The following is a 45,763-nucleotide window of genomic DNA, read 5'->3' as shown; positions in this document are numbered from 1 at the left end:
ATTGAGGTATTCGGTGACATGCCCGAGGGCGTCTACTTCGGCGATGAGGTTGCCCATGTCGTCGTAGCGGGCTTGCCAGGTGCTGCCGTCGGGGTAGTCCACCTGCGTGACCAGCGGGGTCAGGTGGTGATAGCGGTATTTGATCGAGCGCCCGAGCGGGTCGGTCTCTTCGAGCAGGCGCGAGTATTCGTCGTACTTGAGGGTGATCCTGTTGCCGTCAGGTAACGTCAGGCCGGTCATGTTGCCCTTGTCATCGATGTCGATGACGTAGTGCTCGCCACCGAAGTCGCGACTGGCGATCACGCGGTGATCGGTGTTGTAGTGAATCTCGGCTTCGCGCCCGAGCACGTCGGTGACTCGTGTGGTGCGCGCCTTGATGTCGTAGCGGAAGTGGAAACGTTCGCCATCGCTGGTCCAGTGCTCCACTACCCGGTGCTGGCCGTCGATGGATTCCCAGCGGTAGTTGCAGGTCAGGCCCAGGGCGTTGCTGTGGCTGGCCATTACCCCGTCGATGTAGCTGAAGCGGCGCACGGAATCGCCGTTGCGGTTGATCACCTCGGCGAGTTGGCCATTGTCGTCATAGCGATACTGCACCAGGGTTTCAACGGCTTCGTTGTCGACCACGCGCCTGACGTCGGTCAGGCGGCCCAGCGGGTTGTCGTAATGCAGGTGCACGCGCACGCCACCGGTGGCGCTGATGTCGGTGAGCGAACCTTGGGCGGTGCGGGTGAAATGCAGGAAGTGGCCCAGGGCGTTTTCGATGCGTTGCAGCGGCACCGGGTTGTTGTCGTCCGCGACTTCGCCGAAGTAGAAAAAGGTGTTGTCGAGGGTTTGCAGCAGGTAGTGGCCGCCTTCGGTGCAGACCAGATAGACCTGTTCATGGGGGTTGTAGATGCGCTCCCCCGGTTGCACGTCCACGAATGGAACGCTGCGCCCCTGATTGTCGGTGAGATAAACGAAGGCGCCACTGCGACGCAGGCTTTGCTCCCAGGGCAGGACCCAGCCCTTGCCGAGCACGCTGTCGACGCTCAGGTCGCTGGCATAAAACCGCGACCATTGGATCGGCATCAGGCCCGGCAAACTGAAGTCGGTTTCGTCGGTTATGACCTTGCGGCCGGTGGTGGCGTCGACGGGGTTGCCGATCAGGCCACCCACCGCTCGCTCGATGGCCGGCCCCACGACATAACGTGAGGCCACCTCACCGGCGACAAACCCGGCGGTGAATTTCAGTGCGCAAGGCATGATGGCTTTCATGCCGGCCTGGGTCCCGGCCTTGATCAATTGGGCGATACCACCCGCTGCGCCGGCGACCGCCATGAGGATGTCGACCGTGGTCCGCAACCAACCCGGGATCTCGTCGTCCACCGGCAGGTAGCGATGGGTACCGCCACCGATGAAGACATTGTCCGAGCCGCTGGAGAGTGTCGCGCCGCAAGTCATCTTGTCGCCCTTGCGGGCGGCCGCCGTGCCGTTGATGAAGACGTTGGTCGAGCCTTCGGCGACCTTCACCGGGCCGGGATGCTTGTCGCAGGCTCCCGTGCTTTTTTCGACATGGGCGGCCTTGCGGCTATTGATGAACACGTTGGGCGACGCGGTGACGATGGTCCCCGCGGGTGAAGAAAACATACTGCCGATTTTCTCCCCGGCCGCGGTGAGCAGGCTACCTCCGACGCCTGCGACCAAACCCGCCAACAAAGCCACGCCAAACCCACAGGTGAACGTCGCGATCGCCACCGTGGCGACCAGCGCAATGCCGAGCGCTGCGCCGATGAGAAACCCACCCAGGGCGCTGGTGTGCGACAGTTCATCGCCAAACCTTGCGGCTTCAAACATGACCGTTACTCCTGTGTGCTGGAGTCGGTCTTGGTGCCGCCGGGCTGGCGAGGCTGAAAGCTGGCCAGCAGGTCATTCCAGTTCTGATTCTGCTCGCTGCTGAAATCAGCCTGGGCTGTGGTGGAAAAAATCAGCGCGCGTCCAGGCTCGATCAGGAACGCCGCCTGGCGCTGGTAGAAAGGTCGGCCATCGGTCATGTAATACGCATCGATCTGCACGCCGTCGATCGGTGCCGACGTCGACAGCGCAACGGCCTTCTTGCCCAACAGCGTATAGCCACGCAGCTTGGACGCGAGCATCTTGACCTGACGCTCGACGTAGGCCTTGAGCGCCTCACCGGGCAGCAATGTGTCTCGGGAAACGGTGATGCTCAACGGTGCCGGAATGCTTGCCCCCAGCACGAACATGTTCACCGTGCGGTCCTGGAACCCTTGCGGCAGCGCGATGCTGCCTTCCTGCAACTCATAATCCATTCTGGGTAACTTCCTTGAATCAAAAAAATGTGGCGTTCAGCGCACGGCAAGGCCGTCGAGCATGCCGTCAAAATCAACCAGCCAGAGACTGAGAGCGGGCCGGGCCGGATCGATCTCGCAAGCGATACTCAGCCACTGGCCATCGTCACGCCCGGCGACGGGCACCAGGGCACCCACCAGGCGCGCGTGACGATCGGCATGACCGCACTTGAAATGCAGATCCACCGACTTCGCCGCACTGCCGGCCAAGCTGACATCGCGCTGGCGGATGATGCGCACGTCCGGGTGCTCCCGGCGAAACGCCTGCACCGAGGCTTCGAATAACTGATCCAGCGTCTGTCCCTGTTGCACGTCACGACGCTTGATCGTCAGGCTGATCGGCTCGCCCTGGTGCTCGAGGGTGGTCTGGACCTCACGGAAATTGAAGCCCGCCGGAAAAGCCAGGTTGAAACCCCCGAAGGAGAAACTGCTGGGCGTGTCTTGCAGCGCCAACACAGGCTCGGGCTCGAGTTCCGGCTCGGGCTCAGGCTGCACGAGGAGCGCGTTCTGTTGAGCCAGGCGTTCGGCTTCCTCCCGCGCAATACGCTTTTCGGAAATGCGATCGTAGAGACTGACCCTGGTCATGACACCGTTACCTCAGTCATTGACCCTGACCTCGGAACCGGTGATCTGGGTCGTGCCGGTGCTGGTGGTGGTGATCGCCTTGCCTTTGATCTCGATGCCGTCCGGCGTGAGGGTGATGCTGCTGTCCCCCACCTGGAGAATGATGTGCTGGTTGGCGCTGACCTGAATGAACTGGTTGTCGACCTGAATCGTCAGCGAGCCTTCCTGGATATTCATCACCGTGTCTTTCTTGATGGTTTCGGTGTGCGTGCCACCGACCGTGATCGTGCGGTTGCTGCCGACACTGTGGGTCTCGTCGACCTCGATCTCGGTGTCCATGTTGCGCTCGGCATGCATGATGATCTGCTCGGCGCCGGACTTGTCTTCGAAGCGGAAGAAGTTCGCCGTACCGCCGTCGCCCTTCATCGACCGCGTCAGGAACCCGCTCTGGGTCTTGTTTGCCGGCAACGACCACGGCGGGGTGTTCTGGCTGTTGTAGAGGCTGCCCATGACCAATGGGCGGTCGGGGTTGCCATCGAGGAACACCACCACGACTTCATCGCCCACACGGGGAATCTGGATGCTGCCGAAACCGCCGCTGGCGCCGGCCTGGGCAACGCGGACCCAGCAGGAGCTCTTGTCGTTGTGCTCGCCCTTGCGGTCCCAGTGGAACTGCACCTTCACGCGGCCGAGTTCGTCGGTGAATATTTCCTCCCCCGGCGGGCCGACGATGATCGCGGTTTGCGGGCCGGAGATGGTCGGTCGCGGGGTGGTGAGTTGAGGGCGGAAGACGATCTTTTTGCGCACGCAGGAGAAGGTGTTGTAGTAGCTCGCCTGCTGCCCGCTAAGGTAGTTGTTGTGGCCTTCGCTCTCGACGCTCATCAGCAGGAACTGACGATCATCGGCGGGGCCTTGATCGTGATCGTAATGCTGCAGCAGTTCGAAGGTGTAGCCGGGTTTCATCGCGCGGCAGTTGCTGGCGCCATGAAAACTCTTGCCCTTGAGTTCAAGCGCTTCGACCCGCAACCGCAGCAGCGCTTCACCTTCGTCGTAGGTGCCGTGGGTGTATTGGCCGGGGAAGTCGTAGATTTCAAACTCGTCGACATCGCCCTGCTTGTTCAGGCTCTTCATGGCGACCGGCAAGCGATTGGACGGCTGTCGATAATCGAAGGTCTGGACCGCGATTTTCCCCGATTGCAACTGGCGGTTGCCGCTCCATTGGGTAATGGAGTCGGCGGTCTCGGTGACCGATGCCGTGTGGAAGCGGATCTGCGGTTGTTTAGGCAACGGCACCAGCGTGCTGGAGTCGTCGCAGATGATCATGGTGTGGCCTTCGGCGGTGTGCTCGAAGTAGTAGAACATCCCCTCTTCTTCCAGCAGGCGCTGGACAAAATTGAAGTCCGATTCACGGTACTGGGTGATGTAGGTGTAATGCTTGAGCGGCTTGCTCAGGCGGAATTCGTGCCGGGAAAACGCGGTGCACAGGGCAAACACCTGGGTGACGACATCCTCGACTGTGCAACCCTGGAAAATGCGCGTGTCGAAGCGGTTCTTCAGCATGGAGAACCAGGGGTTCAGCGTCGCCGTATAGCGGGCCATGCCGCCGTCGCTGCCGATGCTGGCAAACCGCGTCAGGTAGCCTGCCAGGTAGCGAGGCGTGGCGTCTGCCAGTTCGATTTCCAGGACCACGTGCTGGCCCATCATCGACTTCAACTCGACGCCGGAGTCCTGGCACACCAGCAGCAATTCAAAGTTGTACGCGCGGGACAGACCTTCGGTCCCCTTGAAGGACTCAAGCAACAATTGCTGTTCGGGGTTGGCGAAGTTCTTGAACTTGAACAGGCGCCGATTCTGCGGGGAAAGCATTGCGGCAAGGTCCATCAACATGTGTATCTCCTTGAAAACAGTGGAAAGCTACCGCCCTCTCTCAACCACTGCGCACGAATCAGATAAAAGGGTCAAAACCCTGTTTGCCGCAACTATGAATTCTTGATTTTCATCGATTTTTTTAAACACCGAATGAAATCCCTTACACACCATTGTGCGTCAGGAACTGCGACCGCAAGGCAGTATGAAAGTGCCATTACCCGGCGAAATAATTGAGAAATTTGTCACACTTTTACGAATATCACAGGTACTCGAACGCGGGAAGGAGACACGCATGTCATGCGCCCTGTCAAGTCGCAGGCAGTGCATGCGGGCGCTTCCACGCGCTTCGAACTCAGCTCCGGATAATCCTGAAAAATAATTATCGCCACGCTGGCCAACCAGAAACGCCGATATATCAAGGACAAACGGGAAGTTAAGCGCTGTCAATTAGCGGCTAATGCCTTATTGCCATCATTGCCGAATGTAACGCGAATAACAAAAAATGGGATCCATGTTGAAACTTTCAACTCGCCCCGCAGCCGGAAGTGCGGCCCATTGCCATCACTCAGGCAATGCTGTGAAGTCGGATAATCGACAGTTTCACTGCAGCAACAAGGAAGCGCCTTTCCCCCAAGGACAGTGATGAGTAAATGGATCTTTTAGCCAACGTGCCCAGCTGGGCCGATGTCGAACGCAACCTCGACCAGAAATTCAGCGAGCTGAACCAGGGCGTCAACGACGGCCTGCAGAGCGTTCACGACAACTGGAACGGCTTCACCCGGCGTGTCAGCAATGGCGCGAGCCAGGCCTATGGCTACATGGGCGGTCATCGCATCGATGCTGTGCATCAGGCGATGACCCTCTCCTACCCGATCATCCAGATGGACCTCAAGCGCAAGTGGGCCTCGATTGAAATCGAGCAGATCCTGCCGGTGCTGCTGCAACTGGTCAAAGAAGTCTCGATGATTCTCGGCGGCAGCGTGGCGATCGGCACCGTGGCCGGCGGCGCAGCGGGGGCCTTCGCATTTGGCGTCGGCGCTGGCCCTGGAGCAATGGTGGGTGGCGGAATCGGGTTACAAGTCGGCAACCTGATTCTCATGGCCCTGGGCCTGTCCGCCATCGCCGAATATTTTTACCAGGGCCTGCCCGCCTGCCTCTCGACCTTGCAGGAAGGCATCGCCACGGCCTGGCACGCCGAAGAAGGCCTCAAGCCGTCCGGCCTCGACCCCAGCGGCGGCTCCGCTGCACTGGTACAGGAGCGCGTCGAACGCGCGGCACGACAACTGGCTCGCGGGCAGGAGCAGCTTGTACTCCTGCTGCTCACCGCCATCGTCACCTACCTGACCCGGGGCCAGATGAAAGCCGGTGTGATGAACAGCATGGAAAGCATCGCGACCCGTAGCGCGAAGCTACAGGCGGAGATATCGAACAAGCAGTTGGCGGGTTGGCTGGCAAGGAATGAGCAGAAGTTGCTGGCTCGGGATGAGTTGCGGGTGAGGGAGCCGGCGCCTTTGGTCAAGGCTGAGCCAATAATGGATACTCCTTTTACCACTGCTCCAAAAACCAGCCAGATCCCTGAAAAAAAAGTCGATACATACCTCGGACAACTACGAAAATACTGGTCCAAGCCTCCCGTTGACTTTGAAGGCAACAAAGTGTTTCAGAGAGATGATCTGTTTGACCCAGATTTGATGACCACCTGGAGAGAGCGCGGAAAACTTGTGTCCGGTACCAATCTTGAGCGCATGGCAAGCGGACGAGCACCTATAGGCATCGATGGGAAATCAATCAACCTTCATCACATGATACAGACTCAAAACGGGGCAATAGCTGAGCTCACTCAAACATTCCATCAAAAATTTAGTTCTGTTATACATATAAACCCGAATACAATACCCTCTGGGATCGACAGATCTCTGTTTGATCGATGGAAAAGCGACTACTGGAACAATCGAGCACTAACCTACGCGAAAGGCAATTGAAAAACATGACACTCTCTCAGCTGGAAGACCTGATTAAAAAACATCCGGATATTGCTGCATTTGGATCCCCCGCTGACGCAGTGACTGATGATTGGTTAGTAAAGGCCGAGCAAAGAATCTGCCATAAACTACCTACGTCCTACAAATGGTTCCTTCAGAACTATGCAGGGGGAGAAGTCGGATCGGAGGAAATATATAGCATCTATGGAATGGACTTCGACGACATCAATGGTGGCGATATAGTTTTTCAGCACATTAATGGCCTCAAACATAAATCAACAACCGCAAAAAAAGTAGTTATCAGCGAAACCGACTTTGGCGAGGTTTTTTTCTTCGATTACGACACATATAACGGCGAGGAATGTCAGATCTTCGTTAGAATCCCTTCAGGGGAAAATTTATTGTACGCGAACAATTTTTACGAGTATCTCGCCAAGAGAATTAAAGCGCACTTGCCATAAGAGCACCTTTCTTCGGAGCGCTCCGCCAAGTGAAAAATTATCGAACTCAGTCAACACAAGCACAGCATGGAGCTAACAACGCCACTTGAGCATGTCGAAAAAACGATCATGCTCACAACTGATAGGCGTTAGATGCCCACAGCTCTCGGTCTATACAACATTACTCACCTGAGTGAGTTGAGTGTACAAAAGCGCATGACAAACTCAAACCTGACAGAACTGCTGATTACGTTCAAAGAAATCTTTCACAGTGAGAGCTGCTAGAACTTTGATTCAGGAATAAACACGATAATCCGCCTACTGTCCGTTGACCCTTTACCGGACAGTAATGAATGGGCACAAGCGACTTCAATGTATAGAACAATGGCAGGCAGTAAATCAGGTTTCTCCGACGTCTACATTGATCGAGGTACCGCGGAGCAGCGAATCGCAGCTAACGCAAGACTAGATACAATTCGACAGATGTTGTGGGACGCATTTGAACGAGTCTGAACTCAGATACATCGTGACAGATCATTGCCTGGTGCCAAGATGTTAAAAAACCTTATTGATCTCAGAAGCTCAAACGAAGCGCTCACCCAATACACCGAGCGTTACGACCACCTGCTCCCGCCGCCCTCTCCTCAACTACGTCAGCGCATGGATCCTATATTGCAGCCGGACGCACCCAGATTTCCGGTCAGGAAGCCAGAGTGGCTGACCTCAAGGCCTTGCACCGTCACTCAGGAGCAGGCGCTGGACCGCGCAAAGGGCAGCCTGCTGGGGCTCGCGATTGGCGACGCCGTGGGTACAACGCTCGAGTTTCTGCCCCGTGATCGTGAACATGTCAGTGACATGGTTGGCGGTGGCCCTTTCAAGCTGAAACCGGGAGAGTGGACTGACGATACGAGCATGGCACTGGCTCTCGCAGACACCTACGTGGCAAACAAGGAATTCGATTTCCGCGACTACACGCAGAGGCTTTGTCGCTGGTATAAAAATGGCGAAAACAGCCATAACGGAAAGTGCTTTGACATTGGCAACGCCACTCGTACCGCGCTTGAAGGTCGATTGGCGCAGGGCGTCGACTGGTACGGCAACGATCATCCATCCACAGCCGGCAACGGGTCGATCATCAGGCTGGCACCGACCGCCATTTACCGTCGCCACTCCTTGTCCGGTACCTGGCGGGAAAGCGCGGCACAAAGTCGTTGCACTCACAGGGCAGCAGAAGCCGTAAATTGCTGCGAACTGCTCGGCGCTCAACTGCACCTGGCCCTCAATGGCGCGGACAAGGAGGAAGCCTTGTCGTCAATGGTTCGCGCGTTATATCCCCGCCCCTTGATCATCAACGCTGGCGAATACAAACAAAAAACCCGCGATCAGATCCGCTCCTCCGGCTATGTTATCGATACGCTGGAAGCCGCTCTGTGGGCGGTCTGGAACACCGACAACTTCAAGGATGCAATCCTGTTGGCGGCCAATCTGGCGGACGACGCCGACAGCGTGGCAGCTACCGCCGGCCAGATAGCCGGGGCACTGTACGGGGTGACGGGCATGCCTGAAGAATGGGTCAAAACGGTCGCCTGGTCAGAACACATTCAAGACCTGGCGCAAAAGCTATTCGAAAGCGCCCCACTCCATGACGAGATGGACGTAGTGATTTATGGGAATCGTTGAAACGACACGGATAAATACCCCAGCCACCAGATCAAGGACACGATGAAATTCAGTGACGTATTCACGTGCCGTGAACACATGTTTGCCTTAGGCGTCGAGGAGACTACAGGTCGCCTTTACCTGTCGATTCCGGTCAGCAACGGCATGGTCGACTACGAGGAGTATTACCAAATTGACCGGGCACGCTTCGATCTTTTCCAAACGGATCTTGATACAGCCCTGGCGTTTGCCATGAGATGTCGCCGCAGAGAGCTGGATGATCTGCTGATTGTGCAACCGGGGGCCAATAGAGGAACGGCTATCTAAGGCAAGCTCGTCACTTCGTCCCCGTGGACCGCTGCCCTCAAAATCAAAACCCTTGAACGGCTACCCCCATGTCAAAACTACTGCATCGTTTGAAAACCCTTTTCGGACAAAAGACCGCTCCTCCACCCGCCTCCACCGAGCAGGTTGTCGATGCAGCCCCCCAGACCGAAGTGGACAAGCCACTTTCCCGAGTGGAAAGGAACCTGTCCTGGCTACCGATCAATCGTGAGCCAGAAGTGTTTGTCCCGCTGATGCCCCCGGCCTGCCCGGACCTGACGCTTGTGGATGCCCTCCTGTTGCAGCGTTATCGGGTTTTCGTCATAGCGAATGACCCGGCCGACCGGACATCAGAGACTACGATAAACCGCGATTACGCCAGCCAACTGGCGAGTGACTTGTACGGCAAAGCGACAGATCTTGGTTATTGTCGAGGCACTGAGTCCTCGTTCGAGATCTATTGGCTCACGCAATGTGCGGCGATTGTTTCGCTGCTGTCCCATGGACCAGAATCAGAACAATTCCTGACCTATAGAAAACGCGTTGGTTATGATCGAGACTCTGCCCAGACCGGTGAGCAGGTTCGAATGTTTGATGAGTACGTAGCGTCGCGCAGCTATCAAACCGCTGGAGCCGGGAAGGACCGTCTTCTGAAAACGCCGACAACTGCCCTCGACTACATTGACAATGCGATAACCATCACCGCCCTGAGGTACAACGGCTGTCCAGAGTTCCAGATTTACTCAAGCTCGCTGATCCAATTGCAATTCATCAAAAACGTGTTGCTGGGCGTTGAAAAAGATAAAGCCCGGTTGCACCAATTGACCATCGGCGTTTGGGCCAGCAAAGAGTTTGAAGCCGACGATCCTGAACTTGCTGGCGTACTGGGGGATGCCTTCTACATAGGCATTCAGATCGCACGCGGCCTGAAGATTCAGCTGCCTAACGGGTTGCCACCGGAAAGTCTTCCTCGCACATGAAATTGCTGCGACTTCAGGGATAATGCTAGAGATAACGTCATGACCGAAACCTGGTACCACGTTGACAACGGCACCCTTTGGATAGCAGATCAATCCATTCACCTGCCTCACCCGGTCAAAGTCGCCTTGCAGCATGACGACAGGCTCGCGGTCCTGATCGAGTCCCCTTCAAATGTCATTTTCAACAAAAACATCCTTGCACTATCGAGGCATGGAAAGGTGGTTTGGTTCATCCAGGAAAGTCCCCACGGCACGCAAGCAGACAAGCCCTACATGAGTCTTCAGTGCGACAAAAACGGGGCGTTGATCGTTGGTAACTGGAATGGCCTCAGTTACTCGGTCGATTGGCACAATGGTTCCGTCAGCGTTGTGAACTTTGAGAAGTGATAAACCGAAAGCACGAAGGCTCAGGACTGTAGCCATGAAAGACCTCCACAATATCTCCTCGAACATCGCCCGAACGGCAGAACTGCTGAGGACATTCGGCCACCCGCAATGGGCGGACAGACTCGAGGAGTGCAGCCCTGCGCTGCCCCGGGATACGACGTACGCATTGTCTCGATTGATGTCGCTGTACGGCGGCATGGGCTCGATCAACGACGTTGTTCTGTATGAGAACGCAAAGCCCTTGCTGGACGAAAACAACGAACTGCAAAGGCTGCTATCAGACCTTCATCAGCTTTGCGCAGGGCGCCATTGAATCCGGCGCCCCACGCTTGCCAATGCTGAAAGCCTTCAGGCCTGCTCGAATCGCTGCTGCAGCAAGTGCCGCGCAGTGCCTGCATTCAGGTAGGTGCCAATCAGGTCCGCCAACTCCTGGTCCTTGAGTTTTTTGTCGTCGCGGCAGATTTGCAGCAAGTGCAGCTGGACCCAGCGCTTTTTCCTGTTGAGTTTCGCATCCGGCGAAAAGAACGAACGCGAGGCCAACTCAGGCATCGGGGCGTCGTCTTCCAGCAATAGATTCAAGTGCACCCCTTGGCCCACTTGCAGACCAAAATCGGCGACGTGCCGGATCGGCAATGGCGCCTTGAAGTTGGCGAATACGAAGTGCTCGGGCGTCAGCAACAACGCGGTCTTGTTCGCCCGCGTGAGCATGCGCAAGGAGAGCGGCAGCAGGAACGCCATGCAGATCAAGAGCAGAATGCCAACCAACTTCATTGTGGCATTCGCATCCACGAAAACCTGCGGCAGCAGGTACGGCAGGATCAGCAGGCCCAGACCCAACAGCATGAAGAACGAGAAGCAACCCAGGGTAATCCACCCGCGCAATCGTGCGCCTTCATGCAGTCGGACTTCCTCCGTGGCATTGCCGGCATGGCTACGCAACTCCTGCACAACCGCCGCATCCTGCTCCACGTAATGGCCGAGAAAGTCCTCGGTAATGCGCGCACGCAATGCCTGGGGGTCGGCGAAATAGTGATCCATCGCGGCGCAGGCTTGTGCCGCGTTGATCGGGCGGGTGCCGCGGCTGACGGCCTCTTCGACCGTGACTTGCAGGGACGCCAGCCGCTCAAGATTGGAGGGATGGGTGTCCGATGGATGCGGCAGGCTGGCTGCCATTTCCTCCTCGGGCAGGGTCAGCGGCTGCGCGGCCAATTCCTGCACGACGCTGATTGGCAAGTCGTGGGGCGGGACGTACCCGGCACCCGGGTTGGTCGCTTGCGACACACGGGTAAATACACACTGTTGCAACAACGGGTCGATGGCCGAAATACGCACCAGCGCCGACGCGATGGCAATGTTCCCCGCCAACTGCGCGCCCGCCGCGTCCGCCGCCAGTTCCCGCACGCGGCTCCAATGGTTCACCGCGTGATCGAAACGCTCCATGAAATACTCACCGAGCATGAACGCCGGCCACAGCGTCGTGCGTTGCAGCACATCGCTTTGCAGCATGGTTTCGGCAATCACGCCGAGACTGCGGCCGATACCCTCGTAGATCGGTACGAAACGCAGGCTGTACTCGGTATCGGCACCGGCGAAGTGGGCCAGTTCGTGACCGATGACCGCGCCGGTTTCCGCCGAATCGAGCAGGCCCAGGTACAGCATCGGCACGTGCAGGGTGCGGCCCTTGAGCGCGGTGCCTGACGGCAGCAGGTTGACGTCGCTGGAGGTGACGTAAAAGCCTTCGGTCATGCCCAACACGATGTGCTCGGGTGCCAGCGCACCGAGTTGATCCGCCAGCTCGCGAACACGGGCCCACAGCGCAGGCGCCTGCTCCGGTGTGACAACTTGGCCGAGAACGCTCATCGGCGTGGACTGGAACATGTGCAGCATGACCGGCAGCTGTTTGCCCATCTGCCAGATCGAATACAGGAAACCGAGCATCAGCATCAGCACGACGAGCATCAGCTTGAATTCACCGGTGCTCATGTTCCCCATGTGCCACAGCCCCAGGCCTTCGAAACCGAGGATGGCCGCCACCGCTGCGCCCATGGCGACGATGTGCCCCACCAGCAGGTACGGCAACAGACGGCTCACCCGGCTGAAGGTGTGCAGCAATCGTTCACGGGAATGACTCGCGCGGGCGCCGGCCCAACGCAAACCCAGCAGCCCCAGCACGCCGACCAGCGAGGCCAGCAGGCCGAGGGCGATGGCGCCCTTGGCCAGGTTGTTCATCACGCCAGCCACCGGTTGCACGATGGTCAGTTCGTGTTCGGCCTGGGTAACCCGCGATAACGCCTCGTGGACACCCATGCGTTCGCCGTTGATATCGACCTTGGCCGAGCGTGAGAACGGCTTGGCAACCATCGCTTCGATTTCGACATGCATCTCGCTCAGTTCGGCCTTGATATCAGCGAACTCCTTGATGCTCTCGGTGCTGCGGTGTAACTCCCAGACACCAAACAAGCCAAGGAAAAGCGGCAGGAGAATCAGCACGGCAATGAGTTTCAACGTTCTCATGAGACAGGGCCTCAATAGTCGCGTCGCCTTGTATCCGTGGCGAGCATAAATTCCATTTAACGAAGGCCCGAAAGCCCTCACGCTAATGCACGGCCGACACATGAAAGTTGTGAGACGCAGTCGTACCTGGCGCGTTATACAGAAATAACGGCGATATGTAACTCCGTATTGCCCGAACACTCGTTCAACAGCGCAAGGTCGCCTTGTATATCCACGGATATCTCGGGGTGCCATCACTTCGTGCCAGTAATATGACACTTATCCTCCAATTTTTTCCTTACCGGATAATCAAGCGGGCATTAGGTGAACCGGTTCACCTTTTTTCAATTTTTTTTAGTTAAAAATTGGATCCATTTTCTTACGGAAACCATTGAATCCATTGGGTTTCAGGCACTTGAGCCATGGACATCCGGCAAATAGTGGCAAGCAGACATCATTGCGGCAGGTCACAAAAAAAAGAAAAAATCCGCGCCTCGTAGGAACTTTCCTACACATCCCGTTGCCATACACGACGTTACTGGCAACTCGATATCCATATGCCAGCATCGCACTCCCAATGATTCCTGGCAGTGTGATTTCTTGATGTCAAACATCAGCGATCACAACTGTGAACTGGTCGAGAAATTAGTCACTGCGCCCGTACTCCCCTGTATATCCGGGTAGTCGTCGCGAAGTGTTCAAGGACGAAGTTACCGATGACTCAGACGTTTTTTGATGTTGAAGCATTGATCAAGCTGCGAAGCCAGACCCGGGCCATTTCTGACGCGCTCAAGGCGCAGGCTTCGGACTACCTGGCGACCCTGGCTTTGCTGATCCGTCCGCAGACGTTTTTCGGTGAATACCTGCAAGGTGCGCAGCGCAGCAGCGGTCGTGAGACCCAGCACCATTTCAAGGAACTCAAGGCGCTCTACGACCGCATCGGCTCGGCCGCTCCGTTCCAGCTGGTCAACGAACTCGAAGTGCCCCTCAACCTGCTCAGTACCACCCCGCAACTGTTTGCGCTGGAGTACGACAAGGTGCTGTCCCAAAGCGGCCAGTCCATTCGCATCACCAGCCCCGTGCGCTGGGTGGTCGGGTTCAGTTCGTTCGACCTGGCCCGTTTTCGCACCGTCATCAACGACCCCAATCGCAGCAGCGCCGAGCTGTACCGCTTCGTGGTGCATTACCTGGTGCTGTTCTACTGCCTGAGCAAGTCCCCCGGCATCAGCCGCTTGCTTGAAGGCCTGCGTTTTCCCGTCACCTTCGAACGCTTGAAAGACTTCGGCGACCTGCCCTTCTGCGTCATCAGCTCGCCGGTGCGCTCGCAGTTGCCCGACGAGGCGGTGATCCGCAGCAGCACCCAGATCGCCGGCAACACCAGCTTCGAAGAATTGGTGGGACACGAAAACATCATGGAAATGAACGATGAAATTCGTCAGCGCCTGCTGCTGACGATCGAAGGAATGTAACGCGCTCGGCCACCCATTGAACCGACACGCAAACGACTTGCAGCGAATTGTTCGCACAGGAGATCACGATGGCGAAGAAGGAAAGTACCCAGCACAAACTCGACCGCGTTCGCGCGCCTCGGGTCCATATCACCTACGACGTGGATATCGGTGACGCTCAGGAAAAGAAAGAGCTGCCCTTTGTCGTCGGTGTGCTGGGCGATTTCTCCGGTAACCCGCTGGAGCCGCTGCCGAAGCTCAAGGACCGCAAGTTCATTTTCATCGACCGCGACAACTTCAACGGCGTGCTCAAGGGCATCAAGCCGCGCCTGACCTACCGCGTCGACAACACCCTGGCCAAGAACGGCACGCAACTGGGGGTCGAGCTCAACTTCAACGCCCTCGAAGACTTCGAACCGCAGAACGTGGTCAAGCAGGTCGAGCCGCTGCGCAAGCTGCTGGAAGTGCGCAACAAGCTGGCGGACCTGCGCAACAAGATGGGCGGCAACGACAAGCTCGAAGAACTGCTGATGGACGTGCTGCAGAACACCGAGAAGTTGAAAACCCTGGGCAAGGAATTCGGCCGTGAAGCCGCCGTGCCAGCCACCGACGACAAAGCGTAGGAGCCTGACGATGAACGACAAGCAAACCGTGACTCAACAGGACAGCTCGCTGGTTGAAGTGGAAAGCTTCACCGCGCAATCCTCGTTGCTCGACAGCATCATTTCGCAAAGCCGCGTGGCCCGTTCCGAGACCGAACGGACCCGCACCCGCGACCTGATCGGTGAATTGGTCAACCAGATCCTGGAAGGCGAAATGACGCCGAGCAAGGATCTGATCGCCGTGCTCGATGCGCGCATCGCCGAGATCGACGCGATGCTCTCCGAGCAGATGAACGAGATCATGCACGCCAGTGAATTCCAGCAGCTGGAAGCATCCTGGCGCGGCCTGAAGTATCAGGTCGACCAGACCGAAACCAGCACCACGCTGAAGATCCACCTGCTCAATGCGTCGAAGAAAGACCTGGTGCGCGACCTCAAGGCCGCTTCCGAATTCGACCAGAGCGCGCTGTTCAAGAAGATCTACGAAGAAGAGTACGGCACCTTCGGTGGTGCACCGTTCGGCATGCTGCTGGGTGACTACGAGTTCAACCGCAGCCCGGAAGACATGTACCTGCTCGAAGAGATTTCCCACGTCGCTGCGGCTGCCCATGCGCCGTTCATTTCGGCGGCCTCGCCTGAGCTGTTCGGCTGGGATTCGTTTACCGACATGTCCGGCCCACGGGACCTGGCGAAGATTTTCGACACCGTCGAATACGCCAAGTGGAAGTCGTTCCGCGCCAGCGAAGACTCGCGTTACGTCGGCCTGACCCTGCCCCACGTGCTCGGTCGCCTGCCTTACGGCCCGGATACCACGCCGGTCGAGGAATTCAACTTCGTCGAAAGCGTCGATGGCCGCGACCACAACAAGTACCTGTGGATGAACGCCGCCTACGCGCTGGGCACCCGGGTCACCGATGCGTTTTCCCGCTACGGCTGGTGCGTGGCGATCCGTGGTGTCGAGGGTGGCGGTCTGGTGGAAGGCCTGCCAACGCATACGTTCAAGACCGATGACGGTGAAATCGCCCTCAAGTGCCCGACCGAAATCGCCATCACCGATCGCCGCGAGAAGGAGCTGTCGGACCTGGGCTTCATTCCGCTGGTGCACTGCAAAGGCACCGACTACGCGGCGTTCTTCGGCACTCAGTCGACGCAGAAGCAGAAGCAGTACAACACCGACATTGCCAACGCCAACGCCCGGCTTTCCGCGCAGTTGCAGTACATCTTCGCCACCTCGCGCATCGCCCACTACATGAAGGCGATCATGCGCGACAAGATCGGCAGCTTCGCTTCGCGCAAGGACGTCGAGCTGTTCCTCAACAAGTGGCTGTCGAGCTACGTGTTGCTGGACGATACCGCCAGCCAGGAAGCCAAGGCCAAGTTCCCGTTGCGCGAAGCCCGCGCCGAAGTGTTCGAAGTGCCGGGCAAGCCGGGGGTGTACAAGGCCGTGACCTACCTGCGCCCGCACTACCAACTGGACGAACTGACCGCTTCGTTGCGCCTGGTTGCCGAACTGCCGCAATCGACTCGCGCCTGATCGCCAACTTTGCCAGGGAGGCAACATGACCAGTCAACACAAGCTGTTGCCATCGCTGCTGGACCGATTGCTGGACGATCGTCCGCATCAGTCCATCGAAGCGTCATCGCAGCGCTTGTGTTCGCTGGCCGATTACAAGGCCAGCATCGTTCGCGACCTGGAAGTGCTGGTAAACACCCGCCAGTCCCTGATCGCCAACGAGCTGGAGGGTTTCGCCAACCTGAACGGCAGCATCCTCGACTATGGCATGCCGGACTTCACCAGTCGCAGCGTGCTTGATCCCAAGGATCGCCTGCTGATCCAGCGGCAATTGGAGAAGGCCATCACGGTCGGCGACCGGCGCTTTCGCAGCGTCAAGGTGCAACTGCTCGCCCAACAGACCGGCCAACGCATGCTGACCTTTCGCGTGGACGCGGTCCTGCGCCTGCAAGACGTCACCCGCCAGGTGTCCTTCGACGCGGTGCTGCAGGTCAACACCCAGGAATACAAAGTGCAGAACCTCAACTGATGCTCGACGATCTGCTGCCCTATTACGAAAAGGAACTGTCGCACCTGCGCTTTTTGGGCCAGGAATTCGCCAGCCAGTATCCGAAAATCGCTTCGCGGTTGCTCATCGAGGGCGATAACTGCGAAGACCCGCATACCGAGCGCCTGATCGAAGCGTTCTCGTTCCTCTCTGCACGCGTACACAAAAAACTCGACGACGAGCTGCCGGAAATCGTCGAGTCGTTTCTCGAGGTGCTGTACCCGCATTACCTGCGCCCTACCCCGTCGATGTCGATCGTCGAGTTCAACCTGGGCAAGCAGGAAAAAGTCACCGAAGCGTTCCGTGTGCCCCGGCATACCGAACTCAGTGCCAACCCGATCGATGGCGTGGTGTGTAAATTCCGCACCTGCTACCCGGTCGAGCTGTGGCCGGTGGCGGTGCAACAGGCCTCGTTCATCGAGATGGAACGCTCGGCATTCAACGGCCACAGCGCCGACCTGGTCGCACGCTTGCGCATCGGCCTGGTGGCGACCTCCGACGTGAAGTTCGGCAAGCTGGAACTGGACAGCCTGCGGTTCTTCCTCGACGGCGAAAGCACGTTGATGCTGCAACTGTACGAGCTGCTGTTCAACAACCTGGCCAAGGCCACGCTGACCTTCGACGATCAGGGGCGCAGCCGTGAGGTCGTGTTGCCGGCCAACGCGTTGAAAGCCGTCGGCTACAGCCTGGACGAAGGCCTGGTGGACTACTCCGAGCGTTCGTTCCTCGGCTATCGCCTGCTGCACGAATACTTCACCTTCCCCGACAAGTTCATGTTCTTCGACCTGTCGGGCTTTGCACGGATTCTGGCGGGCAAGGAGATCGAGAAAGTCGAGGTCAACTTCTACTTTTCCGACTACGACCTGAGCGACCGCCTCGCGCGCCTGACGCAGAACATCGGGCGCAATAACTTCAAGCTCAACTGCACGCCGATCATCAACCTGTTCCGCCAGCAGGCCGAGCCGATCAAGTTGACCCACGCCCAGCACGAGTACGCGGTGACGCCGGATGTGCGCCTGCAAGGCTCGGCCGAGGTGGTGTCCATCGACCGCGTACGACGGGTTCGCAAGGTCGGCGGTATCGATCAGGTCGGCACCTGTCATCCGTTTTTCGAACCCCGTGGCGATCAGGGCCCGGGGCAAAGTTTCTGGATGGCCCGGCGCCGTGCGGTACAGGGCGGCCAGCGCGATGGCTCGAACGTGTTTATCCGAATCGTGGATCGCGAGCTGGGCCTGATGGAGGCCAACAACGACGCGTTGAGCATCCGCCTGACCTGCAGCAACCGTGACCTGCCCCTGCTGTTGCCGTTCGGGGGTGAGCGTGGCGATTTCAATATCCCGGGCAACTCGGTGATCAAGGACATCCGCTGCCTGCGCAAGCCCACCGCCACCGCGCGCGTACCCTTGGGCAACGGCGTGATCTGGCGGCTGATTTCGCACCTGTCGCTCAACCACATGTCGCTGGTGTCCCGTGGGCGCGAGGTGCTGCTGGAGCTGTTGTCGCTCTACAACTACCGCAACGTGTCGGCGATCCGCAAACAGATCAACGGTATCGTCTCGGTGAGCAGTGAACCTGTGGTCGCACGCATTGGCCACCCACGGCCGAACTTCGTGCGCGGCGTCGGCATCACCCTCAATTTCGATGAAAGCCAATACACCGGCAGCGGTGTGTTCCTGTTCGGCATGGTGCTCGATCACTTCTTTGGTCAGTACTGCTCCATGAACAGCTTTACCCAATTAACCCTTCGCACCTTGCAGCGCGAAAAGAGAGTCGTCCAATGGCCACCGCGAACCGGCGATCAACCCCTGGTCTGATCGACCAGGCACGGGCTGAGCCGCACCGATTCGAGTTTTTCCAGTTGGTGCGCTTGCTTCGCCTGCATTACAGCAGGACCGGGCGCATGGACCTGCAGACCCGACCGCACGAAGACCCTTTGCGTTTTCGCTCGCAGCTGTCGCTCAACTTCCCGGCCAGTGAAGTCAGCGATCTGCAGTTCGAGCGTGAAGGCAAGGTGTCCGTGGCCGGCCTGCCGCTGTCCGAGATGCAAGTGACCTTCATGGGGCTGGTCGGGCCGTCGGGCGTATTGCCGCGCCCGTACACCGAGCTGTTGATCGAGCGGCACATCCAGTACCGGGATGACGCGGCCCACGCGTTCCTTGACATCTTTTCGCACCGCATGACCACGCTGTTCTACGAGGCCTGGCAAAAGTACAAGTTCTACATCGAGTACGAACGCAACGGCACCTCGGACTTCGATCGCTACCTGCTCAACCTGGTGGGTTTCGGCCCCGAGGCGCAGAAGCAGAAATTCGACAGACAAGGCTCGCCCCTGCGCCGGGAATTGTTCAGCTATTTCTCCGGACTGTTCGCGCAGAAACCGCGCAATGCGCTGAACCTGGAAGCGATGCTGTCTTTCTATTTTTCGCTGCCGTTCAAGGTCAAGCCGTTTGCCGGTCGCTGGCTGAAACTCGACGCCAGCCAGTGCACGCAGCTGGGGCGCAAGAACGCCGTGCTCGGGCAAAGCGCCGTCGCCGGTAACCGGGTCTGGGACTACCAGTCGTGCGTGCGCATCGAGTTGGGTCCACTGGAGCTGGCCGACTATCAACGTTTCCAGCCAGGCACCGAGGATTACCAAAAACTGGTGGAACTGGTGCGTTTCTACGTCGGTGCGGAACTCGACTTCCAGTTCGCACCCAAGCTCAAACCCAAGGCCGTACCGCTCGCCCGCCTGGGCACCGTTTCCCTGGGCCGGCTCGGCTGGCTCAAGCGACCGGGCGTCGATGTTGAACCTTCCCGCTGCGCCCTCTTCCACATTCCTTTTGATGGGGTCTCCCTGTGAACCTGAAGTCCCTGTTTGCCAAGCTCAACGACACCAGCCGTGCCGCCACCGAAAGCGCTGCGGCCCTGTGCCTGTCGGAACACCACTACGATGTCGAGATCGAGCACCTGTTGTTGCAGTTGCTCGACAGCCACGACAACGACCTGCCGGCCATCCTGCGTCATTACGACGTGGTGCCTGAGCGCTTGCAGGCGCAATTGGTGACGGCACTGGGGACGTTCAAGAAAGGCAATACGCGCACCCCGGCGCTGTCGCCGCACCTGACCCGCCTGATCGAACAGGCGTGGGTCCTGGCCTCCATCGAGTTCGGCCAGGCGCAGATCCGCACCGGCCATCTGTTGCAGGCCTTGCTCGATGACGACGAACTGCGCCGGGTGGTGATCGCGGGTGCGGCTGAGCTTGAGAAAATCAACGCCGACGATCTGCGCGTGAACCTCAACGCGTTGGTGGAAGGCAGCGCCGAATCGGCCCTGGCCAAACCGCCGAGTGATGTCGCCAGCACGGTCAAGGGCAATGGCAAGACACCGGGCCTGGACCAATACACCATCAACCTCACGCAAAGCGCTCGCGAAGGCCGGATCGACCCGGTGCTCGGTCGCGAGTTCGAAGTGCGGCAGATGGTCGACATCCTCACCCGCCGCCGCCAGAACAACCCGATCCTCACCGGTGAAGCCGGCGTCGGCAAGACCGCCGTGGTCGAAGGCCTGGCCCTGCGCATCATCCAGGGTGACGTGCCGTCGGTGCTCAAGGGCGTCGCCATCCACACCCTCGACCTGGGCTTGTTGCAGGCCGGTGCCGGGGTGAAGGGCGAGTTCGAAAACCGCCTCAAGTCGGTGATCGAAGAAACCAAGCGCAGCCTGCACCCGATCATCCTGTTCATCGACGAAGCGCACACCCTGATCGGTTCGGGCGGCCAGGCCGGGCAGAACGATGCCGCCAACCTGCTCAAGCCAGCCTTGGCCCGGGGCGAGCTGCGCACCATCGCGGCAACCACCTGGGCCGAGTACAAGAAATACTTCGAGAAGGATGCCGCCCTGGCCCGCCGCTTCCAGGTCGTGAAGGTCGAAGAGCCAGACGAAGACAAGGCGATCCACATGCTGCGCGGCTTGCTGGCCAAGATGCAGGAGCACCACAAGGTCACGGTGATGGACGAAGCGCTGGTGCAGGCCGTGCGCCTGTCCAATCGTTACATCACCGGGCGCCAACTGCCGGACAAGGCCGTCAGCGTGCTGGACACCGCCTGCGCCCGGGTCGCCCTGGGGCAATCGGCGCAGCCGGGGCCGCTGGAAGACTGCAAGCGCCAGATCGACAACCTGCAGGCGGAAATCTCGGTACTGCAGCAGGAAGCCGCCAAAGGCAGCGACCATGCCCGTCGCCTGGCCACCCTGAACGCCGAGTTGCTGACCGAACAGCAGACCCGCGATGCCCTCGAGCAACAGTGGCAACGCGAGCTGCAACTGGTGGAACAGCTCGGCGCCCTCAGCCACCCGGACAATCAGGCACCGGATGCACAAGAAATTGCCGCGGTGCGCGCCGAACTGGCCAGCGTCCAGGGTGAGCAACCCCTGGTGCATGCCCTGGTGGATGGCGGCACCATCGGCGAAGTGATTTCCGGCTGGACCGGCATCCCCCTGGGCAAGATGCTGCGCGACGAAATCGACACCGTGCAGCGCCTGCCTGCGCTGCTGGGCGAGCGGGTGCTCGGCCAGGACCACGCGCTGCAGGAAATCGGCAAGCGCATCAAGATTTCCCGCGCCCGCATGGAAGACCCGAACAAGCCCATCGGCGTGTTCCTGTTGCTCGGCCCGAGCGGCGTCGGCAAGACCGAAACCGCATTGGCCCTGGCCGACACCCTGTACGGCGGCGAGCGTAACCTGATCACCATCAACATGTCCGAGTACCAGGAAGCCCATACCGTCTCCAGCCTCAAGGGTTCGCCACCAGGTTACGTCGGTTATGGCGAGGGCGGCGTGCTGACCGAAGCCGTGCGACGCAAGCCCTACAGCGTGGTGCTGCTCGATGAAGCGGAAAAGGCCCACCCGGACGTGCTCGAACTGTTTTTCCAGGTATTCGACAAAGGCGTGCTGGACGACGGTGAAGGTCGCGAGATCAACTTCCGCAACACCGTGATCATCCTCACGTCCAACACCGGAACCGAGCGCATCATGCAGTGGTGCCTGAACGCCCAGCCGCAACCGCAGCCCGAAGAAATCGTTGAAGGCTTGCGTGACGAGCTGAACCAGGTGTTCAAGCCGGCCTTCCTCGGCCGCCTGACCATCGTCCCCTACTACCCGGTCCAGGACGCGATCCTGGAGCGCATCGTTTCGCTCAAGCTTGCGCGCATTCGCCAGCGTTTCGAGCGCAATCATCAGGCCGTCCTCGGTTATGACGAGGCGCTGGTAAAAGCCATTGCCTCGCGCTGCACCGAGGTCGACAGCGGCGCTCGCAACATCGACAACATTTTGTCCAAGACCCTGATGCCGGAACTGGCGCAGCGGGTCCTTGAGCGCATGGCGCAGGACAAACCGATCCAGAGTCTGAACATCGAGTTGGGCAGCGACGGCGATTTCGCCTATCGCCTGTGCTGACCGGGCATCTACAGGTAGTGGTCATGGACAAGAAAAATTCAGGGAAGCGTCTCGAAAAGACGGCGTTGGCCAAATGCCTGACGGCGGTGGCGATGATGGCGGTACTGAGCGCCTGCGGCGTCACCGACCGGGTCGGCAAACGTGTCGACGACACCTGGGCGGGCGACATGCTGTTCGACGACCAGGAGAAGGTCATCCTCACCTCCGACGGCGGCAACCAGCTCAATCCCGACGCGTCCGGCCAACCGCTTTCGGTGGTGCTGCGCGTGTACCAGCTGACCTCACTGGAGCGCTTTGCGTCGGTCGACGCCGACACACTGTGGGACGACCCGCAAAAAGCCCTCGGCAATACCCTGATCGAGAACCGCGAAATCACCCTGCTGCCGGGCATGGGCCAGGTCGACAAGTGGCCGCTGAACAAGGCCACCGGCTATGTCGGCGTCGCCGCGTTTTTCCGCACCGACGAGAACAGCCGCTGGAAGGTCGCGTTTGACGCCAACTCCCTGCGCAAGGACGGCATCTGGTTCTCCTCCGACGGCCTGCGGGTGCTGGTGGACAACAACAAGGTGTCCGCCGTCAGTGGTGTCGACGTCCTGGACAAACCCAAGACCCAGGAGCAACTGGCCAAAGCCGCCGCCCTGCCCGACCAGCCGGCCGAGCCGACGCTGACCGAACGTGTGCAGGACGTCGTGGTGCAGAAGGCCCAGGACCAGGCCAGTGCCTCTGCGCAAAAAGCCGTGGACTCGAAATTGAATTCATTTTTGGAAGGCGCTCAATGAGTAAGCAAAGCCGGGTGATGTGGTCCGAAGGCATGTTCCTTTTGCCCCAGCATTTCCAGTATCAGGATGAGTTCCACCAGCATCAGCTGGCGCAGGCGACCCTGCGCAACACACCCTTTCACTGGGGCGTGCAGTTGCTGGAAGTGGACGAGGAAGCCCTCGCCACCGGCTCCCTGCAGCTCAAGCGGTTGAAACTGGTGTTTCCCGACGGCAGCCTGTTCGACGCGCCGCAGCACGATCCGCTGCCGGCCGCCCGCGACCTGAAGGACCTGCTCAAGGGTAACGACCTGAAGGTCTACGCCGCGCTGAAACTGCCGGAGCCCTTCGGCCTGAACTACGTCGAAGACGGCCAGGAGCAGAAGACCGGGCGGCGCTACCGCAAGCAGTTCGACACCTTGCCGGACCTCAACGAAGGCGACCTGGAAAACGAAATCACCAGCCTGCGCCTGAACGTGGTGATGCTGATCGACGGCGACAACCTCGATGGCTACACCTGGTGCCCGATCGCCCGGTTGTCACGCAACAACATCGGCGGCTTCAACCTCGACGGGCATTTCGTGCACCCGACGTTGCACCTGGGCACCCATGACACCCTGATCGGCCTGGGCAAGCGTTTGCTCGGCGCCCTGCAATCCAAGAGCAAGGCGCTGTCGGGTCGGCGTCGCGAGCGCGCGGACCAGATCGCTGAGTTTGGCTCGAGCGACGTGACCCTGTTCTGGCTGTTGAACACGGTGAACCGTGCCCACCCGGCCCTGGCGCACCTGCTCGCGCACCCGCGCCTGCACCCCGAGCGCCTGTATCTGTTTTTGGCTGAACTCGCCGGCGGCTTGCTGACGTTCTCGCTGGACACCCAGCTCAACGACATTCCCGAGTACGACCACCACGACCCGGCGGCCTCGCTGGTCAGGCTCGACGAGATGATTCGCGTGCTGCTCGACAACGTGGTGCCGAACCAGTGTGTGGTGATCAACCTGACCCAGACCAAACCCTCCTACTGGCAAGGGCAGCTGCACGATCCACGGCTGGCGGAGGCGGATTTCTACATTTCCGTGCACGCCGACATGCCGGGCGCGAGCCTGCTGGAACTGGTGCCACGGGCGTTCAAGGTCGGCTCGCCGGAAGACATCGAAGTGGTGGTCAACAGCGCCATGCCGGGCGTCACCCTCAACCATTCGACCCGCCTGCCCAATGCGATTCCGGTGCGACTGGACAATCACTACTTTTCCATCGAGCCCCATGGCCGGGTGTATGAGCGAATGATGAGTGCCCAGGCCATCTCTTTCTATGCGCCCAGCGCGTTCACCAACCTCAAGCTTGAACTGATGGCGGTACTCAAATGACCGAAGCCGTAATGCAAGGCGCCGTTGCGGCCGCCCGTGAAAAACCGACGCTCAAGGACCTGGTGCAGGACTTCATCAGCATGGCGCTGATCGTGCGCAAGGGTCGCCAGGTGACGTCGGTCAGCGCCTTCGAGGCGAGCGTCGACAGCTTCTTCAAGGCGCTGGAGCTCGATGCCCGTGGCGCCAACTACAGCGTGGAACAGGTCAAGGACACCCAGTACGCCCTGTGTGCGTTCCTCGATGAAAGCGTGTTGCGCTCCGGGGACAACGAACTGCGGCGGCACTTTGAACTGCAACCCTTGCAGTTCCGCTATTTCGGCGTGCACCTGGCCGGTGAAGGCTTCTTCGAAAAGATCGATGCGCTGCGTGGTGACGTGAAACAGAACCTCGATGTGCTCGAGGTCTACCACCTGTGCCTGGCCCTGGGTTTCGAAGGCAAGTTCAGCCTCGGGCAAAAGGACCAGCTGCGCTACCTGGCCAATACCCTGGGCCAGGACATCGCCCGTTTTCGCAAGACCCCCAAGGCCCTCTCGCCTGACTGGGCGTTGCCCGACCAGGTTTCGCAGATGCTGCGCCATGAAGTTCCCCTGTGGCTCTACCTGGCGCTGATTGCGCTGGTCTGCGCGGGTGTCTACCTGACGCTGGACTGGCTGCTGGGCAAAGACGTAGCCGCGTTGTCCGAACAAATCAGCCAGCTGTTCAGTGCCTGAGCACAGGTCAGGTAACCGAGTCAGGAAGACATGAAGACATTATTGCGTTCGTTGAAAAGTTTTTGGTTCCTCGTCCCCGTCCTGTGGCTGGCGAGCCTGGCGGTTTGCTGGTTCGTGGCCCCGCACGTGAGTTGGCTGCGCGGTTATGCGCTGGAGGCGATGGCACTGATCAGCGCCTTCTACCTGCTGATCATTGTGCTGCGTCAGTACAAGCGCATCCGCGCCGAGCACAACCTTGAGAACCTGGTGCAGATCGAAGTCGATCGTTCGCTCAAATCCTCGGGTGAGTTCCGCGACCAGCACGTGCTGCGCGAACGCCTCAAGCACGCCATCGCGATGTTGCGCACCGATCGCTCGGCCGGTGGCGGCGGCTCGTCGGCGCTTTACGATCTGCCGTGGTACCTGGTCATCGGCATGTCCGCGGCCGGCAAGACTTCGTTGCTGACCCGCTCGGGCCTGTCCGCGAGCATTGCCAGCAGCGCCAACGACACCGAAAGCGGCACCCAGCATTGCGATTGGTATTTCAGCCCCGAAGCCGTGATGATCGACACGGCTGGCCGTTACCTGCGCGACGACCCGTCGGCCAGTGAGTTCGCCGCCTTCCTGCGGCTGCTGAAAAAGCAGCGCAGCAAGGCCGCGGTCAACGGCCTGGTGCTGGTGGTGAGCCTGCCTGAACTGCTGGCGTGCACCACGGCCGAGCGCAACGAACTCGCCGCACAACTGGTGTCGCGCATCGAGGAATACAACGATTGCCTGGACGCCAATCCACCGATCTACCTGATGCTGAGCAAGACCGATCAACTGCCCGGCTTCAGCCAGGCCTTTGAAGGCCTGGATTTGAACGAACGGCAGCAACCGCTGGGCATGACCTTCGGTTTGTCCGAGATCCGCAACCAGGGCCTGCGCCCGGTGCTGGATGCGAAGCTGGCCAACCTCCACGGTCATATACGTCGCCACGTCGACGCCCAGATGATTGCCCTGGGTGCCGATGCCGACAGCGCACTGCTGAACTTCCCGAACTATTTCGCCGAGCTGTCGGGGGTGCTGGAGCAGTTCCTCCAGCACTTCGCTGAAACCCGTCGCAGCGGTGCGCCACTGTTGCTGCGCGGGCTGTATTTCACCAGCGCCCTGCAGACCGACCAGCAGCTGAGCCAGGTGTATGAAGACGACCTGGCCGAGTCGTTCGCCTTGCAGCCAGCCCCCGAGCAACAGCAGCACAGCAGCGGCAAGACCCTCAGCGACCGCAGCTACTTCATCACTGACACGTTCCGTCGGGTAATCTTCCCCGATCGCGACCTGACCCTCTATCAGTCGCGCCTGGGCAAGAACAACTCCGCCAGCCCTGCCCTGCTGGGCCTGGCGGTATTGGCCGGGGTTGCGTTCATTGGCTGGCAAGCCCTGTCGTACCAGAACAACCGTCAGTGGCTGGCTGCATTGCGCGAGCAACTGACCGAACTGCAACAGTCCCCTGACCGCGCCGGGTTGCTCGCCTCGGGCCAGGGCCTGGAGCTGCTGCGCGAGCAACTCACAGCCATCGAAAAGCACCGTGCCAACGGCGTGCCGCTGCAGTTGAGCGCCGGTCTCTATCGTGGTGACGACATCTACCTCGTTGCGCAGACCGCTTACTTGCAGCAACTGCGCACCCAGGCGCTGGAACCCGTCACCTTACAACTGCAATTGCAGATGCGTGCCTTCAATGAGTTCGCCCGGACCATGGATGCGCAAAACAGCTTTGCGCCCGCGCCAAACAAGGCCGACTCAACCAAAGCCCGCGCGGGCCAGAAACTGCCGACCCGCTTGAACAACCTGCCGCGCAGTAGCGCTGATGTCGCCAGTCGCCTGACCGGTGCCGCCAAAGGTGCCGCGAACAAGGCACGGGGCGAAGCGCTGACGGCACTGCGCAACCCTGCCACCGCGAGCGATGCCGCGGATCTGTCGGCTACCACCGGCGGGCTGTCGTTGTCCGAAGAAATGCTCGGCCGTCTGGATGAGCGCCAAGTCGCCTCCATCATCGAGTCCTATAACGCGCTGAAGCTCTACCTGATGCTCACGCAACCGGGCACCCACCCGGACCCGGAATTCGTCGGCGCTGCATTGCCGGTGGCCTGGGCCAATACCGCCAGTGCCGACCATCCTGTCAGCATTGAGGTGATTGAGGACAACTCGCCGGTCTACGTGCAGTTGCTCAAGAATGGCCAGGCACCCGCCTTGTCGCGTAACGAGCAGCTCATCAGCGAAACCCGCAACAGCCTGAAGTCCTTCATGATTTCCAGCTCGCTGGTGGACCGCGAATACCTGCGCCTGCAACTGGAATCCAGCCGCCAGTTCCCGGCCATCGGCCTGAGCGACCTGGTGCCGCTGCCTGGCCGTCAGTTGCTGTATGGCAGCGAAGCGGTCCCGGCGATCTTCACCCGCCAGGGCTGGGAACAGTTCGTCAAGCCTGAGCTGATCAAGCTGGTGTCGGGCAACCTGCAAAACGAAACGGACTGGGTGCTCGATGGCGAAGGCGGCGACAGCATCGTGCAGAAAGCCAACTTCATCCGCGAGTTCATGACGCGCTACAAGCGCGACTACACCCAGGCCTGGTACGGCTTTGTCGACAGCGTTGGCGTGCGTCACTTCACCGACATGGCCAATGCCACCCAGCAACTGTCGCTGCTCAGCGACGTGCAGAACTCGCCGGTGAAAACCCTCCTGGTGGCGGTCAACGACAACACCCAATGGGACGTCCCTGCCCCCCGCGAAACCCTGCCAGCAGGCAGCAAGCCCGATGACGGGTTCTGGAGCAGCGTCAGCGGGATCTTCGATGGCAAGAACACGGCACCAGGTGCGCTGGTATCGCCTCTGCCGGCGGTCGACGACGGCAGCCTGGCAAAGCGCTTCGAACCGGTATCGCGGGTGTTCGCCGTGCAAAACGCCGAGGGCGCCGACAGCACGATCATGGACCGCTACCTCGCGGCCCTGCGCAAACTCAAGGTGCGGATGAACAACATCCAGCGCTCCCAGGACGTTGGCAAGAGCAGCAAGCAGCTGATCAGTGAAACCCTCGAAGGCCAGCCGAGCGAAGTGACCAGCGTGCGCAACTACGTCGAGACCACCGTCGACACCAGCCAGGGCAGCCTGTCCGATTCGCTGCAGGGCCTGTTCAGCCTGCCGATCCAGTTTGCCTGGGAAACCCTGCGCGACCCGGCCGGCCAACAGATTGCCAAAGCCTGGGCGCAGCAGATCGCCAAGCCCTGGGAGCAGGTCATGGCGCACCGTTATCCGATCGCGCCAGGTAGCCGCAATGAAGCCTCGGTCAAGGATCTGCAGCGTTTCGTCGACCCGGAATCCGGGCTGCTGCCGAACTTCAAGCGCAACGAGATCGGCAATCTGTCCGGTGGCGAAGGCCTGGGGATGAGCAGCAACAGCAAGGCAGCGCCGTTGGTCAACCCGAACATGGTCAACAGCATCGACAAGGCCAGTTCGTTGGGCCAGGTGATCGCCAGCCTGTCGGACCGCGAGAACGGCTTCGAGATCATGCTCGAACCTTCCGCCAACCTGACCGACATCATCTTCACCCTCGACGGCCAGGAGCAGCACTACCGAAACGGCAGGACCAGTTGGAGCCGTTTCTCGTGGCCGGGCACCACTAACACGCCGGGCGCACGCCTGGATGTGGTGACCCTGAGCGGCGAGCGCATCACGGTGTTCGACTACCCGGGCCGTTGGGGCCTGCTGCGCATGAACGACAGCGCCCGGGTCAGCGACCTGGACGGTATCCAGCAACGCTTCAGCTGGAACACCGGCAGTGGCCCGGTCAGCCTCGCCGTGCGCAACTACGGCGGCGTCAAGCTGACCGACCTGGCCAACGTCAAGGCGCTGAGCGCGCTCAATGGCGCAGAGGCTCGCCCGCTGTGAGCCGCCAGAACCTGAACCCGGGAAGCGGCCAATGATCGGCTGCTTCGGCAAGGTCCCCGCGAGCCCGGACTTCGTCAGCCTGCAAGGTGCGGGCGACGACGTCTGCGAGTTCGACGGCTGGCTGCAAGGCGCACTGGCCGCCCTGCAGCATCGCGAAGACTGGCGCGAGCTGTTCGACGCCTTGCCGCTGTGCTTTTTCAGCTACCGCGCACGCAGCGGCAACTGGTTGCTGGGCGGACTGATCAGCTCCCGGGATTCGAGTGGGCGACGCTATCCGTTTTTCATTTTCCAGACCCTCAAGGCCAGCGAAGCCGAGCCGCTGGTCAATCCGTTCACCCTGGGCGAATTGTTCAGCGGGCAGATCAGGCCGCTGCTGCACATGGCCGTCCAGGGCGAAAGCACTTCGGCGCTGTTCGAGCGCATCAAGGCCCTGCGCCCGCTGCAAGGCCAGGACTTCGAGTTGTTCCGGCGCGTGCATGACAAGTTCCTGGTGAACTTCAACCTGCGCGATATCAGTACCGCGCTGGAAGGCGCCTACCCGGAGTTCGTCACCAACGCCGTGCTGACCCGGCTGCTGGCCCTGAAAAAGCACCTCGACCAGGCAACGCCGATCGGCATCGCACTGCCCTTGCCGGCGGAAAGGGGCTTGAAAAACCCCACCGCCGATCTGTGGGTCACCTGGCTGACGCACATGACCCCGGAGCGCGCCGTGCCGCAAATCAGCCTCTTGGCGGACGATTTCATGCGCCCCCGACTGATCTGTTTTGCCTCACGCAGTACCTGCGATGCCTATCGCCTGCTGACCGGTATCGGTGAGCGCTCGCAGAGCTATGACGTGCTGGCGTCTTTCGATGCCTTTGACGAGCACCACCGCCAACACACATTTGCCGAAATCGACCGCCCGTTGGGTGACGTTATCGACCGTTTTGTCGATGCCCTGGATTCGAAGCCCGTATGAACAAGATCAAGTATTACTTCTTGCGCTATCAACCCTACTTCCTGGGGGTGTGCTTTTTCCTCACGATCTTCGTGGTGTGGGGCATCGGGCGTGCGTTCGACTTCAGTTCACTCAACAGCCTGCTGACCGGCATCGGCGTGTTCCTGCTGCTGTCCGCCGGTTATGTGCTGCTGCTCTATCGGGGCGTGTCCCGACATCACAACCTCGAAGGGCTGCTGCGCGAGGATGCCGACCAGGCCGTGTTGAACGCGAGCCCGGCGGATCGTGAGGAAGTCAGCCTGTTGCGCGAGCGGTTGTTGCAGAGCATCGAGCGCTTGCACAGCAACAAGCCACGGGGCAGCAACCCCAAGGATGCGCTGTATGCCCTGCCCTGGTACCTGGTGGTCGGCCAGCCGGCGGCAGGCAAGAGCACCATGCTTTACCAGTCGGGCCTCAATTTCCCTTACGCCGAGCGCGAAGGTGTGCGAGTCGCAGGCCTGGGTGGCACGCGCAATTGCGACTGGTTCTTCAGCTCCGAGGCCGTCCTGCTGGACACCGCCGGGCGCTACATGAACAACCAGGAAGAGGCCGGCAAATGGCGCGCGTTCCTGCAGCTGCTGCGCCAGCACCGTCAGCGCCGGCCACTCAACGGCCTGATCGTCACCGTCAGCATCCACGACATCCTGCAGACCTCGCTGGAAGATCAGGAACGCATCGCCAAGCGCCTGCGCGAACGCATCCAGGAAACCCATGCCCTGCTGGAAGTGCGCCTGCCGGTCTACCTGGTGTTCACCAAGTGCGATCTGGTGCCGGGTTTCACCCCCTTCTATCGCCAACTGGACGAAACCGCCCGCGGCGAAGTGATGGGCAAGACCTTCTCCCACAAAGGTTACGAGCAAGCCGACTGGGGCCAGCGCTTCGGCGCGGCGATGGATGAACTGGTCAGCTATTGGCAACAGGTGGCGAGCCAGCAGCTGGTCACGCAGGATATCCAGATCACCCGGCAGGATTCGGCGGTGTATCGCTTCCCGCTGGAACTGGCGGCCCTCAAACCAAGGCTTCAATTGTTCGTCGACGCCCTGTTGCGCGCCAACCCTTATCAGAATGCGGAACTGCTGCGCGGTTTCTATTTCACCAGTGCCCTCGATGCCGACCAGCCGGAATCGGGCCGGCACGCGCGGCAGGTGACCGAACGCTTCTCGCTGGAAGGTGAGCGGGAGGCCGCCAACGGCAACGCGCAACCGCGCCCGCTGTTCATCAACAGCCTGTTCCGCAAAGTCATCATTCCAGACCAGCACCTGGTGGCGCTGTACACCACCAACCACCGCGAACGTCGGCGCAAAGCGACCTGGATCGGCGCTGCCGCACTGGTCGCGGTGCTGCTGTGCAGCCTGTTGGGCTGGTCGTATGTGAACAACCGGAACACCTTGCACAGCCTCTCGGCAGAACTGACCCGGGCGACCGCCGATGACCGCTCCGCCACCGGGCAATACACCGCCTGGCAAACCCTCGATCGCCTGCGTTTCTGGACCGCGCATTACTACGCCCAGCACCACGACGAAGGTGTGCCACTGCGCATGCGCCTGGGGCTTTATCAAGGCCACAAGGTAGAACCACTGGTGCGCAGCCGCTACTTCGACCGGCTGGAAAGCGTAATGCTCAAGCCCACGGCCGACAACCTGACCCGCTCGTTGTACTTGCTGACCACCCTCAAGGTCTATCAGCGCAATGCCAAGGAATTGATGCCGGTGACCGGCGTGGACAGCGTCGAACCCAAGGCGCTGCCCAATGACAACCGGGCGCAATCCATTGCGCAGTTCGGCAAGGCGACACTGGACACCTACGTCATGCTCTCGCGTGCCCAGCGTGAAAAGGCCGACCCTGCATTCCTGAAAGCGAAGATCCCGGACTACTGGTACCCGGCGATTGCCCGCCAGGTCGGCAACGCCGGTGTCGCCGCCGCGGACTATGAGTTCGCCAGCCGCCAGATCAACTTCTACAGCGACCAGATTCACGAGCCCGACGTGCCGCGAATCCTCGACAACGCGTTCCTGGTCTCCAGCTCGCGCAACTACATCAACAGCCTGCTGACCCAGTCGCTGCGCTCGATCGAAACCATCACGCTGGAGTCGGACACCTTGTTCGCCTTTGGCCGAGCCGACTTCCAGAGCCTGAAGAATGAAGGTCAAGGCCAGCTCAGTGCGATCGCCGGCAAGCTGCTGAGCACCCCCAATGTCGGGAAAATCATCATCGCCGGGCACGCCGATCAACTCGGCGATCCCCAGGGCAACCTGCAGGTTTCCAGGCAGCGGGCGCAAACCATCAAGACCTATCTGGTGGGCAAAGGCGTACCGGGCGAACTGGTCGAGGCCGTCGGCGAAGGCAGCACCCGGCCCCTGGTCAAGTGCGACATGCAACAGCCAAGGGCCCAGCTGATCCGCTGCCTGGAGCCTAACCGACGGGTAGAAATCGAGGTGCGGGCGCTCAACTGAAACGCCGCACTCAATGAAGAAATACCGCTGCCCGGGTCGAAACCGGGTTGGCGCAACAAGCCTCTGTTGATCGATTCAAAGAGGTTAAAGCGAAGGGCTGTGATCTGTTTGCAGGTGACATCCTTTTTAATGAAGGTAAGGAGAAAGTAAAAATGGCATTTGACGCATACATCCAGATCGACGGCATTCCAGGCGAAGTACTGGACGACAAGCACAAGGATTGGATCGAGGTGCTGGGCTACGAGTACGGCGCCACCCAGGCGACCTCCGCGACTGCCAGCTCTTCGGGCGGTGCTTCGTCGGAGCGTGTGGCATTGAGCGACTTCAGCATCCGCAAAGCCGTGGACAAGGCTTCCGCCAAGCTGTTCGAAGCCTGCTGCAAAGGCACGCACATCGCCAAGATCCAGTTGAACGTCAACCGCGCCGGTGGCGACAAGGTGACCTACCTGACCATCAACCTGGAAGAAGTCGTGGTGTCGTCCGTGAAAGCGGTCGCTGGCGGTAGCCAGGGCGGCGAAGACAAAGCGGTGGGCGACCTGCCGATCGAAGAAATCAGCTTCAACTTCGCTCGCATCAAGACCACCTACACCCAGCAGAGCCGTGCCGACGGCCAGGGCGGCGGTAACGTCACCGGTGGTTGGGATCGCACTGCCAACAAGGTTTTCGCGTAAACCCTGGGCAATAACGGACCGCGAGAGCGGTCCGGTTTCAGCACTGCGCCCGCGAAAGCGGGCACGGTGTTCTCTTATTCCGATCCGAGTTGCCTATGTCTGAATTTCTCAACGACCTTTCGCTGGCCGAACTGACAGCGCCCATCCACGGCGGGAGCGGCGAAGACCTGAGCTTTTCCACCCTGTTCGATCAGGTGAAAGAAGCGCGGCGAGCAGACCCCGATTATCTGACCCAGGGTGACTGGCAAACGGACCTGAAGTCTTCCGACTGGGACCTGACCCTCACCCTGGCTGCCCAGGGCCTGGCTCGACAGAGCAAGGACCTGATGCTCGTCGCCTGGCTCAGCGAAGCCCTGGCGCACAAGCACCATTTCACCGGCATCACCTTTGGCCTGACCCTGGCCGAACGCCTGCTGGACAATTTCTGGGCCGGCCTCTTCCCTTCCCTCGAGGATGGGGTCGATGAACGCGCGGCCCGCCTGGCGTGGATGAAAACCACCCTGGCGGATGTGGTGGGTGGGCTGCCCATCACCCAGGGCCAAGCGTACGGCCTGCTGCGCTATGACGAATCCCGGCACGTCGAAAACCTCGCGTTGCAGAACCCCCAGGCCATGCGTGCAGCCCTTGATGAAGGCAAGATCAACGCCGAGGTGTTCCAGCGTTCGGTGGTGCTGACCGACTCCGACCACCTGCGCCACAAAGCCGCTGAAATCGCCGCCAGCCTCAATGCCTGCGAGCAACTGCAGAGCACCGCCGACAGGCTGTTCGGCCAGGATGCGCCGAGTTTTGCCGGGCTCCACTACGTGTTGTCCCGCGCCGGCCAACTGGCCGAGAAACTGCTCAAGGATCGCGGTATCGATCTACACCCGGCCCCTGTCGCGCCCACCGCGGTCGTCGGCGAAAGCGCTGGCGCACAACCTGAAGGTGCAGCAATGACCCAGACCCAGCAAGACATTCCCGTCACGCCGCTGCGCACCACACCGCAAACCCGCGACGAGGCATTCACCCTGCTGGCGGGTATCGCGCAGTACTTCAAGCAGACCGAGCCCCAGAGCCCTGTCCCCTACCTGATCGAACGCGCGATCAAATGGGGCAACATGCCGCTGGAGGGCTGGCTGAGCGATGTGATCAAGGACAGCAATGTGGTGGATAACATCCGCGATGTGCTGGGGACGAAGTCTTGATGACAGGCCGGAAAAACTGCAGGCAAAAAAAATCCCGGGCAGCTGATGGACGCCCGGGACTTAAAAATGCATAAACCGTGGTGGTGAACGCGGGGCGCATATTACGCAATGTTTCGCCCTGTAACAAGATATTTTCGTTAACCGGTCAGTTACTAAACTCTCTAAGCCGTTATATATCCTGATATTTTTTACGGTTAACCTCGAAACAACCTTAACTACAGGAACCAGCGGTACTCGCGGGCACTGATGTCATTCAGGAATGCCAGGTGGTCCTGGCGCTTGTTCTCGCAATACACATGGACGAATTCCGCGCCCAAACCTTCACGCAATTTTTGATGGCTTTGCATGGACTGCACCGCTTCGAGCATTTCCAGCGGGAAGTCGATCCCACTGTTGCGATCTTCGTTGAGCGGGGCGATCGGTTCGCGAGCTTGTTCGAGGCCTTGTTCCATTCCCACCAGGATCGCGGCGAGCACCAGATACGGGTTGGCGTCGGCGCCGGCGAGGCGATGTTCGACCCGCAGGTTTCTCGCGTCCGACTCCGGCACCCGCAGGCACGCGTCCCGATCCTCGAAACCCCAACTGGCGCGCGAAGCGACGTTCACCGTGGCGCTCAAGCGTCGCATTGCGTTGTGGTTCGGCGCGAAGATCGGCATGCAGTGCGGCAACACATCCAGGCAACCGGCTACCGCATGGCGCAACGCTTGTTGCCCGTTCGCCGCCAGCAGGTTGTTGCCCGCCTCGTCGTACAGGCTCACGTGCACATGCATGCCGCTGCCGGGGTGCTGCAGGTAAGGCTTGGCCATGAAACTGGCGCGGTAGTCGTGCTTGAGGGCCACGCCGCGCGTGCTGCGGCAGAACAAGGCGGCCCAGTCGGCGGCGCGCAGGCCATCGTCGAGATGACCGAAATTGATTTCGAACTGACCGGGGCCCAATTCGGCGGTGATCACCGTGGCATCGATGCCTTGGGCGCGCGCGGTCTCGACCATTTCATCGAGCACCGGGGCAAAGCGCGATAGGCGTTCGATGTGCATGTTCGGCTGGTCATCGGCATCGCCGGTCAGCGGGTCGCGGGCAAACTGCGGCAAGCCATCGCGCAATTGGCTGTCGAACAGATAGAACTCCAGCTCGAACGCCACCACCGGAAAAATGCCTTTGCGAGCGAGTCGCTGAAGTACCTGCGCCAACACTTCGCGCGGCTCGAAGACGATCGGTTTTTCCGTGCCGTCGGAGGTGATCAGCATCTGCCCCAAGGGTTGCTTCTCCCAGCTCACCAGCTTGAGCGTGCCCGGCACCAGGCGCCGCAGCGCATCCGGATCGCCGTCGTTGAAGCAGTAGTCGCCGATCTTGAACAGCCCGCCCTGGGTGCCGAGCAGCACGCAGTTCTGCGGCAACTTGAGGGCACTGCCGGCGGCGACTTTTTCGAGCATTTCGATCGGGTAGCGCTTGCCGTAGAAATGCCCGGGAATGTCCAGGGAAATCAGGTCGACGTAGCGCACCTCGGGGTAGCGCTGACGAAACCCACGCACTTCGGCCAGCAGATCAGAGCACACAGCATCCATCGTTTTGTTCCTTGCTTGTTTTTATCAGGTGTAGACCCAGAGCACGCGGGTCAGTTGGGCCGAGAGGTTGCCGTAGCGGCAGTGGGCATGGCTGGCCAGTTGAAAGCTGTCGCCGGTGCGTAGGGTCACCGGGTCGTTGTCATCCAGCCACAGCGTCAGCTCCCCTTCGAGGACGTAACCGCCCTGCTCCGAGCTGTCCTTCATGTGCCGGTCGCCGCTGCTCGCACCGGGTTCCAGCTGGCTTTCGAGCATGGAAAAGGACGCGCGCATTTTTGGCGAGACCAGGATGTCGGTGATGCCGTCGGCGTAATACAGGGTGCGGCGCTCATCCGGCCGCGTCACCCAGGGCAGCGCCATGGGTTTGGGCAGGCTGTAGAAATAGGTGGTCGGCACGCCGAGCGTCTCGCTGATGGCGGTCAAGTCCGCCACCGTCGGGCGGGACAAGCCGCGCTCGACCTGGGATAGAAACCCCACGGAGCGGCCGATCTTGTCGGCCAGGTCCTTCAAGGTGTACTTCTTGTGCTTGCGCAGGTCCTGGATCAGGATCGCCAGCGCCGAAATCTCTTCTTGCATGTCCATCTAAAGGCTTCCAGAAGTGGCCGATTCAAATGCTGTCGCGCAGCCGGTACCAGGCTTTGCCGATGGCTTCCAAGGGTGCTGCCATGTATTTTCCGCCGGGAAAGCTGCCATTGGTCAAACCTTGGTACAACGCCAACTCATCCGGCTGGCCGAGAATGGCGTCGGACACCGCCCGGGCTCCGGCAAGGGTCGGCAGCACGCCGTGCCCGGAGTAGCCCTGCAACCAGTAGAGGTCGCCGCGTCGACCGATGTCGGGCGTGCGCTTGAGCGTCAGGTCAATGTGCCCGCCCCAGGCGAACTCCAGTTCAATGCCCTTCAATTGTGGAAACACCCTTTCCAGGCACGGCCGGGTGGCACCGGCAATGTCCTTGGGCATGCCCCCCAGATAGGTGCAGCCGCCGCCGAACAGCAGCCGGTTGTCCGGCGTGCGGCGGAAATAATCGAGCACGAACTGGTTGTCGGTGACGCAGACATTGCCCGGTAGCAGCGCGGTGGCCTGGGCCTCGGACATCGGCGCCGTGGCCACCTGATAGGTGCCCACGGGCAATACGCAACTCGCTAGCTGCGGGTCGAGTCGGTCCAGGTAGGCATTGCAGGCCAATACCAGGACATCGGCGCGGATGCGACCGCGGTCGGTGGTGACCACGTAGCCGTTTTCGTCCTCGCGATAATTCAACGCCTTGCTTTGTTCATGAATCACACCGCCCGCCTTCTCGATCGCGGCGGCCAGCCCCAATGCCAGCTTCAAGGGGTTGAGGTGCCCGCCTTCGGGGTCGTACAAGCCGGCCTGATAGCGATCGCTGGCCACCCACTCGGGCAACTGGGCGCGCTCGATGAAGCGCAAACCGTCATGCCCCCATTTGTGGCTGGCTTCGTGTTGCCATTCGGTCAAGAGGCTGACCCGGCGTGGCATCACGGAAGTCCATAGATGGCCGGGGCGGTAGTCGCAATCGAAGCCATGGCGTTCGGGCAGCTCGCGCAACTCCCGTGCTGCCCAGCGCATGCCGTCCCACAAGCGCCGTGCGCGTTCGTGGCCCAGCGCGGCTTCCAGCGGTGGCATGTCACAGGACCAACCGAGAATGGCCTGGCCGCCGTTACGTCCCGATGCTGCCCAGGCGACGCGACTGGCTTCCAGCAAGGTCACGCGTTTGCCGGCCAGGGCCAGGCGCAGCGCCGTGTGCAAGCCGCTGAAGCCGGCGCCGATGATCAGCACGTCGGTGTTTTGTTCGCCTTCCAATGCCGTTCGATTGACCAGGCGATCAGCGCAGGTGTGGGCGTAGTAGCTGGCGACATGCTGGGTGGATTGCTGAAACATTACCGGCTCCATGAAATTTTATAGTTTTAATTTCATGAAAAAATACAGGTTTAATTTCATGCGTGCAAGGTTGGTATCCTTAAGGGCTGACTTGGAGGCCTGACAGATGCCCCCTCTCCCACGGCCGCCCCCGATCCACTGTAGGAGCTGGCTTGCCAGCGATGGTCGTCAACGATGACGCGGGGAGCCTGATACCCCGCGTAATCGTTGACCTCCATCGCGAGCAAGCTTGCTCCTACAGGTAAGGGTGAAACCATAGTTGGCCGTTACCGCAGGAATGGATATGTACACAGTCAATAAAATCCAGATGGGCTGTCAGGCCGCCATCGTCAGCAAGCCGGCTCCTACAAGTTGCGCCTACAGGCATTTCAACGCGACGTTTTTCAACCCATAAATTTCCCACCAGTTAAAAAACTTTCACAAAAACCTCTGGACGCGCCCCCAGCATTCCCCTTATAAAGCCACCAACAGGAATATTTTATTCCCACCAAGAAAATGCGCTCAAGGAATGAGCCTCGCTGTCCGCTGACATTTTTTCGCTATGCGATGAGCTGCCGCCATCATCCCGAGGACGTGTCATGCAACACGAGAAAAACCATTTCATCATCAAGATCACCTGTCCCGCGGTGTCCGGCATTGTCGCGGCCGTCACCACTTACCTCGCGGACAACGGTTGCTACATCGGGGAGATGGCGCAATTCGACGACGATTTCAGCGGCCGCTTTTTCATGCGCGCGGTGTTCCGTTTCAACGATGGCCACGCCGGGGATATCCAGCAGATAAAGGACGGTTTCAGCGACGTCGCCCAGGCCTTCGACATGGACTGGGAACTGCACGACACCCGCGAGCCCATGCGCGTGCTGCTGATGGTCAGCAAGTTCGACCACTGCCTGACCGACCTGCTCTACCGCTACCACAAGGGCGAGATGGACATGACCATCACCGCCATCGTCTCCAACCACCTCGACCTGCGGCCAATGGCCGAGCGCGAGGGCATTCGTTTCATCTACCTGCCGGTCACCAAGGACACCAAGGCCCGCCAGGAAGCCGAGCTGATGAAGGTGGTCGACGACACCGGCACCGAGCTGGTGGTGCTGGCGCGCTACATGCAAATTCTCTCCGACGACCTGTGCAAGCAACTCTCCGGGCGGGCGATCAACATTCACCATTCGTTCCTGCCCGGCTTCAAGGGTGCCAAGCCCTATCACCAGGCTTATCAACGCGGCGTGAAGTTGATCGGCGCCACCGCCCACTACGTCACCAGCGATCTCGATGAAGGGCCGATCATCGAGCAGGAAGTGCAGCGGGTCGATCATGTCTACCTGCCGGACGACCTGGTGGCCACCGGCCGTGACACCGAGACCGTGGCCCTGTCCAAGGCGGTCAAGTACCACCTGGAACACCGGGTTTTCCTCAACCAGGACCGAACGGTGATCTTCCGGTGAACAGCCCTCGACTGATTGACGGCAAAGCCGCCGCCGCCCGGGTGTTGATCGAGGTCCGCAAGGACGTCGACGGTCTGCGCGCGAGAGACATCCAGCCAGCCCTGGCGGTGATCCTGGTCGGCAGCGACCCGGCCAGCCAGGTCTATGTGCGCAACAAGATCCTGCGCGCTGAAGAGGTTGGCATCCGCTCCCTGGAACATCGCCTGCCCACGGACACCAGCACCCAACAACTGCTCGACCTGATCGCCCGCTTGAATGCGGATCACGGGATCCACGGCATTCTCCTGCAACTGCCCTTGCCTGCCCATGTCGATGAACTGCGGGCACTGCAAGCCATCGATCCAGGCAAGGACGTCGACGGTTTTCACAGTGAAAACGTCGGTGGCCTCAGCCAGGGCCGTCCGGTGCTCGCGCCCTGCACGCCCAGCGGCTGCCTGTACCTGCTGGAACAGACCTGCGGCGATCTGCGCGGCAAGCACGCGGTGGTAATCGGCCGTTCGAACATCGTCGGCAAGCCCATGGTCGCGCTGTTGCTCAAGGCCGACTGCTCGGTGACCGTGCTGCACTCGCGCAGCCCGGACCCACAAGCCCTCTGCCGCCAGGCCGACATCGTCATCGCCGCGGTGGGTCGTCCGCGCCTGATCGACGCCAGTTGGCTCAAGCCTGGCGCGGTGGTGATCGACGTCGGCATCAATCGCATCGACGACGCCGGTCGCAGCCGCCTGGTCGGCGATGTCGACTTCGACAGTGCCCTGCTCCAGGTCGCCGCCATCACCCCGGTACCCGGGGGTGTCGGGCCGATGACCATTGCCTTCCTGATGAAAAACACCGTGACCGCGGCCCTTATGCAACACCACAGCCAATCGGAGGCCGTATGCCCTTCAATCTCTTGAAGTACGGGTTGAGTTCGGAATACCCGGTGGACGTGGATTTGCCGCCACCAAAGGAACTGAAATCAAGCTATGACGTGGTGATCATCGGTGCCGGCGGCCATGGCCTGGCCACCGCTTATTACCTGTCCAGGTACCACGGCATCAACAACATCGCGGTGCTGGAAAAGTCCTATCTGGGCGGTGGCAATACCGCGCGGAACACGGCGGTGATCCGCTCCAACTACCTCACCAGCGAAGGCGTGCGTTTCTATGCCGAGTCGGTGCGGATGTTCCAGGGCCTTTCCAACGAATTCGATTTCAACATCATGTACTCCGAGCGCGGCCAGCTGACCCTGGCCCACACCGATGCCACCGTGCGTTCGTTCCGCCAGCGCGCCGAGGTCAACAAGCACTTCGGCGGGCGTACTGAAATGATCGACCGCCAGCAGATCCGCGAACTGGTGCCCAGCCTCAACCTCGACCCCGGCCACCTTCCGGTGATCGCCGGCCTCTGGCACATCGACGGCGCCACCGCGCGCCACGACGCCGTGGCCTGGGGCTACGCCAAGCAGGCGGCCAAGCGTGGCGTGGAGATCCACCAGCTCACCGAAGTGCAGGACCTGATCATCGAGAACGGTGCGATCACCGCCGTGAAGACCAACCGCGGCACCATCAAGTGCGGCTGCGCGGTGCAGGCGATCGCCGGGCACAGCTCCTTGCTGATGGCCAAGGCCGGGATTCGTTCGCCGATCCAGACCTTCCCGCTGCAAGCCATGGTCACCCAGCCGTTCAAGCCGTTTCTCGATCCGCTGGTGAGTTCCTCGGCGCTGCACTGCTACGTGCAACAGACCAGCCGCGGCGAAGTGGTGTTCGGTGGTGGCTCCGATCCCTACCCGCTGTTCAACACCCGTTCGACGCTGGACCTCAAGGAAAGCCTGCTGGCCCACGCCATCGAGATGTTCCCGTTTTTGGCCAACGCCAAGCTGATGCGCCAGTGGGCCGGGATCACCGACATGACCCCGGACTACAGCCCGATCATGGGCCTGTCGCCGGTGAAAAATTACTACCTGGACGCCGGTTGGGGCACCTGGGGTTTCAAGGCCACGCCCATCTGCGGCAAGACCATGGCCGAACTGGTGGCCAGCGGCGGCAAGGTCCCGGAGCTGATCAAGCCCTTCGGCCTGGAGCGCTTCTCGACCTTCCGGCAAGTCAACGAAATGGGCGCCACGGCGGCCAGTCACTGAGGGAGAGCGGACCATGAAAATCATCAATTGCCCGCTCAACGGGCCACGCAATATCAGCGAGTTCACCTATGGCGGTGAATTCAAACCCATGCCGGATCCAGTGACCTGCAGCGATGCCGAGTGGGCCGACTACGTGTTCAACACCGACAACCTCGCCGGCGTGGTACGCGAATGGTGGATGCACACGCCATCGAGCTACTGGTTTCTCGCGGAACGTCACACCGTGACCGACGAAATCCTGCGCACTTTCGACCCCAAAGAACTTTTCACCGCCCGCGTCGACTTCAACGCCGCCCAGGAGATCGCCGGATGAACCGCCTACCCGCCCCGATGGGCCTGCTGATCGACCGTGACCAGCCGCTCGATTTCAGCTTCGATGGCCAACCCTGCCAGGGCCTGCAAGGCGACAGCATCGCCAGCGCCCTGCTCGCCAACGGCCGCTTCCTGATTTCCCGCTCGTTCAAATACCATCGCCCGCGTGGCCCGCTGACCATGGCCGGGCAGGACGCCAACAGCCTGGTGCAACTGCCCCAGGAACCCAACGTCCTGGCCGATGCACACGCGCTGGCGGCCGGTTTGCAGGTGACGGCGCAGAACGTCAACGGCTCGCTGGACAACGACCGCGATGCGTACCTGGGCAAGTTCTCGAAATTCATGCCGGTGGGCTTCTACTACCGCTCGTTCTACAAGCCCAAGGGCATGTGGAAAGTCTGGGAACCGATCATTCGCAAGAAGGCCGGCCTGGGCGTACTGGACCTGAAGTTCCAGCCCGAATACTACGACAAGGCCTATCTGTTCACGGACGTTGCGGTGATCGGCGCCGGTCCCGCCGGGCTGCACGCGGCACTGACCGCGGCCAATGCCGGGGCCAAGGTGCTGCTCATCGAGCAACAGCCGGTCCTCGGTGGGTCGCTGACCTATGCGCGCTTCGACATCGCGGGTACACGCGCCGACGCCTTGCGCCGCGAACTGCTGACGGCGGTGCAGCAGCACGCCAATATCCGCATCCTCACCGAGGCGACCTGCAACGCCTGGTTCACCGACAACTATCTGCCGGTGATCCAGGGTAAACGGATGTACAAGGTGCGCGCCCGCCAGTGCCTGGTGTGCAGCGGTGCGTTCGACCAGCCGGTGGTGTTTCGCAACAACGACTTGCCCGGGGTGATGCTGACCAGCGCCGCACAGCGCCTGATGAAGCTCTACGCAGTCAAGCCGGGCAAGCGCGCCGTGGTGCTGACGGGCAACGATGACGGTTACCTCGCCGCCCTGGATTTGTTCGATCAGGGCGTGGAAGTCGCCGCGGTGGTGGACCTGCGCCATGGCCCGGGCGATGAAGCCCTGCTTGGCGCGCTGGCGCAACGCAAGATCCCCTGCCTGCGCAACAGCACCGTGTATGAAGCCCTGCACGAAAAAGGCCTGCGCCATGTCAACGGCGTCGACGTGCGCCAGATCACCGCCCAGGGCCAGGTCGCCGAGAGCGGGCAGCGCCTGGCCTGCGACTTGCTGTGCATGTCCGCCGGCTACATGCCGGTTTATCAACTGCTGTGCCAGGCCGGTGGCAAGCTGGCCTACGACGATCAGCGCGCCGAATTCACCCTCAGCGGGCTGCCGCAGAACCTCGCGGTCGCAGGCTCGGTCAATGGCCGTCACCGCCTCGACAACGTGATCGCCGACGGCGTCAATGCCGGTGCCGACGCCGTCGCGGCGCTGGGCATTGCGTTCGGTGTGCACCGGACGCCCCTGGGCAGCGAGGTGCGGGTCAACTTCAACTGGCCGATCTTCCCGCACCCCAAGGGCAAGGACTTCGTCGATTTCGACGAGGACCTGCAAGTGGCGGACATCGTCAATGCCACGCGCATCGGCTATCGCGACGTGCAACTGGTCAAGCGTTATTCCACCGTGGGAATGGGCCCCTCGCAAGGCCGTCACTCGGCGCTACCGACCGCGCGCCTGGTCGCCTGGGCGACCCAGCGCAACATCAGCGAAACCGGGGTGACCACCGCGCGCCCGCCCTTTGTCGCGGAAAAACTGGCCCACGTCGCCGGTCGCGCGTTCGATCCGTATCGGCAAACCCCGATGCATGCCCGGCACCTGCAAGCCGGGGCGAAGATGATGCCGGCAGGCATCTGGCAGCGCCCGGCCTACTACGGCCATGCCAGGGACCGCGAGGCGTGCATGCAGGCCGAAGCGCTGCATGTGCGCAACAAGGTCGGCATCATCGACGTCTCGACCCTGGGCGGCCTGGATGTGCGCGGCCCGGACGCCGCCGAGCTGCTCAACCGCATGTACACCTTTGCCTTCCTCAAGCAGCCGATCGGTCGATCCCGTTACGCGCTGATGACCAATGAACACGGGGTGGTGATCGACGACGGCGTCTGCGCGCGGTTCGCCGAAAACCACTTCTATGTCACCGCCACCACCAGCGGCGTGGATCGCATCTACCAGCAGATGCTCAAGTGGAACGCGCAATGGCGACTGGACGTGGATGTCGCCAACGTCACGGCAGCGATCTGCGCAGTCAATGTGGCCGGTCCCGACTCGCGCAAAGTGCTGGAAAAAGTTTGCACAGACCTCAACCTGAGCGCTGCGGCGTTCCCCTACCTCGGCGTGCGCCAGGGCACCGTGGCCGGCATCAAGGCCCGGTTGTTGCGCGTCGGTTTTGTCGGCGAACTGGGTTATGAAATTCACGTACCGGCGCGCCATGGGCTCAAGCTGTGGGACGCACTGATGGAGGCCGGCAAGGCCCATGACATCCGCCCTTTCGGCGTGGAGACCCAGCGTTTGCTGCGCCTGGAAAAAGGCCACGTGATCATCAGCCAGGACACCGATGGCATGACTCATCCGGGGGAAATCGACATGGGCTGGGCCGTCAGTCGCAACAAGCCGTTCTTCGTCGGACGGCGCTCGGTGGACATCCTTGAAGCCCAGCCGCAAACCCGCAAACTGGTGGGCTTCACCTTGCCCAGGGACAGCGCGCAACCACTGGAAGGTCACCTGATACTCAACGGCCCGGACATCAGCGGCAACGTCACGTCCTGCGAGTACTCGGCGAGCCTGGGCAAGATCATCGGCCTGGCCTACGCCGGCATCGACCAGAGCGCACCCGGGCAACGCATCCCGATCCGCGTCGAAGGTGGCCGCGTGGTGCAGGCCGAAGTCGTGTCGCTACCCTTTTTCGATCCCGCCAACCTGCGCCAGGAGCTTTGAGCCATGACCAGCCTGACACAACAACACAGCGCCGGTCAGCCGGCCCTCGCCCTCCTGTCCAGCTGTGCGCTGACCGACTTTACCGACCTGCCCCGGGTCGGCTTTCGCGGCGCCGGCAGCGCGCACTATTTGCAGAGTCGGGACTTCGTGCTGCCGGAAGCGCCCAACCGTGCTGTCAACCAGGTTGATGGCAGCTGGGTGGTGCGTCTGTCCCAGACCGAATACCTGCTGCTGGGCGGTACGCAGGACCAGGGCGAACGCATTGCCGACGAAGAAGCCAGGTGGGAGTTGGACCATCAAGCCAACTACCTGCTGCCGCGCCAGGACAGCCATGCCTGGTTCCAGCTCAGCGGCGAGCATTTGCCTGAGGTCATGGCAAAACTCTGCGGCGTGGACCTGAGCGCGCAGGTGTTCGGGCCCGGTGCCGTGGCGCAGACTTCGGCTGCGCGCATTAACGTGATTGTGATCAACGCCACGGCTGCGCAACAGCCGAGGTTTTATATCCTCTGTGACCGGGCATCGATGGTTTATTTTCAGGAGGCGTTGCTGGATGCGATGGAGGAGTTTTCGGGCATGGCATAAAAGATTAATACATACGCTCACGATCAGGCCGGCCGGGCGGCGGGCCCCTGTGGAAGCGAGCCTGCTCGCGAAAAACCTGAGAGCACCGCGGGGTGTCAGGCTTCACGCGTCAGCGTTGACCTCCATCGCTGGCAAGCCAGCTCCTACAGTGTGATTGGGGCCGTACACAGCTTTCCTGTGCGATGCGGACCTGTAGGAGCTGGCTTGCCAGCGAAGAGGCCGGCACATCCAACATCTCTGGTGACTGACACACCGCTACAAGAGATTTGTGGCCATACACAGCTTTCCTGTGCGCTGTGGAACCTGTAGGAGCTGGCTTGACAGCGAAGAGGCCGGCACATCCAACAGCTCTGGTGACTGACAC

The 45,763-nt window shown here is 60.6% G+C and carries 36 protein-coding genes; 28 read left to right on the top strand and 8 right to left on the bottom strand.

Translation table 11 applies throughout. From position 1 onward, the window contains the following. The 4 genes from ACM6I6_RS13185 to tssI all read right to left on the bottom strand — a co-directional run. On the bottom strand, window positions 1-1,833 hold a 1,833-nt coding region (locus ACM6I6_RS13185), incomplete at its 3' end, for a DUF6531 domain-containing protein (protein WP_414920012.1). A gap of 5 nt (window positions 1,834-1,838) precedes the next feature. Further along, the gene (locus tag ACM6I6_RS13180) at window positions 1,839-2,306 is read right to left on the bottom strand and encodes a DUF1795 domain-containing protein (RefSeq protein ID WP_323608982.1); all 468 of its coding nucleotides are present in this window, start codon (window positions 2,304-2,306) and stop codon (window positions 1,839-1,841) included. Between the two features lie 36 nt (window positions 2,307-2,342). Then, window positions 2,343-2,930, bottom strand: a complete 588-nt coding sequence (locus ACM6I6_RS13175) for a hypothetical protein (RefSeq protein WP_323608981.1) — start codon at window positions 2,928-2,930, stop codon at window positions 2,343-2,345. Window positions 2,931-2,942: 12 nt separating this feature from the next. Next, entirely contained in the window at window positions 2,943-4,796 is a 1,854-nt protein-coding gene (tssI, locus tag ACM6I6_RS13170; protein ID WP_414920011.1) for a type VI secretion system tip protein TssI/VgrG, read from the bottom strand. Window positions 4,797-5,428: 632 nt separating this feature from the next. Between tssI and ACM6I6_RS13165 the strand changes: the two genes are divergently transcribed. From ACM6I6_RS13165 to ACM6I6_RS13135, 7 genes are all read left to right on the top strand, one after another. Then, on the top strand, window positions 5,429-6,760 hold the full coding sequence (locus tag ACM6I6_RS13165; RefSeq protein ID WP_274077518.1) for an HNH/ENDO VII family nuclease: 1,332 nt from the start codon (window positions 5,429-5,431) through the stop codon (window positions 6,758-6,760). A 5-nt stretch (window positions 6,761-6,765) separates the two neighbouring features. Beyond that, window positions 6,766-7,221, top strand: a complete 456-nt coding sequence (locus tag ACM6I6_RS13160) for an SMI1/KNR4 family protein (RefSeq protein ID WP_408596957.1) — start codon at window positions 6,766-6,768, stop codon at window positions 7,219-7,221. Between the two features lie 531 nt (window positions 7,222-7,752). Beyond that, the gene (gene tri1 / locus ACM6I6_RS13155; RefSeq protein ID WP_414920010.1) at window positions 7,753-8,880 is read left to right on the top strand and encodes an ADP-ribosylarginine hydrolase Tri1; all 1,128 of its coding nucleotides are present in this window, start codon (window positions 7,753-7,755) and stop codon (window positions 8,878-8,880) included. A 42-nt stretch (window positions 8,881-8,922) separates the two neighbouring features. Next, window positions 8,923-9,186 (top strand): hypothetical protein, encoded by a 264-nt coding sequence (locus tag ACM6I6_RS13150; protein WP_274077521.1) that lies wholly within the window; start codon window positions 8,923-8,925, stop codon window positions 9,184-9,186. Between the two features lie 68 nt (window positions 9,187-9,254). Continuing rightward, the gene (locus ACM6I6_RS13145; protein ID WP_323628522.1) at window positions 9,255-10,163 is read left to right on the top strand and encodes an immunity protein Tsi6 family protein; all 909 of its coding nucleotides are present in this window, start codon (window positions 9,255-9,257) and stop codon (window positions 10,161-10,163) included. Between the two features lie 39 nt (window positions 10,164-10,202). Beyond that, entirely contained in the window at window positions 10,203-10,550 is a 348-nt protein-coding gene (locus ACM6I6_RS13140) for a hypothetical protein (protein WP_274077522.1), read from the top strand. Window positions 10,551-10,584: 34 nt separating this feature from the next. Next, window positions 10,585-10,863, top strand: a complete 279-nt coding sequence (locus ACM6I6_RS13135; RefSeq protein ID WP_414920009.1) for a DUF6966 domain-containing protein — start codon at window positions 10,585-10,587, stop codon at window positions 10,861-10,863. Between the two features lie 35 nt (window positions 10,864-10,898). Here the strand turns inward: ACM6I6_RS13135 and ACM6I6_RS13130 are convergent, their stop codons facing one another. Continuing rightward, window positions 10,899-13,064, bottom strand: coding sequence for a M48 family metalloprotease (locus tag ACM6I6_RS13130; protein WP_414920008.1), 2,166 nt, complete (start codon window positions 13,062-13,064; stop codon window positions 10,899-10,901). 695 nt (window positions 13,065-13,759) lie between these two features. Here ACM6I6_RS13130 and ACM6I6_RS13125 point away from each other — a divergent pair. The 15 genes from ACM6I6_RS13125 (at window position 13,760) to tssA (ending at window position 34,593) form a co-directional block, all read left to right on the top strand. Continuing rightward, window positions 13,760-14,512, top strand: coding sequence for a hypothetical protein (locus tag ACM6I6_RS13125; RefSeq protein WP_323608974.1), 753 nt, complete (start codon window positions 13,760-13,762; stop codon window positions 14,510-14,512). Between the two features lie 68 nt (window positions 14,513-14,580). Then, on the top strand, window positions 14,581-15,114 hold the full coding sequence (gene tssB / locus ACM6I6_RS13120) for a type VI secretion system contractile sheath small subunit (protein WP_046820303.1): 534 nt from the start codon (window positions 14,581-14,583) through the stop codon (window positions 15,112-15,114). A 10-nt stretch (window positions 15,115-15,124) separates the two neighbouring features. Beyond that, complete coding sequence (gene tssC / locus ACM6I6_RS13115; RefSeq protein WP_274077526.1) at window positions 15,125-16,627, top strand: type VI secretion system contractile sheath large subunit; 1,503 nt, start codon at window positions 15,125-15,127, stop codon at window positions 16,625-16,627. Between the two features lie 25 nt (window positions 16,628-16,652). After that, window positions 16,653-17,135, top strand: a complete 483-nt coding sequence (tssE, locus tag ACM6I6_RS13110; RefSeq protein ID WP_323608973.1) for a type VI secretion system baseplate subunit TssE — start codon at window positions 16,653-16,655, stop codon at window positions 17,133-17,135. Then, window positions 17,135-18,967, top strand: a complete 1,833-nt coding sequence (tssF, locus tag ACM6I6_RS13105; protein WP_414920007.1) for a type VI secretion system baseplate subunit TssF — start codon at window positions 17,135-17,137, stop codon at window positions 18,965-18,967. Before tssE ends, tssF begins: the two co-directional genes overlap by 1 nt. After that, on the top strand, window positions 18,931-19,992 hold the full coding sequence (gene tssG / locus ACM6I6_RS13100) for a type VI secretion system baseplate subunit TssG (protein WP_414920006.1): 1,062 nt from the start codon (window positions 18,931-18,933) through the stop codon (window positions 19,990-19,992). Before tssF ends, tssG begins: the two co-directional genes overlap by 37 nt. Further along, window positions 19,989-22,580 carry a type VI secretion system ATPase TssH gene (gene tssH / locus ACM6I6_RS13095; RefSeq protein WP_414920005.1) on the top strand — a complete coding sequence of 864 codons (2,592 nt, stop codon included), beginning with the start codon at window positions 19,989-19,991 and terminating at the stop codon, window positions 22,578-22,580. The genes tssG and tssH overlap by 4 nt, the downstream gene beginning before the upstream one ends. 23 nt (window positions 22,581-22,603) lie before the next feature. Then, window positions 22,604-23,359 (top strand): type VI secretion system lipoprotein TssJ, encoded by a 756-nt coding sequence (gene tssJ / locus ACM6I6_RS13090; RefSeq protein ID WP_274077530.1) that lies wholly within the window; start codon window positions 22,604-22,606, stop codon window positions 23,357-23,359. Then, entirely contained in the window at window positions 23,356-24,699 is a 1,344-nt protein-coding gene (gene tssK, locus ACM6I6_RS13085) for a type VI secretion system baseplate subunit TssK (protein WP_166620566.1), read from the top strand. The genes tssJ and tssK overlap by 4 nt, the downstream gene beginning before the upstream one ends. Further along, complete coding sequence (gene icmH, locus ACM6I6_RS13080) at window positions 24,696-25,409, top strand: type IVB secretion system protein IcmH/DotU (protein WP_323628529.1); 714 nt, start codon at window positions 24,696-24,698, stop codon at window positions 25,407-25,409. The genes tssK and icmH overlap by 4 nt, the downstream gene beginning before the upstream one ends. A gap of 30 nt (window positions 25,410-25,439) precedes the next feature. Further along, on the top strand, window positions 25,440-29,309 hold the full coding sequence (locus ACM6I6_RS13075) for a type VI secretion protein IcmF/TssM N-terminal domain-containing protein (protein ID WP_414920004.1): 3,870 nt from the start codon (window positions 25,440-25,442) through the stop codon (window positions 29,307-29,309). A gap of 31 nt (window positions 29,310-29,340) precedes the next feature. After that, window positions 29,341-30,267, top strand: coding sequence for a type VI secretion system-associated protein TagF (gene tagF, locus ACM6I6_RS13070; protein ID WP_323608968.1), 927 nt, complete (start codon window positions 29,341-29,343; stop codon window positions 30,265-30,267). Beyond that, window positions 30,264-32,738, top strand: a complete 2,475-nt coding sequence (tssM, locus tag ACM6I6_RS13065) for a type VI secretion system membrane subunit TssM (RefSeq protein ID WP_414920003.1) — start codon at window positions 30,264-30,266, stop codon at window positions 32,736-32,738. The genes tagF and tssM overlap by 4 nt, the downstream gene beginning before the upstream one ends. Window positions 32,739-32,890: 152 nt before the next feature. Beyond that, window positions 32,891-33,409 carry an Hcp family type VI secretion system effector gene (locus ACM6I6_RS13060; RefSeq protein WP_077183092.1) on the top strand — a complete coding sequence of 173 codons (519 nt, stop codon included), beginning with the start codon at window positions 32,891-32,893 and terminating at the stop codon, window positions 33,407-33,409. Between the two features lie 95 nt (window positions 33,410-33,504). Further along, the gene (tssA, locus tag ACM6I6_RS13055) at window positions 33,505-34,593 is read left to right on the top strand and encodes a type VI secretion system protein TssA (protein WP_323608966.1); all 1,089 of its coding nucleotides are present in this window, start codon (window positions 33,505-33,507) and stop codon (window positions 34,591-34,593) included. A gap of 215 nt (window positions 34,594-34,808) precedes the next feature. Here the strand turns inward: tssA and ACM6I6_RS13050 are convergent, their stop codons facing one another. Genes ACM6I6_RS13050 through ACM6I6_RS13040 form a run of 3 tightly spaced genes read right to left on the bottom strand, consistent with a single transcriptional unit; the run spans window position 34,809 to window position 38,049 of the window. Beyond that, window positions 34,809-36,155, bottom strand: coding sequence for a glutamine synthetase family protein (locus ACM6I6_RS13050; RefSeq protein ID WP_274077537.1), 1,347 nt, complete (start codon window positions 36,153-36,155; stop codon window positions 34,809-34,811). 24 nt (window positions 36,156-36,179) lie between these two features. Next, on the bottom strand, window positions 36,180-36,734 hold the full coding sequence (locus tag ACM6I6_RS13045; protein ID WP_166620560.1) for a helix-turn-helix domain-containing protein: 555 nt from the start codon (window positions 36,732-36,734) through the stop codon (window positions 36,180-36,182). Window positions 36,735-36,759: 25 nt separating this feature from the next. Continuing rightward, window positions 36,760-38,049 (bottom strand): NAD(P)/FAD-dependent oxidoreductase, encoded by a 1,290-nt coding sequence (locus tag ACM6I6_RS13040; protein WP_414920002.1) that lies wholly within the window; start codon window positions 38,047-38,049, stop codon window positions 36,760-36,762. Between the two features lie 578 nt (window positions 38,050-38,627). Here ACM6I6_RS13040 and purU point away from each other — a divergent pair. The 6 genes from purU to ACM6I6_RS13010 are packed head-to-tail and all read left to right on the top strand — an operon-like array spanning window position 38,628 to window position 45,399. Next, window positions 38,628-39,494: a formyltetrahydrofolate deformylase gene (gene purU / locus ACM6I6_RS13035; protein WP_274077539.1), complete on the top strand. Its 867-nt coding sequence runs from the start codon at window positions 38,628-38,630 to the stop codon at window positions 39,492-39,494. Further along, complete coding sequence (gene folD, locus ACM6I6_RS13030) at window positions 39,491-40,387, top strand: bifunctional methylenetetrahydrofolate dehydrogenase/methenyltetrahydrofolate cyclohydrolase FolD (protein ID WP_414920001.1); 897 nt, start codon at window positions 39,491-39,493, stop codon at window positions 40,385-40,387. The genes purU and folD overlap by 4 nt, the downstream gene beginning before the upstream one ends. After that, window positions 40,369-41,610, top strand: a complete 1,242-nt coding sequence (locus ACM6I6_RS13025; RefSeq protein ID WP_166620558.1) for an FAD-dependent oxidoreductase — start codon at window positions 40,369-40,371, stop codon at window positions 41,608-41,610. Before folD ends, ACM6I6_RS13025 begins: the two co-directional genes overlap by 19 nt. A gap of 13 nt (window positions 41,611-41,623) precedes the next feature. Next, window positions 41,624-41,923: a sarcosine oxidase subunit delta gene (locus tag ACM6I6_RS13020; protein WP_274077542.1), complete on the top strand. Its 300-nt coding sequence runs from the start codon at window positions 41,624-41,626 to the stop codon at window positions 41,921-41,923. After that, window positions 41,920-44,817 (top strand): 2Fe-2S iron-sulfur cluster-binding protein, encoded by a 2,898-nt coding sequence (locus tag ACM6I6_RS13015; RefSeq protein ID WP_414920000.1) that lies wholly within the window; start codon window positions 41,920-41,922, stop codon window positions 44,815-44,817. The genes ACM6I6_RS13020 and ACM6I6_RS13015 overlap by 4 nt, the downstream gene beginning before the upstream one ends. Before the next feature lie 3 nt (window positions 44,818-44,820). After that, window positions 44,821-45,399: a sarcosine oxidase subunit gamma gene (locus tag ACM6I6_RS13010; protein WP_414919999.1), complete on the top strand. Its 579-nt coding sequence runs from the start codon at window positions 44,821-44,823 to the stop codon at window positions 45,397-45,399. Window positions 45,400-45,763 lie beyond the last annotated feature (364 nt).

Source organism: Pseudomonas sp. IT-P218, from assembly GCF_949767605.1.
In the GTDB taxonomy this organism is placed as follows: Bacteria; Pseudomonadota; Gammaproteobacteria; order Pseudomonadales; family Pseudomonadaceae; genus Aquipseudomonas; species Aquipseudomonas putida_AE.
The sequence above is the reverse complement of the archived record's forward strand: the minus strand, read 5'-3'. Positions and strand labels throughout refer to the sequence as shown.

What these genes read in the sequence shown, in the direction of transcription:
- ACM6I6_RS13135 (WP_414920009.1), top strand. Translation starts at nt 10,585, where the DNA reads ATGAAAGACCTCCACAATATCTCCTCGAACATCGCCCGAACGGCAGAA.
- ACM6I6_RS13150 (WP_274077521.1), top strand. Translation starts at nt 8,923, where the DNA reads ATGAAATTCAGTGACGTATTCACGTGCCGTGAACACATGTTTGCCTTA.
- ACM6I6_RS13160 (WP_408596957.1), top strand. Translation starts at nt 6,766, where the DNA reads ATGACACTCTCTCAGCTGGAAGACCTGATTAAAAAACATCCGGATATT.
- tssK (WP_166620566.1), top strand. Translation starts at nt 23,356, where the DNA reads ATGAGTAAGCAAAGCCGGGTGATGTGGTCCGAAGGCATGTTCCTTTTG.
- ACM6I6_RS13020 (WP_274077542.1), top strand. Translation starts at nt 41,624, where the DNA reads ATGAAAATCATCAATTGCCCGCTCAACGGGCCACGCAATATCAGCGAG.
- tri1 (WP_414920010.1), top strand. Translation starts at nt 7,753, where the DNA reads ATGTTAAAAAACCTTATTGATCTCAGAAGCTCAAACGAAGCGCTCACC.
- icmH (WP_323628529.1), top strand. Translation starts at nt 24,696, where the DNA reads ATGACCGAAGCCGTAATGCAAGGCGCCGTTGCGGCCGCCCGTGAAAAA.
- ACM6I6_RS13140 (WP_274077522.1), top strand. Translation starts at nt 10,203, where the DNA reads ATGACCGAAACCTGGTACCACGTTGACAACGGCACCCTTTGGATAGCA.
- tagF (WP_323608968.1), top strand. Translation starts at nt 29,341, where the DNA reads ATGATCGGCTGCTTCGGCAAGGTCCCCGCGAGCCCGGACTTCGTCAGC.
- tssA (WP_323608966.1), top strand. Translation starts at nt 33,505, where the DNA reads ATGTCTGAATTTCTCAACGACCTTTCGCTGGCCGAACTGACAGCGCCC.
- tssI (WP_414920011.1), bottom strand. Translation starts at nt 4,796, where the DNA reads ATGTTGATGGACCTTGCCGCAATGCTTTCCCCGCAGAATCGGCGCCTG.
- ACM6I6_RS13075 (WP_414920004.1), top strand. Translation starts at nt 25,440, where the DNA reads ATGAAGACATTATTGCGTTCGTTGAAAAGTTTTTGGTTCCTCGTCCCC.
- tssE (WP_323608973.1), top strand. Translation starts at nt 16,653, where the DNA reads ATGACCAGTCAACACAAGCTGTTGCCATCGCTGCTGGACCGATTGCTG.
- ACM6I6_RS13050 (WP_274077537.1), bottom strand. Translation starts at nt 36,155, where the DNA reads ATGGATGCTGTGTGCTCTGATCTGCTGGCCGAAGTGCGTGGGTTTCGT.
- tssC (WP_274077526.1), top strand. Translation starts at nt 15,125, where the DNA reads ATGAACGACAAGCAAACCGTGACTCAACAGGACAGCTCGCTGGTTGAA.
- ACM6I6_RS13010 (WP_414919999.1), top strand. Translation starts at nt 44,821, where the DNA reads ATGACCAGCCTGACACAACAACACAGCGCCGGTCAGCCGGCCCTCGCC.
- ACM6I6_RS13145 (WP_323628522.1), top strand. Translation starts at nt 9,255, where the DNA reads ATGTCAAAACTACTGCATCGTTTGAAAACCCTTTTCGGACAAAAGACC.
- ACM6I6_RS13130 (WP_414920008.1), bottom strand. Translation starts at nt 13,064, where the DNA reads ATGAGAACGTTGAAACTCATTGCCGTGCTGATTCTCCTGCCGCTTTTC.
- tssG (WP_414920006.1), top strand. Translation starts at nt 18,931, where the DNA reads ATGGCCACCGCGAACCGGCGATCAACCCCTGGTCTGATCGACCAGGCA.
- ACM6I6_RS13040 (WP_414920002.1), bottom strand. Translation starts at nt 38,049, where the DNA reads ATGTTTCAGCAATCCACCCAGCATGTCGCCAGCTACTACGCCCACACC.
- ACM6I6_RS13165 (WP_274077518.1), top strand. Translation starts at nt 5,429, where the DNA reads ATGGATCTTTTAGCCAACGTGCCCAGCTGGGCCGATGTCGAACGCAAC.
- ACM6I6_RS13045 (WP_166620560.1), bottom strand. Translation starts at nt 36,734, where the DNA reads ATGGACATGCAAGAAGAGATTTCGGCGCTGGCGATCCTGATCCAGGAC.
- ACM6I6_RS13060 (WP_077183092.1), top strand. Translation starts at nt 32,891, where the DNA reads ATGGCATTTGACGCATACATCCAGATCGACGGCATTCCAGGCGAAGTA.
- ACM6I6_RS13015 (WP_414920000.1), top strand. Translation starts at nt 41,920, where the DNA reads ATGAACCGCCTACCCGCCCCGATGGGCCTGCTGATCGACCGTGACCAG.
- ACM6I6_RS13180 (WP_323608982.1), bottom strand. Translation starts at nt 2,306, where the DNA reads ATGGATTATGAGTTGCAGGAAGGCAGCATCGCGCTGCCGCAAGGGTTC.
- tssF (WP_414920007.1), top strand. Translation starts at nt 17,135, where the DNA reads ATGCTCGACGATCTGCTGCCCTATTACGAAAAGGAACTGTCGCACCTG.
- tssJ (WP_274077530.1), top strand. Translation starts at nt 22,604, where the DNA reads ATGGACAAGAAAAATTCAGGGAAGCGTCTCGAAAAGACGGCGTTGGCC.
- purU (WP_274077539.1), top strand. Translation starts at nt 38,628, where the DNA reads ATGCAACACGAGAAAAACCATTTCATCATCAAGATCACCTGTCCCGCG.
- ACM6I6_RS13025 (WP_166620558.1), top strand. Translation starts at nt 40,369, where the DNA reads ATGCCCTTCAATCTCTTGAAGTACGGGTTGAGTTCGGAATACCCGGTG.
- tssM (WP_414920003.1), top strand. Translation starts at nt 30,264, where the DNA reads ATGAACAAGATCAAGTATTACTTCTTGCGCTATCAACCCTACTTCCTG.
- ACM6I6_RS13125 (WP_323608974.1), top strand. Translation starts at nt 13,760, where the DNA reads ATGACTCAGACGTTTTTTGATGTTGAAGCATTGATCAAGCTGCGAAGC.
- tssB (WP_046820303.1), top strand. Translation starts at nt 14,581, where the DNA reads ATGGCGAAGAAGGAAAGTACCCAGCACAAACTCGACCGCGTTCGCGCG.
- ACM6I6_RS13175 (WP_323608981.1), bottom strand. Translation starts at nt 2,930, where the DNA reads ATGACCAGGGTCAGTCTCTACGATCGCATTTCCGAAAAGCGTATTGCG.